The 51,420-nt window shown below is 52.5% G+C and carries 47 protein-coding genes, 1 other RNA gene and 1 other annotated feature; of the genes, 4 read left to right on the top strand and 44 right to left on the bottom strand.

What is annotated here, in order from left to right; genetic code table 11:
* Nucleotides 1-435 precede the first annotated feature (435 nt).
* The 14 genes from greA to G477_RS0112375 all read right to left on the bottom strand — a co-directional run bounded on the left by greA (nucleotide 436) and on the right by G477_RS0112375 (nucleotide 14,717).
* Complete coding sequence (gene greA, locus G477_RS0112450) at nucleotides 436-909, bottom strand: transcription elongation factor GreA (RefSeq protein WP_035211996.1); 474 nt, start codon at nucleotides 907-909, stop codon at nucleotides 436-438.
* A 162-nt stretch (nucleotides 910-1,071) separates the two neighbouring features.
* Complete coding sequence (udk, locus tag G477_RS0112445; protein ID WP_026698230.1) at nucleotides 1,072-1,707, bottom strand: uridine kinase; 636 nt, start codon at nucleotides 1,705-1,707, stop codon at nucleotides 1,072-1,074.
* 60 nt (nucleotides 1,708-1,767) lie between these two features.
* The gene (locus tag G477_RS0112440; RefSeq protein ID WP_026698229.1) at nucleotides 1,768-2,415 is read right to left on the bottom strand and encodes an O-methyltransferase; all 648 of its coding nucleotides are present in this window, start codon (nucleotides 2,413-2,415) and stop codon (nucleotides 1,768-1,770) included.
* Between the two features lie 77 nt (nucleotides 2,416-2,492).
* Nucleotides 2,493-3,623, bottom strand: a complete 1,131-nt coding sequence (gene mltG, locus G477_RS0112435; RefSeq protein ID WP_026698228.1) for an endolytic transglycosylase MltG — start codon at nucleotides 3,621-3,623, stop codon at nucleotides 2,493-2,495.
* 400 nt (nucleotides 3,624-4,023) lie between these two features.
* Nucleotides 4,024-4,323 (bottom strand): DUF1292 domain-containing protein, encoded by a 300-nt coding sequence (locus G477_RS0112425; RefSeq protein WP_035211995.1) that lies wholly within the window; start codon nucleotides 4,321-4,323, stop codon nucleotides 4,024-4,026.
* An 11-nt stretch (nucleotides 4,324-4,334) separates the two neighbouring features.
* Nucleotides 4,335-4,751 (bottom strand): Holliday junction resolvase RuvX, encoded by a 417-nt coding sequence (gene ruvX / locus G477_RS0112420; protein ID WP_026698226.1) that lies wholly within the window; start codon nucleotides 4,749-4,751, stop codon nucleotides 4,335-4,337.
* Nucleotides 4,751-5,023 (bottom strand): IreB family regulatory phosphoprotein, encoded by a 273-nt coding sequence (locus tag G477_RS0112415; RefSeq protein ID WP_026698225.1) that lies wholly within the window; start codon nucleotides 5,021-5,023, stop codon nucleotides 4,751-4,753. The genes ruvX and G477_RS0112415 overlap by 1 nt, the downstream gene beginning before the upstream one ends.
* Nucleotides 5,024-5,107: 84 nt before the next feature.
* On the bottom strand, nucleotides 5,108-7,735 hold the full coding sequence (gene alaS / locus G477_RS0112410) for an alanine--tRNA ligase (RefSeq protein ID WP_026698224.1): 2,628 nt from the start codon (nucleotides 7,733-7,735) through the stop codon (nucleotides 5,108-5,110).
* 294 nt (nucleotides 7,736-8,029) lie between these two features.
* Nucleotides 8,030-10,297, bottom strand: coding sequence for an SF1B family DNA helicase RecD2 (gene recD2, locus G477_RS19570; protein WP_035211993.1), 2,268 nt, complete (start codon nucleotides 10,295-10,297; stop codon nucleotides 8,030-8,032).
* 8 nt (nucleotides 10,298-10,305) lie between these two features.
* Nucleotides 10,306-10,974 carry a tetratricopeptide repeat protein gene (locus tag G477_RS0112400; RefSeq protein WP_026698223.1) on the bottom strand — a complete coding sequence of 223 codons (669 nt, stop codon included), beginning with the start codon at nucleotides 10,972-10,974 and terminating at the stop codon, nucleotides 10,306-10,308.
* A gap of 391 nt (nucleotides 10,975-11,365) precedes the next feature.
* A complete protein-coding gene (mnmA, locus tag G477_RS0112390; protein WP_026698221.1) occupies nucleotides 11,366-12,472 on the bottom strand; it encodes a tRNA 2-thiouridine(34) synthase MnmA in 1,107 nt (368 codons plus the stop codon).
* A gap of 18 nt (nucleotides 12,473-12,490) precedes the next feature.
* Nucleotides 12,491-13,642, bottom strand: a complete 1,152-nt coding sequence (locus tag G477_RS0112385; protein WP_026698220.1) for a cysteine desulfurase family protein — start codon at nucleotides 13,640-13,642, stop codon at nucleotides 12,491-12,493.
* Nucleotides 13,643-13,666: 24 nt separating this feature from the next.
* Nucleotides 13,667-14,086: a cysteine metabolism transcriptional regulator CymR gene (cymR, locus tag G477_RS0112380; protein ID WP_026698219.1), complete on the bottom strand. Its 420-nt coding sequence runs from the start codon at nucleotides 14,084-14,086 to the stop codon at nucleotides 13,667-13,669.
* Complete coding sequence (locus tag G477_RS0112375; protein ID WP_342664184.1) at nucleotides 14,070-14,717, bottom strand: YczE/YyaS/YitT family protein; 648 nt, start codon at nucleotides 14,715-14,717, stop codon at nucleotides 14,070-14,072. Before G477_RS0112375 ends, cymR begins: the two co-directional genes overlap by 17 nt.
* A 170-nt stretch (nucleotides 14,718-14,887) precedes the next feature.
* Here G477_RS0112375 and G477_RS0112370 point away from each other — a divergent pair, with 170 nt between their 5' ends.
* Entirely contained in the window at nucleotides 14,888-16,234 is a 1,347-nt protein-coding gene (locus G477_RS0112370) for an AAA family ATPase (protein ID WP_026698217.1), read from the top strand.
* A 33-nt stretch (nucleotides 16,235-16,267) separates the two neighbouring features.
* Here G477_RS0112370 and ssrS read toward each other — a convergent pair.
* The 24 genes from ssrS to G477_RS20580 form a co-directional block, all read right to left on the bottom strand.
* Nucleotides 16,268-16,454, bottom strand: a non-coding RNA gene (ssrS, locus tag G477_RS20980) — 6S RNA.
* A 293-nt stretch (nucleotides 16,455-16,747) separates the two neighbouring features.
* On the bottom strand, nucleotides 16,748-18,550 hold the full coding sequence (gene aspS, locus G477_RS0112365; RefSeq protein ID WP_026698216.1) for an aspartate--tRNA ligase: 1,803 nt from the start codon (nucleotides 18,548-18,550) through the stop codon (nucleotides 16,748-16,750).
* Nucleotides 18,551-19,837, bottom strand: a complete 1,287-nt coding sequence (hisS, locus tag G477_RS0112360) for a histidine--tRNA ligase (RefSeq protein ID WP_026698215.1) — start codon at nucleotides 19,835-19,837, stop codon at nucleotides 18,551-18,553.
* A 368-nt stretch (nucleotides 19,838-20,205) separates the two neighbouring features.
* Nucleotides 20,206-20,425 (bottom strand) — a binding site (T-box leader).
* Nucleotides 20,426-20,461: 36 nt separating this feature from the next.
* Complete coding sequence (dtd, locus tag G477_RS0112355; protein WP_026698214.1) at nucleotides 20,462-20,920, bottom strand: D-aminoacyl-tRNA deacylase; 459 nt, start codon at nucleotides 20,918-20,920, stop codon at nucleotides 20,462-20,464.
* Nucleotides 20,921-20,938: 18 nt separating this feature from the next.
* Nucleotides 20,939-23,122 (bottom strand): RelA/SpoT family protein, encoded by a 2,184-nt coding sequence (locus G477_RS0112350; RefSeq protein ID WP_026698213.1) that lies wholly within the window; start codon nucleotides 23,120-23,122, stop codon nucleotides 20,939-20,941.
* A 164-nt stretch (nucleotides 23,123-23,286) separates the two neighbouring features.
* Nucleotides 23,287-23,799, bottom strand: a complete 513-nt coding sequence (locus G477_RS0112345; RefSeq protein WP_026698212.1) for an adenine phosphoribosyltransferase — start codon at nucleotides 23,797-23,799, stop codon at nucleotides 23,287-23,289.
* A 13-nt stretch (nucleotides 23,800-23,812) separates the two neighbouring features.
* Complete coding sequence (recJ, locus tag G477_RS19565; RefSeq protein ID WP_035211991.1) at nucleotides 23,813-26,131, bottom strand: single-stranded-DNA-specific exonuclease RecJ; 2,319 nt, start codon at nucleotides 26,129-26,131, stop codon at nucleotides 23,813-23,815.
* A 480-nt stretch (nucleotides 26,132-26,611) separates the two neighbouring features.
* Complete coding sequence (locus G477_RS0112335) at nucleotides 26,612-26,923, bottom strand: LapA family protein (RefSeq protein WP_026698211.1); 312 nt, start codon at nucleotides 26,921-26,923, stop codon at nucleotides 26,612-26,614.
* A 2-nt stretch (nucleotides 26,924-26,925) separates the two neighbouring features.
* The gene (locus G477_RS0112330; RefSeq protein ID WP_026698210.1) at nucleotides 26,926-27,816 is read right to left on the bottom strand and encodes a cation diffusion facilitator family transporter; all 891 of its coding nucleotides are present in this window, start codon (nucleotides 27,814-27,816) and stop codon (nucleotides 26,926-26,928) included.
* Between the two features lie 103 nt (nucleotides 27,817-27,919).
* The gene (secF, locus tag G477_RS20975) at nucleotides 27,920-28,870 is read right to left on the bottom strand and encodes a protein translocase subunit SecF (RefSeq protein ID WP_084406245.1); all 951 of its coding nucleotides are present in this window, start codon (nucleotides 28,868-28,870) and stop codon (nucleotides 27,920-27,922) included.
* Complete coding sequence (gene secD / locus G477_RS20970) at nucleotides 28,854-30,188, bottom strand: protein translocase subunit SecD (protein WP_245575507.1); 1,335 nt, start codon at nucleotides 30,186-30,188, stop codon at nucleotides 28,854-28,856. The genes secF and secD overlap by 17 nt, the downstream gene beginning before the upstream one ends.
* Nucleotides 30,189-30,366: 178 nt before the next feature.
* Nucleotides 30,367-30,657, bottom strand: coding sequence for a post-transcriptional regulator (locus G477_RS0112320; RefSeq protein ID WP_026698209.1), 291 nt, complete (start codon nucleotides 30,655-30,657; stop codon nucleotides 30,367-30,369).
* Between the two features lie 23 nt (nucleotides 30,658-30,680).
* Nucleotides 30,681-31,490 carry a DUF368 domain-containing protein gene (locus tag G477_RS0112315; protein ID WP_026698208.1) on the bottom strand — a complete coding sequence of 270 codons (810 nt, stop codon included), beginning with the start codon at nucleotides 31,488-31,490 and terminating at the stop codon, nucleotides 30,681-30,683.
* A gap of 204 nt (nucleotides 31,491-31,694) precedes the next feature.
* Nucleotides 31,695-31,958, bottom strand: a complete 264-nt coding sequence (gene yajC / locus G477_RS0112310; RefSeq protein WP_026698207.1) for a preprotein translocase subunit YajC — start codon at nucleotides 31,956-31,958, stop codon at nucleotides 31,695-31,697.
* A gap of 121 nt (nucleotides 31,959-32,079) precedes the next feature.
* Nucleotides 32,080-33,219 carry a tRNA guanosine(34) transglycosylase Tgt gene (tgt, locus tag G477_RS0112305; RefSeq protein WP_026698206.1) on the bottom strand — a complete coding sequence of 380 codons (1,140 nt, stop codon included), beginning with the start codon at nucleotides 33,217-33,219 and terminating at the stop codon, nucleotides 32,080-32,082.
* The gene (gene queA / locus G477_RS0112300; protein ID WP_026698205.1) at nucleotides 33,200-34,264 is read right to left on the bottom strand and encodes a tRNA preQ1(34) S-adenosylmethionine ribosyltransferase-isomerase QueA; all 1,065 of its coding nucleotides are present in this window, start codon (nucleotides 34,262-34,264) and stop codon (nucleotides 33,200-33,202) included. The genes tgt and queA overlap by 20 nt, the downstream gene beginning before the upstream one ends.
* Nucleotides 34,265-34,287: 23 nt before the next feature.
* Nucleotides 34,288-34,497 (bottom strand): DUF2905 domain-containing protein, encoded by a 210-nt coding sequence (locus tag G477_RS0112295; protein WP_035211990.1) that lies wholly within the window; start codon nucleotides 34,495-34,497, stop codon nucleotides 34,288-34,290.
* Entirely contained in the window at nucleotides 34,488-35,495 is a 1,008-nt protein-coding gene (ruvB, locus tag G477_RS0112290; RefSeq protein WP_026698203.1) for a Holliday junction branch migration DNA helicase RuvB, read from the bottom strand. Before ruvB ends, G477_RS0112295 begins: the two co-directional genes overlap by 10 nt.
* A 19-nt stretch (nucleotides 35,496-35,514) precedes the next feature.
* On the bottom strand, nucleotides 35,515-36,108 hold the full coding sequence (gene ruvA / locus G477_RS0112285) for a Holliday junction branch migration protein RuvA (protein ID WP_026698202.1): 594 nt from the start codon (nucleotides 36,106-36,108) through the stop codon (nucleotides 35,515-35,517).
* A gap of 72 nt (nucleotides 36,109-36,180) precedes the next feature.
* Nucleotides 36,181-36,906, bottom strand: coding sequence for a YebC/PmpR family DNA-binding transcriptional regulator (locus G477_RS0112280; RefSeq protein WP_026698201.1), 726 nt, complete (start codon nucleotides 36,904-36,906; stop codon nucleotides 36,181-36,183).
* A 70-nt stretch (nucleotides 36,907-36,976) separates the two neighbouring features.
* Entirely contained in the window at nucleotides 36,977-37,870 is an 894-nt protein-coding gene (gene pheA, locus G477_RS19555; protein WP_035211988.1) for a prephenate dehydratase, read from the bottom strand.
* A 19-nt stretch (nucleotides 37,871-37,889) separates the two neighbouring features.
* Nucleotides 37,890-38,339 carry an ACT domain-containing protein gene (locus G477_RS0112270; protein ID WP_026698200.1) on the bottom strand — a complete coding sequence of 150 codons (450 nt, stop codon included), beginning with the start codon at nucleotides 38,337-38,339 and terminating at the stop codon, nucleotides 37,890-37,892.
* Nucleotides 38,340-38,459: 120 nt separating this feature from the next.
* Nucleotides 38,460-39,740, bottom strand: a complete 1,281-nt coding sequence (gene obgE, locus G477_RS0112265; RefSeq protein WP_026698199.1) for a GTPase ObgE — start codon at nucleotides 39,738-39,740, stop codon at nucleotides 38,460-38,462.
* Nucleotides 39,741-39,764: 24 nt separating this feature from the next.
* Nucleotides 39,765-40,286 carry a Spo0B domain-containing protein gene (locus G477_RS20580; protein WP_051287994.1) on the bottom strand — a complete coding sequence of 174 codons (522 nt, stop codon included), beginning with the start codon at nucleotides 40,284-40,286 and terminating at the stop codon, nucleotides 39,765-39,767.
* A gap of 173 nt (nucleotides 40,287-40,459) precedes the next feature.
* Between G477_RS20580 and G477_RS0112255 the strand changes: the two genes are divergently transcribed.
* Nucleotides 40,460-41,413 (top strand): agmatinase family protein, encoded by a 954-nt coding sequence (locus G477_RS0112255; RefSeq protein ID WP_026698198.1) that lies wholly within the window; start codon nucleotides 40,460-40,462, stop codon nucleotides 41,411-41,413.
* 298 nt (nucleotides 41,414-41,711) lie between these two features.
* On the opposite strand, the gene hemY is transcribed toward G477_RS0112255, so the two are convergent.
* The 5 genes from hemY to G477_RS0112225 form a co-directional block, all read right to left on the bottom strand.
* Entirely contained in the window at nucleotides 41,712-43,142 is a 1,431-nt protein-coding gene (gene hemY / locus G477_RS19545; RefSeq protein ID WP_051287992.1) for a protoporphyrinogen oxidase, read from the bottom strand.
* Nucleotides 43,143-43,146: 4 nt separating this feature from the next.
* Nucleotides 43,147-44,088 carry a ferrochelatase gene (gene hemH, locus G477_RS0112240; RefSeq protein WP_026698197.1) on the bottom strand — a complete coding sequence of 314 codons (942 nt, stop codon included), beginning with the start codon at nucleotides 44,086-44,088 and terminating at the stop codon, nucleotides 43,147-43,149.
* Between the two features lie 6 nt (nucleotides 44,089-44,094).
* On the bottom strand, nucleotides 44,095-45,150 hold the full coding sequence (gene hemE / locus G477_RS0112235) for a uroporphyrinogen decarboxylase (RefSeq protein ID WP_026698196.1): 1,056 nt from the start codon (nucleotides 45,148-45,150) through the stop codon (nucleotides 44,095-44,097).
* A gap of 291 nt (nucleotides 45,151-45,441) precedes the next feature.
* Nucleotides 45,442-45,639 (bottom strand): hypothetical protein, encoded by a 198-nt coding sequence (locus G477_RS0112230; RefSeq protein WP_026698195.1) that lies wholly within the window; start codon nucleotides 45,637-45,639, stop codon nucleotides 45,442-45,444.
* Between the two features lie 665 nt (nucleotides 45,640-46,304).
* Nucleotides 46,305-48,401 (bottom strand): transglycosylase domain-containing protein, encoded by a 2,097-nt coding sequence (locus tag G477_RS0112225; protein WP_245575506.1) that lies wholly within the window; start codon nucleotides 48,399-48,401, stop codon nucleotides 46,305-46,307.
* A 246-nt stretch (nucleotides 48,402-48,647) separates the two neighbouring features.
* On the opposite strand from G477_RS0112225, the gene G477_RS0112220 reads away from it, so the two are divergent.
* Together G477_RS0112220 and G477_RS0112210 are read left to right on the top strand one after the other, a co-directional pair.
* Nucleotides 48,648-49,388, top strand: a complete 741-nt coding sequence (locus tag G477_RS0112220; RefSeq protein ID WP_035211985.1) for a cytochrome c biogenesis CcdA family protein — start codon at nucleotides 48,648-48,650, stop codon at nucleotides 49,386-49,388.
* A 316-nt stretch (nucleotides 49,389-49,704) separates the two neighbouring features.
* A complete protein-coding gene (locus G477_RS0112210; protein ID WP_026698191.1) occupies nucleotides 49,705-50,895 on the top strand; it encodes an amidohydrolase in 1,191 nt (396 codons plus the stop codon).
* 8 nt (nucleotides 50,896-50,903) lie between these two features.
* On the opposite strand, the gene G477_RS21555 is transcribed toward G477_RS0112210, so the two are convergent.
* On the bottom strand, nucleotides 50,904-51,420 hold a 517-nt coding region (locus G477_RS21555; protein ID WP_245575504.1), incomplete at its 5' end, for a transposase.

Genomic DNA, 51,420 nt, shown 5'->3' with positions numbered 1-51,420 from the left:
TGGACACCTTGTATCCTACCAGGAGGGCTCTTTTTTTTGACAAACCCCAAATTACTTCAATACAGGAATGCTTTCCTATCCTGGAACAAAAGCGCGGAGCGCCTTTTGGTCGGAAGGGCGTGCGGAGTCGCTGCAAGATTTTTGAGGGAAGAAAACGTTTTTTTCTTCCCGAGCAGCGCATGGAGCCGCCGTCACACTGTATGAAAACTTATACATTCCTATCATGGAACAAAAGCGCAAAGTGCCTTTTGGTCGGAAGGGCGTGTACCGCAGGTTCTTTGAGGGAAGCATAAGTTTTTCATGTTTCCTGCGCAGCCGGCTGCGCCGTCACCCTGAATGAACACTTATACATTCCTATACTTACAAAAAGACCGGGCTTCCTCGAAGCCCGGGTCTAAATGGAATCTATAAGAGGCAGCACACCTCATATCTGCTTTAAAATACTTCTAGAATTTCGACTTCCAGGTCTCCACCCGGGGTGGCAACCATCACGCGGTCTCCTTTTTCTTTCCCCATAAGACTTCTCGCCATCGGCGAATCATTCGAAATTTTCCCTTCCAGGGGATCGGCTTCCGCACGTCCGACGATCGTGTATTCTTCTTCGTCTTCATCTGGAAGTTCTTTAATCTTTACTGTTTTTCCGACTTGCACGGAAGATGATTCAACGTCTTCTTCGATGATTTCCGCATTACGGATCATCGCTTCCAGCTGCTGAATACGGCCTTCTACAAAGGCCTGTTCTTCTTTCGCTGAATCGTATTCCGAGTTCTCAGAGAGATCGCCGAAACTGCGAGCTATCTTAATACGTTCGACTACCTCTTTTCTTTTTTCCGTTTTCAGGGATTCCAGTTCAGCCTCGAGTTTTTCTTTTCCTTCTTCTGTCATGTAATGCTTTTCTTCAGCCATCATTGTCTCTCTCCTTCTTCAACATAAATAGTCAGCGTTTTCAATATTGGAGCCTGTGAAACTGGGAAGCGCTCCATCCCGAAATAAAAACGGAACAGAGCGCGGATTCCCAATTTATCCGGCATGTTTGTATTATAATGAATTCCTATTGAAATGCCAAATCTTTTACAGCATTGACTTTTCTTCCAGAATCGTTTTTATTTTGGTAACCATTAAATCTACAGCAACATGGTTATGTCCACCTTCCGGCACGATGATATCCGCGTAGCGTTTCGTCGGTTCGATAAACTGCAGGTGCATCGGCCTGACAACCGTCGTATATTGATCAATCACCGAATCGATGGTCCGTCCCCGTTCATTAATATCCCGCATGAGCCTGCGGATAATACGCATATCAGAATCTGTATCAACAAACAGTTTAATGTCCATCCATTCCCTTAGACGGTCATCCTCCAGAATCATGATTCCTTCGAGAATAATGACGTCTCTCGGCTCAACATGGATTACCTCATCCGCCCTTGTATGATTGGCATAATCATATACAGGCTTTTTGACGGCTTCTCCTCTGCTCAGCTGATCGAGCTGCTGCATGAGCAGTTCATTATCGAAAGCGAGCGGATGGTCATAGTTGGTCTTCAGCCTTTCTTCCATAGGAAGGTGGGTTTGATCCCGGTAGTAGGCATCCTGCTCAATCATAAGAATGGACTGTTCAGGAAACTGGCGGTAGATTTCATGTGCTACGGTCGTTTTTCCAGAGCCGGAACCTCCGGCTACTCCAATAATGATAGGCTTCTTCTGCATAATTCTATTCCTTTCACGTCATCATACTAAACGGCATATTTTCCTGTCAACGCAGGCGCGTTAACGCTTCCTGGTCACCATCAGCCCATCTCCGGCCGAAAGGAGAGAGGAAGCAAAGCGGGGGTTATTCATCAAATTTTCATTATACTCACGCAGCTTGCTGACCATCGACCGAACACTTCTTGTTTTCACCGGTTCCTGACCGGAGACATAGCCTTTGAACAGAACATTATCCGATAGAATCAGTCCCCCTCGATGAACAAGCGGCTCGTACAGTTGAAAAAATTTCTCATACTGTCCTTTGGCTGCATCAATAAACAATACGTCAAACGGCGCATGGGCAGCAGCCTGCTGGACCGATTCAAGTGCATCACCGCGGATGATCCGGACGCGGGCGGATTCTCCAGCACGCTCGATGTTGCGCTCAGCCGCCTCTGCCATGACAGGATCCCGCTCCATTGTAATGATCTCTGCTTCCGGAAGAACCTCCAGCATCCGCAGCGCGGAATAACCGACAGCCGTGCCGATCTCCAGGATCTTCAACGGCTGGTGAATTTCCAGGATCGTGAGCAGGACCTGCATTCCTTCCGGATCCATAATCGGGATGTTTTTCTGCAGCGCCTCCCGTTCCAGATCCTGAAAGAAGGCAGAACGTTCCGGCAGCAGGCTTTCTATGTAGTTGTATTCGATGCTTTCCCTATCGCTCATGCTTTTCTTCCTCCCAATTTAACCGGGCAATCTTAACATAAGAAAGAGTGCGGTGTAAAGACCACCGCACTGTCTCTCTAATCTCCCTGATATTCGCTCGTCACTTCCTGGTGATCAGCGTATGTCTCATTCAAGTAAAATTCACCATCAGGGGAGTGGAAAAAGTAGAGATAATCATGCTCTTCCGGATTATCTGCTGCCTGGATAGAATCTGCTCCAGGATTGTTAATGGGACCTGCAGGCAGACCGTCTGTCCGGTACGTGTTGTAAGGGGACTGCAGCTCCAGATGTTCGTTCAGGGTTCTCGCAAATCTTTCTCCATGAGCATAGGCGACAGTTGGATCCATTTCGAGCCGCATCGGAACGGAGAGGCGATTTTCAATCACGCCGCTGATCAATGGCCGCTCTTCATCAGAACTCGCTTCACCTTCGATTATCGACGCTTTTGTCATCACTTCATGCATCTCTTCTTCAGTTACATTTACCGCAAGGTTGACTTCCTGCTGCGTCCGATTCAGCATCTGCTGCAGCAGCTGCTCTGCTTCCAGCTCCTCCTGTACAAAATCATAGCGGGCCGGGAAAAGGTATCCTTCCAGCGGTTCTCTGATATCGTCATCCAGAATATGTTCTGTCAGTATACTGAACTGGTCAATCATGTTTTCAAGGAAGTCTTCATCCCTTGCCGCATCCTCCAGTTCTTCCACCGTCAGATTCGTCTCCGAGGCGATAATATCGAATGCTTCCTCCACCCAGAGTCCTTCCGGTATCGTAAAGGAGTGGGCAAATTCTTCTTCGATCCGGCCTTCTTTGAGTTCTTCAATAATCGTATCCACATCCATGGATGGTGACAATTCATACGTTCCAGCCTGGAAGCCGGATTCGTTCTGGAATCGGACATAATAGCGGAACATCGTCTCGCTGCTGATGATTCCTTCTTCTTCCAGAATTTCAGCAATTTCATCCGGATGCGAACCTATCGGAATATTAATGGTGTATTCATCGTCATTTTCCGGTTCTTTCGGCTCCAGCGCAGCCATGACGTACTGATATCCGCCAAACGCTACTGCTGCCGCAGTCAGGACGAGTACTGCCAGAAAAGCGAAGATGATTTTCCGGACAGCACCGGCCTCTTTTTTCCGCTCTTCTATTTTTTGACGGTACATCTGTTTTTTTCTCGCTTTTTTCTCTTCTTTTGTTTCATCAGTCACACGGAGTCTCCCCCTTCCAGACTTTATTATACAATATTCCACTTTTCATGTGGGGGAAGCACCGAAAATATATAAGTTTTTTCTCCAGTACGAATAAACAAACAGCCGACGCGTCAGCGGACAGAGCAAAAGCGCAAAGCGCCCCTTGACAGAGACGGTGTGCGGGCGTCGATGCAGGATGTATAGAGAAGGTGTCGTACTTCCCGCGCAGCCGGCACAGCCGCCATTTCCGGAGGCAGCGGGCTCAACGACTCCCTTCTTCCTTCGGCCAAAAGGGGGCTGCATTTCTGTCTTCTGCAGCATGTATACAGAACCCCGGCAGGAGCGATCCTGCCGGGGTTCTCATTTCTATTGCTTCTTCACGCAGATGAACCTGGTCCGTCTGCGTGCACCGCTTCATTTATTCTTCCGAGAACGTATTAAGAAGTTCTTCTACCATGTCCCACTCTTCCTCTGTTTCAATTGGGAAAAGGGAAATGTCCCCGCCTTCCGATTCTTCATATCGAAACGCATGAACCTCCACTTCTTCTTCCTCTTCGTCTTCATTTGTTCCTTCCGGTGCGAGCACCATGTAGGATTTCTCTGTACTATCTACGTCGAACGTAAAGAGAATTTCAAATAAATGTTCGTTGCCGTCCTCATCCGGAATGACGATTTTGTTGTCGTCCCCTTCCGGCTGTTTAATATCAATTTCAGACATCGTGAGCCTCCTTAAGTTGAGCTGCGGCGGTCGAGGTAATTCTGCAGGATCATGACCGCCGCCATTTTATCGATTACTTTTTTTCGCTTTTTCCGGCTTACGTCAGCGTCTACCATGACGCGCTCTGCAGCCATCGTGGTCATTCGTTCATCCCAGAGGTGCACTGGCATTCCGGAAGCAGTGCGCAGTTTTTCTGCGAAATCTTCACATAGTTCTGCACTCGGTCCAATCGTGCCGTTCATGTTTTTCGGATGACCAACGACAAACTCAGAAACTTCATGCTCTTTTGCGAGTGCAAGAACCGCCTGCAGATCCTCTTCTTCTTCGGTCCGCCGGATGGTTGTAATTCCCTGTGCTGTCCACCCGAGCGCATCGCTTACAGCCGTACCGATTGTTTTTGTTCCTACATCCAGTCCGAGTATTTTCATTACTTCCCCTTCACATGATCCGAGAGATAGGATCTTACGAGCTGTTCAATGATCTCATCTCTCTCCAATTTCCGGATCATCGTGCGGGCGTCATTGTGTCTCGGAATGTATGCAGGATCGCCGGACAGCAGGTAGCCGACGATTTGATTGATCGGGTTGTACCCTTTCTCATCCAGTGAGCCGTGTACGTGCGTCAGCAGTTCCCGGACCTGTTCATCCATCGAATCGTCTTCGTTGAAATTGAACTTCATCGTTTTATCCATAGAGCTCATGTTCCCGCCCTCCCTCTTCCTTGTTTCACTAATCTCAGTACCTTCATTCTAGTATGCTTTTGGGTCATTGTACACGAAAGCGGACTAATTCTTTACAAGTTCCGGTACTGCGGCGAGTGCTTCTTTTACTTTAGAAGGATCTTTCCCTCCTGCCTGAGCCATGTTCGGACGGCCGCCGCCCCCGCCGCCGCACGCTGCTGCGACTTCTTTGACGATGTTGCCGGCGTGATGGCCGTCTTTTACCAGATCGTCCGAGACGCTTGCGACAATATTGACTTTCCCGCTGCTCACTGCCGCAAGCACGAGAATACCTGAATCTACTTTCTCTTTCAAGGAATCAGCGAGCTGACGCAGGGCGTTCATGTCAGCTGCGTTCACCTGTTCCGCAAGAACCGGCACCCCGTTGACATCCGTCATTTGATCAAGGAGACTCCCTGCCTGCATCTGACCGAGCTTGGCTGAAAGGGATTCATTCTCCTTCTCCCTCTCCCTGAGCTGCTGCTGCAGCTGGTGCACCCGTTCCGGTACATCATCCACAGAAGCTTTCAGGCTGTCTGCAGCCTCCTTCAGTTTATCAAGACGACCGTTCATGAATTCATATGCGTTCTTCGCTGTGACTGCTTCGATTCTGCGGACACCGGCGCCGATGCCGGCTTCGGAAACGATTTTAAACAGCCCGATTTCTGCTGTATTCTGAACGTGACAGCCTCCACAGAGCTCCAGGCTGTAGTCTTCCATCTGTACGACACGTACATCAGATGCGTATTTTTCACCGAAGAGCGCCATGGCACCCATTTCTTTCGCCTGATCCAGGCTTGTTTCAAAAATGTCGACCGGCAGGGCTTCCCAGATCTTCTCGTTTACTGCTGTCTCGATCCGCTCCATTTCTTCCTCTGTCACCTGACCGAAATGGGAGAAATCGAAACGGAGACGATGCGGTTCGACGAGCGAGCCGGCCTGATTGACATGTTCACCGAGGACATCTTTCAGTGCCTGATGCATCAAGTGAGTCGCCGAGTGGTTTTTGATGATGGCCTTGCGTGCGCCCTCGGCTACTTCTGCTGTTACTACAGCTCCTGTTCGAAGCGTGCCCGACTCAATCACACCCGTGTGCAGGTGCTGTCCGTTCGGAGCTGTCTGTACGTCCGTCACCCGGACAACAGCGTCTCCCTGCACAGTTCCAACATCCGCAGTCTGTCCGCCGCTTTCGGCATAGAACGGCGTCTCGTCCAGCATGAAGTGTACTTCTTCCCCGGCAGAGGCGAGGTCTGCTTCGGCTTTGTCTTTCACAATCGCAGTGACCTTCGTTTCCTGCTGCAGCTGTGTATAGCCGATGAAGGTGGATGGCACGGTAATCGCCCCGAGTACTTCATCCTGCTGCTGCATCGACCCACTGTCCTGACGAGCGGCGCGGGCTCTTGCACGCTGTTTTTCCATCTCCTGCTCAAAACCTTCTCTGTCGGTTTCCAGTCCGGCTTCTTCGACGTACTCCTCTGTGAGATCGACTGGGAAGCCATACGTATCATAAAGCTTGAACACGTCCTCACCGGACACAAGGCGGCGGCCGTCCCTGGATGCACGAGCAATGACTTTCTGCAGCATCGTCAGACCATCGTGCAGCGTTTCGTGAAAGCGTTCTTCTTCATTTTTCATGACTTTCTGGATGAAGTCCTGTTTTTCCTTTACTTCCGGATAAAATTCTTCCATGACACCGCCGACGATAGGGACAAGGCGATACATGAACGGCTCCTCGATCCCGAGCACTTTAGCATAACGCACCGCGCGCCGCAGCAGCCGGCGGAGAACGTAGCCGCGTCCTTCGTTGGATGGGAGTGCTCCGTCACCAACGGCAAACGTCACGGTCCGCACGTGGTCGGCGATCACTTTAAACGCCGTGTCGAGTTCATCACTGCTGCCGTAGTCCCTGCCGGAAACAGAGGCCGTTTCACGGATGATCGGCATGAACAGATCGGTATCAAAGTTTGTCGGTGCATCCTGGATCACAGATACCATCCGTTCCAGTCCCATGCCGGTATCAATGTTCTTCTTCGGCAGCGGCGTGTAGCTGTGGTCCGGATTGTGGTTGAACTGGGAGAACACCAGGTTCCAGATTTCCAGATGACGTTCGTTTTCCCCGCCGGGATACATTTCCGGCTCTTCTTCATCGTCGCCGTAGGCCGGACCGCGGTCGTAGAAGATCTCCGTATTCGGTCCGCATGGTCCTTCTCCGATGTCCCAGAAGTTTTCTTCCAGACGGATGATCCGTTCTTCCGGCAGGCCGACTTCCTCATGCCAGATCCGGAAGGCTTCGTCGTCTTCCGGGTAAATCGTTACCGCAAGCCGGTCCGGGTCAAAACCGATCCACCGCTCACTCGTTAAAAACTCCCAGGCCCAGTGGATCGCTTCTTTTTTGAAGTATTCTCCGATGGAAAAATTGCCGAGCATCTCAAAAAACGTATGATGGCGAGCTGTTTTTCCTACGTTCTCAATATCGTTGGTCCGGATCGATTTCTGCGCATTCACGATACGTGGATTGTCCGGGATTACCCGTCCGTCGAAGTATTTTTTTAAAGTAGCTACCCCGCTGTTGATCCAGAGCAGGGAGGCATCTTCGTGCGGGACGAGGGGAGCGCTCGGCTCCACGGCATGTCCTTTTTCTTTGAAAAAGTCCAGATACATCTGACGGACTTCTGCTGACGTTAACGCGTTCATGTGTGTGTTCCTCCTTTAAAAATCTAAGTCCATAAAAAAATCCCGTCTCCTGTCTAAAAACAGGGACGAGATAAATCACGCGGTACCACCCTGGTTACAGCCGTCCTGCAGCTGTCCCCTTGACCAGCACATAACGGGTGCCTGCCGGCAGGTTTTAACTGCACTCAGGAGAAGCTGTCAGCTGTCTTCACCGTGGTTTCTTCCAGCCCAGGGAAACCACTCTCTGGCAGGCGGGCTCAGCCAACGTACCTCCGTCTTCACGTTTCTTATCCTTCCTCATTATAGAAAGAAGTGTTATCCGTTGTCAACATGCTCCTCTTCCGGCTGAAGACGGTGGACGAGCGTTGTATTCCGCTCTTCTTCCCCGTCTGTCTGGACAGCATACGACAGCGAAGACCATTCCCCGCACAGCAGCAGGAACTGCTGTGCCCTGGTGATACCGGTGTAAATCAGTTTTCTTCGCAGCATGCGCGAATAACTTCTCACGACCGGCATGATGACCATCGGAAATTCGCTGCCCTGCGACTTATGGATGGAACAGCAGTAGGCATGGGTAATCTGTGTTAAATCCTGCCTCGTGTACGTCACTTCCGTTCCATCAAAAGCAATCACGAGCTGCAGCTGCTTTTCCGCCGTTTCTTTTTCCGTCAAAATGGCGACAATTTCGCCGCGGTCCCCGTTAAACACGTTATCTTCCAGGTTATTCACGAGCTGCAGCACCATGTCGCCGACACGGTAGCTCACATCACCGAAGGACACTTCTTTCGTCCCCGGACGCTTTGGATTAAACAGCTCCTGCAGCTGGAGGTTGAGCGCGGTAATGCCGGCAGGTCCTCGATACATCGGTGCGAGCACTTGAATCTCTCTCGCCGTGTAGCCCTTTTCCACTGCACGCCTGCAGATCGCGGTAATCATCTCCGCCGCTGCATCCGGCCCGCAGCTGAAAAAGCGCAGATCACTGCTGGAATGGTCGATCTTTTCCGGCAGCCGGCCTTCCTTAATGTCGTGGGAAAACGTGATAATCTGGGAGTCGTACGATTGACGGTAAATATCGGTGAGCTTCACGACCGGCACGCAGGAAGAAGCAAGCAGATCGGCAAGTACCTGCCCCGGCCCGACTGACGGAAGCTGATCCTCATCTCCTACAATGAGCACCTGCATCCCATTCGGCACCGCCCGGAACAGCTGATTCGCGAGCCACGTGTCGACCATCGACATTTCATCAATGATCAGGAGACTTCCGTCCAACGGCGTATCCTCATCTTTTTCGAACCCTTCCGATTCCAGGCCTTTGTAGCCGAGGAGCCGGTGGATGGTTCCTGCGGGCATGCCCGTAGACTCCTTCATCCGCTTCGCCGCTCTTCCCGTCGGAGCTGCGAGCAGAAAGGGGAACGTTTTCCCTTCGTAATCATCTTTGCGGATAGAAAGGCCGTGCAGCTCGGCATAGACTTCAATCACCCCCTGGATGACGGTCGTTTTTCCGGTTCCAGGCCCGCCTGTCAGCATCATCACCGGCGAGGTGACTGCCTCCATCACAGCCTGCTGCTGTGATGGTGCGTATGTGATATCATGTTTATCTTCGACTTGCCCAATAGCTTTGAGCAGCTCGGATTCTGGAAATTCCATGTTCCGCTGATCCATGATCCGGCGCACATTGGATGCAATCCCCTGTTCCGCGTAATAAAGAGAGGGAATATACATGCGGTTGTCTTCCGTGATGATCTTCCCTTCCTCGTCGAGTTCGACCACAATGGCCGCCGCCTTCTCCGGATCAATGCGCTCTTCGCTGTCTTTTTCCAGTAGATCGACGGCGCGTTGGATGATCTCCTCCCGATCGGCATACACGTGCCCGTCGCTCAGGCAGTGTTCATGCAGCGTATACTGGAGCGCCGCACGGATCCGGTCAGGATGGCTGCCGCGGATGCCTTGATGATGACCGATCTGGTCCGCTTTCGCAAAACCGATGCCCTCGACGTCCTCTACCATTTGATACGGGTTCTTCTCAATAATCTCGACTGCTTCCGTCTTATAGGTCTGATAAATTTTAATCGCCAGATGAAGACCGAAACCATAGGCATACAACCTGGTCAGAACTTCCTCGATGCCTTGATCCTCCAGCAGCTGTTTATGTACTGCATCCGCTTTTTCACTGTCCAGCTTCGGAATCTCTGTCAGTCTGCTTGGACGTGCCAGAATCGCGGAAATCGCGTCGAGACCGAAGTGGTCTACGATTTTTTCTGCTGTTTTCCGACCTATGCCCGGAAAACGGTCACTGGAGAAATAGAGCTCTAGGCCATGTTTTGTATCCGGCTTTTTCTTTTCATACGTGTCAAAGCGGAACTGCTTCCCGAACCTTGGATGCTCCTGGAGCGAGCCGTAGAAAATATAGGTGATGTCCTGCTCGGGCTTTGCCATCAGTCCGACGACCACCATCTCTTTTTCTTTCCACTCAAAAGAAGCCGCCTGTTTTTTGATTTTCGCCACGGTATAAAGAGAGTCTTCCTGATGATAAATCAGGTGGAGAAGCTCTCCTTTAATATACGGGGTTGTCTCCTCCACCATGATCCCTCCTAGTCCTCGAGGCTGTCGATGATTTTTGTCATCTGTTCCCGGCCATTGGCTGCCAAGGCGTGGTCCGGCTGAGCGTCGAGCGCTCGCTCAAACATATTTAATGCGCCATGGGCATCTTCCTCGTATGCCAGAGCGACACCGTAGTTGAACATCGCATCAGCGTGGGAATCATCCAGTTCGAGCACTCGGTCAAACTGCGCTTTGGCCTCGGGAATCTCTTCCTGCTGTGCGAGTGCCAGTCCATAATGAAAGCGTGCGTCGACGTCTTCTGGATTCAATTCAATGGAAGTCTGCAGCTGTGGAAGTGCACGCATAACGTCTCCGGACTGAAAATAACTCATCCCGAGCATGTAATACACGTCCCCTTGGTGAAGCCCGTTTTTCTGCGCGGCAAGATAGGAACTGATCGCCTTCTTGTACTCTTCCTGATTATAATACAGATTACCGACACCGTAATAGGCAGCTCCGACGGTGTCGTCAATTTCAATCGCTTTCTCATAAAACGTGACAGCGCGGTCCTCTTCTCCGACTGCTGCCAGCAGATTGCCGAAATTGGTAAACGCAACAGCATCTTCCGGGTTCTTTTCGATCGCTTCGTTCAGCAGTTTCGCCGCTTCTTCAATATTGCCTTCCTGCATTTCCTGCACAGCCTGTTCATTTAAATCCATGACAAGACCTCCTTCAATGAGTTTTCATTTTCTCCTGATGACAGCTCGGTTGATCGAGGTCCGATTCTGATCAAACCAGGCTGCCGTCTTCTTCTGCGGTAATCCTCTTTTATTGACAAAGTGCTGAATTCCTCGAGTGTTAACGGGAAAAGCGCCCGGCATCTGTAGTTTCTGGCTGCAGTCACGGCTCCAGAAACAGCACTGCTTTTTCTTTTCTTTCAGGAACCGCACGAAGCGCAAGCCTGCGGGCTCCTGAAGAAAAAGCACGCTGAAAGTCAGGCCGGTTTCAGCGCCGGTTCTCCCGATCATCAAGGCTCAGCACGAGGTGGAATGGAACACAAAGAGCGCTCATGACCTTCAGCTGCCATGAGCGCTTCATCGGTACAGCTGGTTACTGCGTCTGCACTGCCGCTGCTTTTTCGATCTGCTCGATAGTACCTCCCCCGAGGCAGACATCGTCGTCATAGAAGACGACGAACTGTCCCGGTGTGACGGCGCGTGCTGGTTCATCAAAGACGACACGGACGGTGTCATCCTTCTGTGGGTACACCGTCACAGGCTCGTCCTGCTGCCGGTAGCGGAACTTCGCCGAACATCGGAACGGCTCCTCCGGTCGGTCTCCGGATATCCAGTTGACCTGGGAGGCTTCCAGTGCGTCGGAGTACAGCTGCTGGTGATGATATCCCTGCCCGACGAGCAGCACGTTACGTTCGAGATCTTTATCTACGACGAACCACGGCTCACCAGGCCCGCCGATTCCGAGTCCCTGCCGCTGACCGAGCGTGTAGTACATTAAACCGTCATGGCTGCCTTTCTCTTCCCCATCCAACGTTTCCATCTTTCCCTTCTGCGCTGGAAGGTACTGCGAAAGAAAGGACTTGAAATTCCGCTCGCCGATGAAACAAATGCCGGTGCTGTCTTTCTTGCCGGCGGTTGCCAGTTCTGCTTCTTCTGCAATCCGGCGCACCTCTTTCTTCTCCATCTCCCCGAGTGGGAAGAGGACGCGCTGCAGCTGTTCCTGACTCAGCGCATTGAGAAAATACGTCTGGTCTTTGTTGTCATCCACTCCCCGCAGCATGTCGGTACGCCCGCCGTTTCTGCGGACCCGTGCGTAATGACCGGTTGCCACATAATCGGCACCGAGGGCGAACGCGTGCTCGAGGAATGCTTTGAATTTAATCTCTTTATTGCAGAGGACATCCGGATTCGGCGTCCGTCCTTTCTTGTATTCATCGAGAAAATACGTGAATACTTTATCCCAGTACTGCTGTTCAAAATTCACGGAGTAATATGGAATGCCGATCTGATCACAAACACGGACCACATCCTCATAATCTTCCGTGGCGGAACAAAAACCATTCTCATCGGTCTCGTCCCAATTTTTCATAAATATGCCGATCACGTCGTAGCCTTCCTGCTTCAGCAGATGCGCTGTGACAGACGAATCTACGCCGCCGGACATCCCAACGACAACACGTGTATCCTGCTTCGCTGTCATAGGTGCTTCCTCCTCTGATTACAGCTTCGCAGCCTTCATCCGGTCCATTACCCGGACGACTGCTTCTGCTGCTTTTTCCACGTGGGCCGGTTCTGTCCCGAGCCCGAAACTAAAACGAACAGCGGCCCTGCTCCTCGGAGTGTCTCCGAACATCGCCGTCAGCACGTGAGACGGCTCTACGGATCCTGCCGTACAGGCAGAGCCGCTCGATACAGCAATACCTTCAATATCGAGATTCATAAGAAGCTGCTCGACATCCGCATCAGGGAAGCTGATGTTCATCACATTCGGCAGGACACTGGTTCCACTGCCGTTCACGTGAAACGTGATGCCGGATGCTTGCAGCTGTTCACTCATCTTCTGTTTCATGCCGGTAAAGTTTTCCTGCCTCTCCTGGAGATGCTCCAGGGAGAGCTCCAGCGCTCTGCTCATTCCTACTGCCCCGGCCGTATTCTCCGTTCCTGCACGACGCCCCCGTTCCTGCTGTCCGCCAAAGAGCAGCGGATCGAGCTGGATGCCCGGACGGACATACAGAAAGCCGATGCCGTTAGGCCCGTTGAACTTATGGGCAGAAGCTGCAAGCATATCGACCCCGTTCGTCTGTACATTGATGTCCATTTTGCCGAGTGCCTGTACAGCATCAGTATGAAATACTGCCGGATGGTCGTTCAGAACCGCTGCGAACTCTTCGACAGGGTGGACGACGCCCGTTTCGTTATTGGCGGTCATGAGCGTGACCAGCAGGGTATCCGTCCGGAGCGCTTCCTGCAGGTCCAGCGGCGTGATTCTGCCGTACTCGTCCACAGGGAGATACGTGACCTCGATGCCTTCGCGTTCCAGCTGCCTGCACGCATAGAGCACACCGTGATGCTCGGTCTGGCACGTTATAACGTGCCCACCCTCCTTGGGACGGTGATGCCTGACGTACCCGAGGACAGCTAGGTTATCCGCTTCCGTACCGCCACCGGTGAATACGATATCCTCCGGTGCCGCTCCAATGGCTGCGGCAATGCTGCGGCGGGAACGATCCAGTCCAGAACGCGACTGCCTTCCGAAATGATGGGTGGACGACGGATTGCCGAACATCTCCGTCAAGTAAGGACGCATCGCTTCCGCCGCTTCCGGATGAACCGGCGAGGTCGCTGCGTGGTCCAGGTAAATTCTATTCAATGTGCTGCGCTCCTTTCCTGCATGCTAAATATAAAACATGTAGTTGTCCTGCCCGTTGTCTCCTTCGTACTCTGCGAGATCCTGCAGCGTCGTCGAGTCGAGAACGTCTTTTACTGCATCGCGTATTTTTATCCATAGATCCCGCTTGGCCGGCTCTTCGTCATCAATGATTTCCACTGGTGTGATCGGTCCTTCCAGTACACGGATAATATCTCCAGCCGTAATGGTTTCCGGATCTTTGGCAAGCATATAGCCGCCGTATGCCCCACGGACACTTTTGACCAGCATCGCATTCCGCAGCGGAGCAATCAGCTGCTCGAGGTAGTGCTCCGATAAATTATGGTCTTTGGCAATCGATTTCAGCGACGTCGGTTTATCCCCGTGTTTTTTTGCCAGGGCAATCATAATAGTCAATCCATATCTGCCTTTAGTTGATATTTTCAAGTCTCATCCCTCTTTCCATAAATCGATCCATCCATGTAGAGCAGAGGCGAAGGGAAAATCCAGTCACATGCCCGATCGTCAGGCTGAACAGAATGGTTCCGATAAAAACCGGCCCACCGAGAAGCCATCCGGCAGCCAGTACGAGTACCTCCATATAGATACGTACCCTGGCAACCGTTGCTCCTGTTTTTTCTGACAGAGCCAGCATAACGCTGTCTCTCGGACCGGCGCCGCAGCGCGGAGAAATGTAGACACCGATGCCAAATCCCATAATGAGAATACCCGCGAGCAGCATCAGCGACTGCACGAACAGGATGTCTGCTGCAGGAATCAGAATCAGAAACATGTCTACAAAGGCTCCGACGAGCAGCATGTTCAGCCAGGCCCCCATCTGCGGCAGTGTTTTCGTCAGGACGGTCGAGACTGCCAGGAGAAGAAATCCCATGATTACTGTCCATGTCCCGACAGTCAGGCCGAACTGCTGCATCAAACCGATATGAAGCACGTCCCAGGGGGCACTGCCGAGCTGCGCCCGTATCATCAGGGAGACGCCGAGACTCATGATCATCAGCCCTGCTGCAAACACCAACCACCGGAACGTCCGTCCAGCTGTATTCATCCCCAGTATCACAAGCCGCTCCTCCTCTACTTCCAGCCCTATTATAACAGAGTGCAGCCCCATTCCGCATCCGCACGGCGGCGGTCGGGGCACACGTCTTTCTTCAAATAGTACAAACCCTTTGCATTCTACCGGGCATCCGGTAAAATTGCAATAACACTGCTCGAATCAGGAGGCGGAATATGGACTTATTTTCTCATAAAGACCAAGCGGAACAGACGAGCGGCCGCAGACCTCTCGCTGCGCGGATGCGGCCCCGCAGACTCGAAGATATCCACGGCCAGCAGCACATCATCGGGGAAGGAACGCTTTTAAGACGGGCGGTTGAAGCAGACCGGCTCTCCGCAATGATTTTCCACGGACCCCCGGGAACGGGTAAAACGACGCTCGCCCAGGTGATCGCCGGTGCTTCGAGCGCATACTTTGAGCAGCTCAACGCCGTCACAGCGGGCGTCAAAGACGTTAAGGAAGTGGTGAAAGCTGCGTCCGAGCGACAGATGATGCATGACCAGAAAACCGTGCTCTTCATCGATGAAATCCATCGGTTCAACAAGAGCCAGCAGGATGCTCTGCTGCCGCACGTAGAGGACGGGACGGTCACCCTCATCGGGGCTACAACGGAAAACCCGATGTTCGAAGTGAACGCAGCACTGCTGTCCCGTTCCCGTCTGTTCCGTCTGGAAAAATTAACGGACAGCGAGATGAACGACGTCATGCAGGAAGCCCTCCGTGACGAGGAGCGTGGTTTCGGCAGATACGATGTATTCGTCGACCCTGCTGCCATGGATCACATTATTCAGACAGCCCAGGGAGATGCGAGAACGGCATTGAATGCGCTCGAACTCGCAGTGCTAACGACGGATCCCGACAAAAACGGCACGATTGTCATTGATACCGGCACAGCGGAACAATCCATTCAACAGCGGGTGCTCCAGTATGATAAAGACGGCGATAATCACTATGATACGATATCCGCTTTTATTAAGAGCATCCGAGGCTCAGACCCGGACGCTGCGCTGTACTGGATGGCCAAAATGATTTATGCCGGTGAAGATGCTAAATTCATCGCAAGACGGTTGTATGTCCATGCTGCAGAAGATGTCGGACTGGCGGATCCGAATGCCCTGCTGATCGCAGAAGCTGCGTATCACGCCGTGGAATTTCTCGGCATGCCGGAAGCGCGCATTCCTCTTGCAGAAGCGGCTCTCTATCTGGCTACAGCACCGAAGAGCAACCGCGTGATCGAGAGTATTGATGCGGCGCTGGAAACCGTCCGGAAAGAAAAAACCGGCGATGTGCCGGTTCACCTGCGCGATGCACACTACAAAGGAGCATCACGTCTCGGGCACGGACAGAACTATCTCTATCCGCATCACTACGAAAATCATTATGTTGTCCAGCAGTATCTCCCTGACCATTTAAGGAAAAAGCAGTTTTACCACCCTTCCTCCAACGGCTACGAAAAAACCGTCCAGAAACGGCTCGATTATTTCTCTGAACGCATCCACAACGAAGGCGGCAGGTCCTAGACCCGCCGCCTTCGTTATGTCGTATGTAAGGATAAGAGTCCCGTTCTGTCGTTTCTTTACACTGTTTTGAACCTGCAGCGGCAGGTGGGTGCTCTGTCGACGGGGCCGGACGTCCCCTGCCTGGTATGGCGGGGCATGCCCATTCCTGACGAACGAAGATGCTCCCAAGGTTACAATGTTGGCTCAAACCGTATGGGAAGAACGTGCAGTGCAGGACTCTTACACTGGATAACATCTGTTGTACCCTCAATATACCCGAATAAGTCACAGATTGCAAGTGTCGATTTCGAAAAATTCTGTTAATACAAGGAGCAGGGTGAGTCCTCTGGCTGAATTGAGGAAAAAGCGCTGTCTCTTCATCGCAGGAAAAACATGCGCTGCGTGCAGCGGAAAGAACTGCCGGAGGCGTTGAAAAACCAGGCATGCCTTTGTCAATCGAAAGAAGAAGCGCCGGAGGGAAAAACGACGTTTCCTTCCGGCGCACACATCTGGATGTACATCCATGATGGTGTTTTATGCGTCTTTGCTGCTTTCTTTTTCTTCTTTCTTCTTTGCTTTCACTTCCAGGTGCAGTTCGTCGAGCTTCTCCTGCTCCACCGGACTCGGTGCATCCGTCAACAGGCAGCTGGCACTCGCTGTTTTCGGGAAAGCAATCGTATCGCGGAGATTCGTACGGTCGGCCAGAATCATCACGAGACGGTCCAGACCGAGAGCAATTCCCCCATGCGGCGGCGTACCATATTCAAACGCATCCATGAGAAAACCGAACTGCGCTTTCGCTTCTTCTTCAGAGAATCCGAGCGCGGTAAACATTTTTTCCTGGAGATCCCGCTCGTAAATACGCTGGGATCCACCACCGAGCTCGTATCCGTTCAATACGAGGTCGTAGGCTTCTGCATGTACCTCTTCCGGTGCAGATTCGAGTTTATCAAGATCTTCGTCGACTGGACGGGTGAACGGGTGGTGCAGCGCGACGTAGCGTCCGGAATCTTCATCATACTCAAGAAGCGGGAACGTCGTGACCCAGAGAAAATCGAACGTGCCCGGTTCCACCAGCTGGAGCTCTCTCGCGAACTTGGTCCGCAGCGCGCCGAGAACGTCCCATACGACCTGCAGCTTATCTGCTGCAAACAACAGGACATCCCCCGCGTCTGCATCGAAAGCTTCGATCAAGGACTTCTGCTGGGCCTCGTCAAAGAATTTCGCAACAGGACCTTTCACTTCCGAGCCGCTTTCTACTTTCAGCCAGGCGAGCCCTTTCGCGCCATAAATCGCGGCGAAGCTGCTCAGTTCATCCAGATCTTTTCTGGAATAATCCGGGGCGATTCCTTTCACACAGATGCCTTTCACGGCGCCGCCGTTTTGGACAGCCCCGGAGAACACCTTAAACCCGCTGTCCTTCACCAGATCAGAAACGTCGGTCAGCTCCATGCCGAATCTTGTATCCGGCTTATCCGATCCGTACCGGTTCATCGCTTCGTCGTAGGAAAGACGCTTGAACGGTGCTTCTACATCCACTCCGCGGAGTTCTTTGACGAGCCGCTGCATCATGTTTTCCATCATCTTCATCAGCTCTTCCCTGCCCATGAAGGAGGCTTCGATATCGACCTGGGTGAATTCCGGCTGGCGGTCTGCACGCAGATCCTCATCCCGGAAACAACGGGCAATCTGGAAGTAACGCTCAAAGCCGGAAACCATCAGCAGCTGCTTGAACAGCTGAGGAGATTGTGGAAGTGCATAGAATTCTCCTTCATGCACCCGCGACGGGACAAGGTAGTCACGTGCCCCTTCCGGCGTGCTTTTAGTCAGCATCGGTGTTTCCATTTCAAGAAACCGTTCCTCTTCCAGAATATCCCGGATGAGCTTCGTCGTTCTGCTCCGCAGCATCATCGTATCCTGCATGGCTGGACGGCGGAGATCCAGGTACCGGTATTTCAGGCGGACATCTTCATTGAGCTCATCGCCTTCATCAATGACGAACGGAAGGCCTTTTGCAGCGTTCAGGACTTGCACGTCATCGACCAGCACTTCAATCCGGCCGGTCGAAATTTTATCGTTCACGTTTTCCTGATCCCGCTCAAGCACTTCCCCGGTGATTTCCAGCACATACTCCGAGCGAACATCCTCTGCGGTATGCAGTGCTTCCGGATTCACTTCTCCGTTAAACACGATCTGCACATGCCCCGACCGGTCACGCAGGTCAATAAAAATCACCTGGCCGAGGTCACGCCGGCGCTTCACCCACCCCTGCAGGGTTACTTTCGAGCCGATCTGCTGTTCTGTCAATTCTCCACATGTATGCGTTCGTTGTTTCAATTAAGATTCTCCCTTCGTTGTCAATGTGCGCCGGAGCGTCTCTGTTAAGCTGGACAAGTCTGCCAGCTGCTGCTCTCCGGTTTTCATGTCTTTGACGTTAATGTTGTTTTCAGCAAGCTCATTGTCGCCGAGCAGGAGGACGACTTCTGCTCCCTGACGGTCTGCTGCTTTCATCTGGCCTTTCATTTTCCGGCCGAGATAGTCTGTATCGGCGGTAAACCCTGCACGACGGAGCTCCTGAAGCAGGGAAGGGGCTCTTCTCGCTGCTTCCTCCCCCATCGTGACAAGATATACCTCGAGCGGCGTATCTTCAATCAGCTCTACGCCCTGGGTTTCCAGCGCCATCAGCAGCCGCTCGATACTCAGTGCAAAACCAATTCCCGGTGTTTCCGGCCCGCCGATCTCTTCTACGAGCCCATTGTAGCGGCCACCGCCGGCAAGCGTCGTAATGGCACCGAACCCTTCGCCCTCCATCATGATTTCAAAGGCCGTGTTGTTGTAGTAGTCGAGGCCGCGTACCAGCGTTTCATCGACCGTATAACCGATCCCCATTTCGTCCAGGTAGCGCTGCACGTCTGCAAAGTACGCTTGTGATTCTTCGTTCAAATAGTCAAGAATCGAGGGAGCATCCTTCATGCGTGCGTGGTTCTTGTCCACCTTGCAGTCTAAAATCCGGAGCGGGTTCTGGTGCAGACGGGTGCGGCAGTCTTCGCACAGCTCGTCCTGAACAGGTTCAAAGTGTGCAGTCAGTGCCCGGCGGTGCGCTTCGCGGCTGTCTTTATCTCCAAGAGAGTTAATCACGAGCTTCAGTTTCTCCAGCCCGAGTTCTTCATAAAACGTCATCGCCAAAGCGATGACTTCCGCGTCTACAGCCGGATCGGCACTGCCGAGAGCTTCCACGCCGAACTGGACAAACTGGCGCATACGTCCGGACTGCGGGCGCTCGTAGCGGAACATCGGGCCGGTATAGTACAGCTTTACCGGCTGTTCCACCCAGCCGTGCATTTTCTCCCCGACAAACGATCGGACGACCGAAGCAGTCCCCTCCGGTCGGAGCGTCAGGCTTCTTCCGCCCCGGTCGTTAAATGTATACATCTCTTTCTGCACGATGTCTGTAGTATCTCCAACGCCTCTCGCAAACAGCTCCGTCTGCTCAAAGACCGGCGTCCGTATCTCTTTGTAGTTGAATCGGCGGCAGATATCATGCGCTTTCGCCTCAATCAGCTGCCATTTCTCCGCTTCTCCGGGTAAAATATCCTGTGTCCCTCTCGGTATGTTAAATCCCATATCGACCTCTCCTTTTCTATGCCAATTTCTCTGCAGGGCGGACGGCGGGCACTCCGTGTGCTTCTCCTGTGAAACAACCGTTCGAGCCGGTTACTGCGGCGTCCAGTGCGAGCTCTCGAAGGGAAGTCCCGGCTTTTCGTTTTTTCCGGACAGCGGACGCAGCCGCCGTCGATGAAAACTCAGCCATTCCTACGAAGCGAACAAAAGCGCAAAGCGCCTTTTGGTCGGAACGGCGTGCGGAAGCGCTGCAAGCTTTTGAGGGAAGAAAACGTTCTTTGTTTCTTCCCGAGCAGAGCATGGAGCCGCCGTCACACTGTATGAGAACTTATACATTCCTATACTAAAAAAAAGACTCCCGTCCTGACAATGTCAGGGACGAGAGTCTTTGACCCGTGGTACCACCCTAGTTGAAGCATGCTGCTTCCACTCATCAGTTAACGCCTGAATGACGGCCGCCCCTACTTTATGTTCAGGGAGACACCTGAGGAGTGTTCATTCAAGCAGGTTCATTTCAGGTGCTCGCAGCCGTGGCAGCCTGTCTCTGGTAAATGGGGATCCTGCTCTACTCTTCTCCGTTACCGGTTCGTAAGTATTTGTTTATCATACGAATTCCGTTTCGTTCTGTCAAGAGGGGTTCCTCTCACTGCTGTCGATGATGATCGTAACAGGTCCCTTGTTTGTCAGCGAAACGTCCATCATTTCACCAAAGCGGCCCGTTTCCACGTGCAGTCCGTGCTCTGTGCGCAGACGGGTATTGAATGCCTCATACATCGCCTCGGCCTCTCCCGGCGGGGCGGCTTTCATAAAGTTCGGCCGCCGCCCTTTGCGCGTATCACCATAAAGCGTAAACTGGGAAACCGTGATGACGCTGCCGCCGGTCTCTTTTACCGAGACGTTCATTTTTCCTGCTTCATCCTCAAAAATCCGCAGTCCGGCAGCTTTGTCTGCTGTGTAAATAACATCCTCCATCGTGTCGTCATGCGTGATGCCGACAAGCAGGACAAGGCCGTGATCTATTTCCGCTGTAACATCCTCTCCGACAGTAACGCACGCACTGCCGGATCGCTGTAAAATGACTCTCATCAACCATGCTCCTTCTCTCTAGTGCATGACGCGCCGTACTGTGTAAATGTCCGGGATCTGCTTTACGCGGTCTACTACTTTCTGCAGATGAGCCGTATGCTGAATCGACACCGTCATATCAATTTTTGCCATTTTATCCTTATCTGCCTTCCCGCTGACAGCATGGATGTTTGTCTTCGTTTCCGCGACGGCCTGCAGCACGTCGTTGAGCAGAGAGCGCCGGTCATAGCCGGTGATCTCGATGTCTACATCATAATTTTTAGACTGCGGCACTTCGCTTTCCCATTCGACATCAAGCAGGCGGCTGTTCTCGTCATAATTCTTGACGTTGGGACAGTCGCTGCGGTGAATAGAAACGCCGCGTCCTTTCGTGATATAGCCGACAATCTCATCCCCCGGAACCGGATTGCAGCACCGCGACAGACGAATAAGGAGGTTGTCCACACCCTTCACCTGCACACCGGTCTTGTCTGTTTTCGGCGCCTGCTTCTGCTGCGGCTTCAAATCCTCTACGGCTTCGGTCAGCGTCCGGGTATCGACGATTTCTTCCTCTGCACGGATCCGGTCCGTCAGACGTGTGACGACCTGGGCTGCCGTAATGCCTTGATAACCGACAGCAGCATACAAGTCTTCTTCTGACGTGAAGCTGAATTTATCCATCACACGTTCGAGGTTTTCTTTCGTCAGGATCTGCTTCGGCTTATAGCCTTTACGCTCGATTTCCTTCTCCACCATGTCGCGGCCTTTTTCTACGTTTTCTTCCCGCTTTTCCCGCTTGAACCACTGGCGGATTTTGTTTTTGGCATGGGAGCTCTGCGTCATTTTGATCCAGTCCTGGCTCGGGCCGTAGGAATGTTTCGACGTCAGTACTTCCACGATATCGCCGGTGTGAAGTTTATGATCGAGCGGGACCATCTTCCCGTTCACTTTCGCACCAATACAGCGGTTGCCGACCTCCGTGTGAATCCGGTAGGCGAAGTCAAGCGGAACAGAACCTTTCGGCAGCTCAATGACATCTCCTTTTGGCGAAAAAACGAACACCATGTCCGAGAACAAGTCGATTTTAAGGGATTCCATGAATTCCTGTGCATCGTTTGTATTGTTCTGCCATTCAAGGATTTCGCGGAACCAGGACATTTTCGTCTCGAGCGACTCCGAATCTTCGACTGTCCCCCCCTCTTTGTAGGCCCAGTGCGCTGCAACTCCGAATTCAGCAACTTTATGCATATCCTCCGAGCGGATCTGCACTTCGAGAGGGTCCCCTTTCGGTCCGATCACGGTCGTATGGAGTGACTGGTACATGTTCGCTTTCGGCATCGCAATGTAATCTTTGAACCGGCCCGGCATCGGCTTCCACTGCGTATGAATGGTTCCGAGCACCGCGTAGCAGTCTTTGATACTCTTCACGACAATCCGGATAGCCAGCAGGTCGTAAATTTCGTTGAACTGTTTGTTCTGCAGCACCATTTTGCGGTAAATGCTGTAGATGTGCTTCGCCCGGCCGTGGATATCCGCTTCAATCTGCATGCCGCCGAGGCGATCCTGAAGCAGGTTCTGTACCTCTTCAATATAGCTTTCCCGCTCCACCCGTTTCTTTTTCATCAAGTTCACGATCCGGTAGTACTGCTGCGGATTCAAATAACGCAGGGATGTATCCTCAAGTTCCCATTTGATTTTGGAAATACCGAGCCGGTGTGCGAGCGGAGCAAAAATTTCGAGCGTTTCATTCGAGATTCTGCGCTGCTTCTCCGGCGGCAGGTGCTTCAGCGTGCGCATGTTGTGCAGACGGTCTGCCAGCTTAATCAGGATGACCCGGATATCTTTCGCCATGGCGACGAACATTTTCCGGTGGTTTTCCGCCTGTTGTTCTTCTTTCGATTTGTACTTGATTTTACCGAGCTTCGTCACCCCGTCGACAAGCATGGCCACTTCCGCTCCGAAAGCTTCCTCCAGCTCTTCCAGGCCGACGTCGGTATCCTCAACCACGTCATGCAGAAAAGCTGCAGCGATGGTGTCAGGATCCAGGCCGAGTTCGACCAGAATACCGGCCACCTGCACTGGGTGCCATATGTACGGTTCACCTGAGCGCCGGTACTGCTCTCTATGGGCATATTCCGCCATCTCATAAGCACGGCGGAGTTTGGCGACGTCTTCTTGTGATAAATATTCTGCTGCCTGCTCCAGCACCTGCTCACTAGTCATGGAATCACCTTACGTTTCTTCAAGATTTCCCCCATTTAATGGAAGACGCTTTCGGCTGCAGCCCGTGGTTCACTGCCGCCGTCTATGCCGTGTATTTTATCATACATTCCTGCTGTATATGTAGATAGGAGCGGTTTGGACCGCTCCCGGGATCTGACTGGTTATTAATACGTGATCAGCGTAAAGACATCATACTCTTTCAGACGGTCGGAGCCGTCCAGGTAGCTCAGTTCAATGAGGAAGGCAATGCCGGCTACGATACCGCCGAGCTCTTCCACCATTTTGATCGTCGCTTCAATGGTGCCTCCGGTCGCGAGCAGATCATCTGTGATCAGAACACGCTGGCCCGGCTTGATGGAATCCTTATGAATGTTAAGGGAATCCTTGCCGTATTCCAGACCGTAGTCTACTTCAAGCACTTCGCGTGGAAGTTTGCCTGCTTTTCTGACCGGTACGAATCCTTTGCCCATCTTTACGGCCATCGGACAGCCGACGATAAAGCCGCGTGCTTCCGGTCCGACGATGACATCAATGTCCCGCGCTTCGGCGAATTCCGTCATCTGCTCGATTGCTTTCTGATACGCTTCTCCATTTTCCATCAGGGTCGTGATATCTTTAAAACGAATACCGTCCTGCGGAAAATCTTCTACTACTGTTACGTACTGCTTAAAGTCCATGTACATCCTCCTGTTATGTTCCTGCCTCAACAGAAGCGCTGCGTGCAGCAATCCGGTACTGTTCGAGCTGCTGCTTCAGTTCCTTCAGCGGGGAATAGCACAGCTCCTGCTGAATCCGGCTTTTCTGACTGTGTTTTTGATATGTCGGCGCCTCTTCCAGCTTCCTGGATGCAGGTTCTGGATGAAGCGTGACAACACCATCGTCCATTTTAACAAATTCCAGCTCGAAAAACACCTGACAAATAAGGGAAATCGTTTTTTCACTCCAGCCTTTATGGTCAGCAAGGGCTTTTTTATGCTCCTTCAAGTTGAATGACCCGCGTTTTTTCAGCATGGCATAAAACCACTTAAACTGATCTCTGTTTGGCAGCGAGGCAAAAAAATAATCCTCTTTATGATAAAACACAGTATCCAGGCGCTCCAGGTCTGTCAACGACTGCATCAGCTCTCCAAGCTGGTCCATCGTCTCCGGCAGATCAAACAGCAGCGCATGACGCACGTCGGCCCCATCAACTTCTTCGGAATGAACAACCCGCCACGTGTCCGGGATATCAGTCGGGATCGTTTGAAAATAAATCAGCGTGCGCGCCTGTTCCTGTCTCCAGATCGTTTTATCACCGCGGAAATCAAACAGCTGCCATTCTGTTACCTGAAGATCTTCAACGATCAGCTGCGGTTTGACCCGGCCGTTCCATTCGTTGATGGAAAGCTTGCCGACGACGGAGACCGGAGCCGTACTGGAGAGCTGGTCGTATATGTCCCCCATGCGGAAGGCAATGGCATCGAGCGCTGTATTGTGATCGCCGGAAGCGAGCGTCATTTTTAAATGATCCTGGCCGGCTCCAATTTTTTTCGCCTGCTCCAGAACCACTTGATTCAGCAGCACTTTCGGAGCGGGATTTTCAATACCGAACGGAGCCATCTGAGCCAGATCCTGTATCGCCGCTACACTGATCTCCTCCACGGTGACTGGAAGATCAACGTGCAGCTTTTTCACCCAGTCTTCCGGCCGCATCGTCTCTTCTGCCAGATGAATCAGCCGGCTGCGGAGATCTTCGATGTCTTCCTGCTGCATCGTCAGGCCAGCCGCCATCGGGTGCCCTCCAAACCGAGGCAGAATGTCGCGGGCTGTGGACAGAGACCGGAACATATCGAACCCTTCGATACTTCTGGCAGAACCTTTCGCTGTGCCGTCCTCCATGAGAGAGAGCACAATCGTCGGCCGATAGTAGAGTTCGACAAGTCTGCTCGCGGCAATCCCGATCACACCCGGGTTCCACCCTTCGCCTGCTACCACGAGAACCGAAGGGACGCCCTGTGCTTCCACTACTTCGACGGCCTCTTCCGTGATGACTTTGACAATGTCCTGCCGCTCGCGGTTGAGCTCATCGATCATGATCGCGATTTCCTCTGCTTCTGCAGGGTCATCCGTGAGAAGCAGCTCAACCGCCGGATCGGCGCTGTCCAGCCGTCCGGCTGCATTCAACCGCGGGCCGATCAGGAAACCGACTGTCTCTTCATCTATTTCCGACTGTTCTTTGCCTGCTTGCGTCAGCAGCGCCTGAATACCAACCCGTTTCGTTCTTCGAAGCGCATGAAGTCCTTCTGCAGCAAGAATCCGGTTCTCGCCGCGGAGCGGAACCAGATCTGCGATGGTCCCTGCTGCGGCAAGGTCGAGGTGTTCTTCTGGGAAACGTCCGAGAAGCGCTTCGGATAGTTTAAAGGACACGCCCACTCCTGCAAGTTCGTTAAAAGGGTACGTGCAGCCCTCCTGTTTTGGGTTGATCACAGCGAACGCCGGAGGAATCTCCGGCGGCGGCTCGTGATGGTCTGTAATAATTAAGTCCATCCCTAGGGAAGCGGCCGTCTGCGCCTCGTTCCATGCGGAAATACCCGTATCAACGGTCACAATGACTCGGACCCCTTCTTCTGCAGCATGCTGAAATGCGGCATCATTCGGCCCGTATCCTTCGGAAAACCGGTTCGGTACGTACCAGCCGACCTCGGCACCCAGCTCCATCAGCGTCTGATAGAGCACCGTCGTACTCGTGACGCCGTCTGCATCGTAATCACCGAACACGAGAATTTTTTCCCCCGCCTCGATGGCCTGGTGGATCCGGTCAACAGCCTGCCTCATCCCCTTCAGTAAAAAAGGGTCGTTCAGCTGCTCTCTTCCGGCGTGAAGGAAATGCTGTATTTCGCCGGCTTCTGTGATACCCCGCTGCGCCAGAAACCGGGCAGCAATAGGGCTCAGGCCGGTTTTCTTCTGTATGTCTTCTGTTATTTGATCATTGATGTCCTGTACAAACCAGGATGCTTTCGATTTAATCATCCTATCACCCCTGACTTGTCTATTATACATAAGAGAAAGGCGGATACAAAGAGACTTTCCACCTTGCCTGCTCCTTCCCCGTGCCTGCTAAACATGATGTTCATCCCCAGGACTCCGGCACATCTGTTGTAACTATCCCGGCGTTAGTGAACTTCCCGTCCCGGAAGACCGGATCAGCAGGCATTGTTTCGAAAGGCCGGCCGGTAGCGTGATCAAGCTCTTCACTTGTTCAAAAAACTGGACGGAACGGCTTCGCTGCCCAAGACCGACGTCCTCTCTCGCAGGAAAGGTCAAAAGCGCGGAGCGCCTTTTTCCGCAACGGAGGGCGCCGCAGGCTTGTTGAGGAAAGAAAGGGTTCATCTTTCTTCCCGTGCCGTCTCCCTCGATGAGAACGCAAACATTCTCACCACGCAAAAAAGCGCCCGGCAGGGATTGACAGCCCCTGCCGGGCGCTGGACGGTGCGCAGAGAGAACGCGGAATTATTTTCCGAGCTCCTGCGGTTTGGCCCCTTTTTTGTTATCCGTTTTTCCATCAGGCGTTTTCCCGCCATCTGGTGACTTTCCAGCACGAAGCTGTTTGTTTTCCTGCTGCAGCCGGTAGATTTTGTATATCCCGACGAATCCGACGATCAGTCCGCCCATCAGGACAGAACCGATAATGACCAGAACAAGCGGCCATTCACTCTGTCCGAAAAGATAATTGACTTCTACTGGATCGACATTGATAACAGCAAAGACAGCGATGATTAAGATAACGACCAGACCTGCAATCAGACCCCATTGACCTCTCATGTCTATTCCTCCTCGGAATAAGGATTGATATGGACTCTGACGTCTTCTACAAAGGTAAAAGTCATCAGTTCCTGTTTGACCTTCTTACCGATAGCATGCCCTTCCTCGACTGTAATGAGAGGATCGACGGAGACTTTAATATCGACAATGACATAGTGACCGAGCTCTCTTGCGAGAAGTTCGTCCACCTGCATGACTCCGTTGATCTCCTCCGCTTTCCTCCAGAGGGACGTTGTTTCTTCCTCGTGGAGAACATGATCGAGTGAGATGTGAACAGCTTCACTGCCGAGTTTCCAACCCATGCGAAGGATCAGAAAGGCTACGACGATACTGGCAGCAGGGTCCATGTAGACAGCGCCCGGAATATTCAAGGCTGCTCCACCCAGCGCAGCACCGACCCCGATCAGAACAGCAACGGAAGAAAACACGTCGGAACGGTGATGCCACGCATCGGCTTTTAACGCTTCGCTATGGTATTTTTTACCCAAAAATAGCTTATAACGAAACATCATTTCTTTCAGTACGATAGAAAAAACGATGGCATAGAGCGCCCATACTCCAGGAACACTAAGCTCGGTAAACATGGACTGAACAGCGCCGACAGCAATTTCAAACCCTACGACAAAGAGAAGGACGGCGACAATGATGGCTGTCACTGTCTCTGCTTTTCCATGTCCGTAAGGATGATCGTCATCCGGTGGCTGCTGCGCAGCCCGTACACCGACGAGCACAGCGATGGAACTGACGACATCTGAAGCAGAGTGGAGGGCATCCGCAACAAGAGCCCTGCTGTCGGCAGCAATACCTGTGATGCCTTTAATGACGGCAAGCATCAGGTTGCCGATAATACCGATCCAGGCGCCGAACTGGACTTTCTTGTCACGCTCTCCCATTGCTGCCACTCCCTTCTCTATCCGGATCAAGGATACATGGACACCGATAGAAAGAAGATCCGCAAACCGTCAGCCGGTGCGGATCCTTTCTGCGTTCATTGTATCATGTTTCTGTTTCCGCCTGCTCTGCTTCCAGCGCTTCCTGTTCTTCACGCTTGCGGCGTCGACGCTCCAGCTGTTTTGTCTTCAGGACAGCCCATACTTGTGCGGCGATGAAAAGCGAGGAATAGGTCCCGGCGACAAGGCCGACGACGAGAGCAAAAGAGAAAACCCGAAGCCCTTCGCCGCCGATCAAAAGCAGTGCTCCAGCAGCGAAGACCACCGTGAGGACGGTGTTAATCGAGCGGGCCAGCGTCTGAACAAGGCTTTTGTTCACGACAGCAGACACTTCTTCAAAGGATTCCACTTTTTCTTCCAGACTCATGTTTTCGCGGATACGGTCAAACGTGACGATGGTATCGTTGATGGAATACCCGATAATCGTCAAGACAGCAGCGATGAACGGAATATTCACTTCCATCTGCACAATGCTGAATACGGTAATAATGAACAGTGCGTCGTGGAAGAGCGCAATGATCGCGGACACCCCGTACAGAAATTCGAAGCGGAAGGTCACGTATATAATAATGCCGAGTGACGCGATGAGGACCGAAATGAAGGCATTCATCGCGAGTTCTTCTCCAACAATTGGCGTAATCGTCGCTACGTTCGGTGTGTTGCCGTACAAGTCGTCAAAATGCGACTGTACTTCGAGCGACTCGTCATCACTCAATCCACCGACAAACGAGGCCCGTGCAATGTCGTTATCTCCGGCAAGCACGACGTCATCCGGATCATAACCGATGTCTGCAAACTCCTGCTCGATTTCAGCCGCAGTTATTTCTTCTTCCGCCAGGACTTCCACCGTCGTTCCTGCTGCAAAATCAATACCGAGGTTCAATCCGACAGTAGACAGGAGAATCATGCCGACCATCAGGAACACAGCAGAGAAAGAGAAGAACTTCTTCCGGTGCTTCACAAAATCGAGCTTACTCGTTCTAGGATCGAAGTTCATCAATTTCACGCTCCTTCACACCGAACAACTTAGGCTTCTTGTTCAGAATACGGCTGTTTACCCACAGCCCCAGCAGCAGCCTTGAACCAAATACAGCAGTCAGGAAGCTGGTAAGGATACTGACAATCAGCATCACGGCAAAGCCCTGTACAGCGCTGGTACCAAAATAGAAGAGCACAGCAGCGGCAAGAATCGTCGTGACATTGGCGTCCAGGATCGTCGAGAACGAACGCCTGCTTCCCGCTTTAAATGCACTCATCACTGATTTCCCGGTCCGGAGTTCATCTTTGATCCGTTCAAACGTGATGATATTCGCATCGACGGCCATGCCGACACCAAGAATCAAGGCAGCGATTCCGGGCAGCGTCAGCACTGCGTTCAACCAGTTGAAAATCACCAGAACGAAGTAGACGTAAGCACTGAGCGTAAGCACAGCAACCGCACCCATGAAGCGGTAATATGCCATCATGTAGGCGAAAATCAGAGCAATTCCGACGAACCCTGCATTCACTGCAAGATCCATGGAACGCTCTCCCAGCTGTGCACCGACGGAATTCAAGGAGAGTTCATCCAGTTCCACCGGCAGTGCTCCGGCGTTTAGAATACCAGCGAGATCCTGTGCTTCCTCCGTCGTGAAGTCTCCTTCGATCATGACATCACGTGATGCAATCGGACTCTGGACGCGGGGTGCCGAAACAATTTTTGAATCTTCTCCACGCATCTGTTCTTCCTCAAAGGAGTCGCCTTCCTCATAGTCCAGCCAGATGACAAGCAGATTCTCTCCAGGCGGACGCTCGGAAATATCGGTAGTAATTTCCTGGAAGAGGTTCGCATCGTCCACTGTGACAGAAACGATCGGCTGATTCGTTTCCCCGTGGAAATTCTGCTGGGCACCGCCCTCCACGAGATCACCGCCGTCCATCATCAGCTCGTCATCGACGTCGCGGAACTCGAGCCGCGCCTGCGTGGAAAGCAGTTCTCGTGCCTGCTCCTGGTCATCGACACCTGCCAGCTGCACACGGATGCGGTCGTCCCCTTCAATATTGATACTCGGTTCAGATACACCGAGCACGTCAATTCGTGCATTCAGCGCACTGACCGTGTCGGTCAGCATTTCCCTGTCTATCTCTGTATCTTCTTCCCCGTCGAGCGGCTGCACTTCGTACAGCACTTCGAAACCACCCTGCAGATCCAGACCGAGGCTGATGTCTTCGACGTGATCCATTACATTGGAGGCGATAAGTACACCTAATGCAGTGACAATCACGAAAAAGAACGCCAGCAGACTCTTTCGGATCCCTTTTCTCCTATTAGCCAATGACACTTCCTCCTTCAATGGATGTGCGCCGTTTTCACTTTTTAACACAGCAGAAGGATGCAGAGCGCGATCTCCTCCGCATCCCTCGTCCCATCCGTGTGCATCACGTACAATTTGAGCAACAGCACTATTATAGTCAGACTGAAAATCGTCTGTCAATCAACCTTTCGCCGCAGGTTTACAGGTCCCGCAGGGAAAAGCTCCCTTTTGACGAAAACCAGTCTTCCTGCTTATAGGCGCTGATCAGCTCCCGGTTCATATAATCGTTTACGGACAGACGAAATAGCTGGGAAGCCATCCAGTGCAGCCGGAGTTCGGGCAGGTCTTTCTGCTTCTCCAATTTGTAGATGAACGTTTTCCAGACATCCTCTTTTGATACTTTTTCGTACCCGAGCTGCACCCACTCTTCCTGCTTGCTCTTTAGAATCGGGTCCAGTTTTCTGCGCCACTCTTCCCATTTCTGTTCCACGTGTCCCGCCTCCTGTCTGTTGATCATGGCTGTTTCAAGCTTAATACATACGCGATGATTATGCCAGCTCCAAAAGCAGCCACGCTGATGAGCGTGCTGCCTGCACCAAATCCGGGAAGCAGGGACGTCACGGCACCGAGAATGAGCCCGATGATGGCTGCGTACGTATACGAAGGAACAGAGGCAAGGAGCCACTTGATGGCTTTACTGCTCAAGAGAGCCCCCACAGCAACACCACTCCCGAGTACGAAAATGACGCCGATATCCGGGGAGGTGACGGAAAGGGAAGCAGATGCCGTCTCATACAGGCCGAAGAGCAGCAGGATAAACGCACCGCTGACGCCGGGGAGCAGCAGCGCTGTGCTGGCCGCCCATCCAGCCAGGAAGAAATACCAGGCATTGGAAGCCGTAAGTTCCAGGGCAGCTCCTCCCACCGCGGACGCTCCCGTACTGATGAAAAAAGCTCCTGCCGCCGCGGCCATCAAAATAGCCCAATGCGCGGCACGGAACCTGCTCCGCTGCTGTCCTTCTCTCCAAAGGAAGGGTAGAACACCGATCAGCAGGCCGGAAAAGAGGAAAAAGATTTCCTGCGGATACCGCTGCAGCAGCTGGTCCATGATATTCATGAAGCCGACGAGACCCGCGCCCATTCCGATTCCCAGCGGAAAGAGAAAGCCGAGATGCGAACGCCATTCACGGCTCATCAGCCCGCTGATCGATCGGATTAGTTCTTCATAGATTCCAAGAATGACAGCCATGGTGCCTCCGCTGACGCCGGGTACGGTGTCACAGATGCCCATCAGTACGCCTCGGTACACATTTTTCCAGTTCACAAACGCATCTCCTCACTCAGCAGCCGGGCTGCATCTATTTAGTCCGAGGAATGTGCGGAAGCCGCTTATGGAAAGGAGAACGTCATCTTGTCCTTCCTTGAAGCGGATGCTGCCACCCCTCCTGCTCATGCTGAATCATTTTTCTGCTCCATTAGAAAAAGGGGGCCCGCCGGATATACCATCCTTCAGTTACCCCCTTTCTGCTTAATCCTGGTTTGTCACTTCGCGGATTGCCTGTCGGTCGAACGTCAGCTTGTCACTGCCGTTGACATCGAGTACAATACGGTCTTCATCGATTGCATCAATCGTGCCATGCATGCCACCGATCGTAATTACACGGTCTCCCTTTTGCAGGTTCGAATGCATTTCCTGAATTTTCTTCTGTCTTTTCTGCTGTGGTCGAATAAGCAGAAAATAGAAGATGGCAAACATCAGAATTAACGGTATAAGCGCACCTAGTAAATCCAAATCACTTCACTCCCTTCCCCTAAAAGGAACAGCCCACTTTCGACTGTACTATTCCAATCACTATTGTAGACAAACTTCCCTTGGAAAATCAATCATCATTTCTTTGACAATTGTCCATAGCCTAGAAATTTTTCGCATCCGGGCGGTTAAAACCATAACTTTCAAAGAAGGCCTCTCTGAAATCCAGCAGCCGGTCTTCCCGGATCGCCTGCCGCACGTCTTCCATCAGCTGCAGCAGGAAGTGCAGGTTATGATAGGAACAGAGCCGCAGGCCGAGCATTTCGTTACTTTTGATCAGATGACGAATGTAGGCACGGGAATAATTCCGGCAGACGCTGCAGCTGCAGTTCTCGTCCAGAGGCCGGAAATCCCTGGCAAATTTCGCATTTCTGACGACCAGCCGGCCGGTGCTCGTCATGAGCGTCCCGTTCCGGGCAATTCTAGTAGGCAGGACGCAGTCAAACATGTCTATGCCGCGGATAGACCCGTCAATCAGCGAATCCGCTGAACCAACACCCATCAGGTAGCGAGGCTTATCCTCCGGTATGAACGGCATCGTTTCCTCCAGCACTTGATTCATCACGTCTTTCGGCTCACCGACAGAAAGACCACCGATGGCATAACCAGGGAAATCAAGAGACACGAGGTCCTCTGCACTCTGCCTTCGGAGGTCCGGATGCTCTCCTCCCTGGACAATGCCGAAAAGTCCCTGATCTCCTTTTCTGCTGTGCGCTTCCAGGCATCTTTCTGCCCAGCGGCTCGTGCGTTCCACCGACGCTTTCATGTAGCTGTGTTCGGCGGGATACGGCGGACATTCATCAAAAGCCATCATGATATCCGGACCGAGTGCATTTTGAATCTGCATCGATTTTTCCGGTGTCAAAAACAGTTTCTCCCCGCTGAGATGATTACGGAAATGCACGCCTTCTTCTGTAATGCTGCGGAGGTCACTCAGACTGAACACCTGAAATCCACCCGAATCGGTCAAGATCGGACGGTCCCAGTTCATGAATTTGTGGAGACCGCCGGCTTCTTCAATAATATCTTCTCCAGGACGCAGCCAGAGATGGTATGTGTTGCTGAGAATAATCTGCGCGTTCATCTCTTTTAGTTCGTCCGGACTCATCGTTTTCACGGTTGCGAGCGTTCCGACGGGCATAAACATCGGTGTCTCGAACGTTCCGTGCGGAGTATGCACATGTCCGAGTCTCGCACCGGACTGCCGGCACGTTTTGATGTGTTCATACGTTACTGCGTGCATCGTCTCTCTCCTTTGTATCTGTGATAAGCATCGCATCACCGAAACTGAAAAATCGGTACTGCTGCTTTACTGCTTCTTGATAGGCAGAGAGAATCGCGTCTCTTCCGGCCAGTGCGCTGACGAGCATCATAAGTGTCGATTTCGGCAGATGAAAGTTCGTGAGCAGCGCATCCACGGCCCGGAACTGGAAACCGGGATAAATAAAAATATCCGTCCAGCCGGAAGCCTTCTGAAACGAACCGTCCAGATCCCTCGCAATCGTTTCCAGCGTCCGGGCCGAGGTCGTTCCGACAGCGATAATGCGGTCGCCTGCAGCCTTCGTACTGTTGAGTACGTCCGCTGCTTCCTGCGGGAGCTCATAATACTCTGCGTGCATCGTATGTTCCTCCACTGTTTCGGCTGAAACCGGGCGGAAAGTGCCGAGTCCAACATGCAGCGTCAAATAGGCGGTATGTACGCCTTTGCTTTTCAGAAATGCCAGCATGTCCTCCGTAAAGTGGAGTCCCGCCGTCGGGGCAGCAGCGGAACCGCGGTGAGCAGCGTATACCGTCTGATACCGGTCCTTCTCTTCCAGCTGCTCCTGAATGTATGGAGGAAGCGGCATCTCACCAAGCTGGTCGAGCACTTCATGAAAGATACCGTCGAAACGCATCGCCAGCCGGCGGCGCCCTTCCGGCAGCTCTTCCGTGCAGACCGCCTCAAGCAGCCCGTCTCCGAACGTGACGGCTGTGCCTTTTTTAATACGCTTCGCGGGTTTCACAAGTGCTTCCCACGTATGCTCAGCCCCTTCTGATAACAGAAGCACTTCTATTTTCGCTCCAGTCTCTTCTTTTATTCCGAACAGCCGGGCCGGAATCACCTTCGTGTTGTTGAGCACGAGCGTATCGCCGGGCCGGAGAAAAGCAGGCAGATCGCGGAACCTTTTATGTTCCTGCATCCCTGTATATTTGTCGAGCACCAGCAGCCTGGAAGCTTCTCTGTTCAACAGCGGCGTCTGGGCAATGAGTTCCTCCGGAAGGTCATAGTCAAATTGTGACACGTCCATCTTGATCGTCCTCTCTACGTCCTTTATCTTCTAAAAATCATAAATGCCAGCGACAGCAGCGCACTAAGAACAATGCATGTCATCAGCGGCAGATAAATGGTCGTGCCGCCGCGTTCGATCACAATATCCCCAGGAAGCCGCCCGAGCGGCAGAAAGCGGCCTCCGAACTGCCAGAGCAGCCCAGCCGCCGCAATCACGAGACCAGTCACAATCAGCAGTCTGCCTATTTCCATTCCGCCGGCACCTCCCGTTGAAAGTGGTCGTATACCATCGGTGTGAGCACACGTCCGCGCGGCGTACGCTGCAGAAATCCGATCTGCATCAAGTAAGGTTCGTACACGTCCTCGACGGTATGGGATTCCTCCCCTATCGTTGCTGCCAGTGTATCAAGCCCGGCAGGACCTCCTTTAAAACGGTCCATCAGGGCGTAAAGCAATTTATAGTCGACTTCATCGAGTCCGAGGGTATCTACCTGCAGCAGATCCAGCGCTTCCCGGGTAACCTGATCTGTTATCGTCCCGTCTCCGCGCACCTGGGCAAAATCCCGGATCCGCCGCAGCAGGCGGTTGGCAATTCTCGGGGTTCCTCGGGAGCGCCGGGACACTTCTTCTGCTGCCGTGGCATCAATCTCGGTCTGCAGCACATCTGATGTACGGTGAACGATGTCTTCCAGGTCCTTCGGTTCATAATATTCGAGCCGGCTCATCACCCCGAAACGATCCCTCAGGGGGGCGGACAGCATTCCGGCTCTCGTCGTTGCTCCTACAAGCGTAAATGGCGGCAGCTCCAGCTGGACCGAACGGGCGGAGGGGCCTTTCCCTATCACAATGTCGAGGAAGAAATCTTCCATCGCCGGATAAAGCACTTCTTCTACTGCCCGCGGCAGACGGTGGATTTCATCTATAAAGAGGACATCCCCGGGCTCCAGTGCTGTCACAATCGCTGCAAGATCTCCCGGCCGTTCCACTGCAGGTCCCGAGGTAGTACGAAGCTGCACCCCCATCTCATTTGCGATAATGGCAGCGAGCGTCGTCTTTCCGAGTCCCGGCGGACCATAGAGCAGTACGTGGTCCAGGCTTTCCCCGCGCATCATCGCGGCATCAATAAAGACGCGCAGGTTTTCTTTTACCGCATCCTGCCCGATATACTGATTCAGCCGCTGCGGACGCAGGCTTTTCTCGTCTTCTGCTTCCTGGTTCAGCACTTTTCCATCGACGACGCGGTCCTCCATCCCGGTTCCTCCTCTATCGTTATGTATTCAGCATCAGCTTCAATGCTTCTTTAATGTGGGCATCCGTCGTCCGCTCTTCCTGAGCCAGCATCGGCTTCACCCGCTTGATCTCTTTCTCGGTGTAGCCGAGTGCCTGCAGAGCTTCAAGTGCTTCAGACAAAGCACTGTGCTCCTCCTGCGGCGGTGCTGCGAACAGTCCTTCGGTCAGCGTAGGGACAATTTCGGAGACTTTCCCTTTCAGATCAAGAATGATCTGGCGGGCCGTTTTCTTGCCGACTCCGGGGAATTTCGTCAAGTAGACGTCGTCCTCCTGCTCTACAGCTTCGACGATCCGGCCCGGCTGTTCAGATCCTGCAATCGCAAGTGCCCCTTTGGGTCCGATTCCGGAAACTTGCAGCAGCTTTTCGAACAGCCGGCGTTCTTCCCGGTGCTGAAAGCCGAACAGACGGATGTCGTCTTCTTTCACATGTTGGTACGTAAACATCGTAATGGTTTCGTTTTTCTCGTATCGATATGGATTTCCGCAGTGAATCTGATAACCGATGCCATGGTTCTCGACCACGACGGTATCTGCTTCCTGATGGATGACACTGCCGGTGATACATTCAATCATGATCAGTTCCCCCACTATTTTTCTACGAACACCTATTCCATTTTAGCACACGCCCGCGGCAGTGACCAGCCGTTACAGCTCTGCGTTGTGGGCCACATGCTGCACGTCATCGCAGTCTTCCAGTGCTTCCAGCAGTTTCACCACGTCTTCAGCCTGTGCGTCATCCAGCGGCGTCGTGGTATCCGGGATCATCGTCAGTTCCGATGTTTCCAAACGAAGTCCCTCCGGTTCCCCCAGAGCTTCTTTTACTTCATGGAACGCCGTCATAGCAGTGAAGATTTCAACCACTTCCTCCTCAAACACAACATCCTCTGCGCCTGCTTCTATCGCATCCAGCAGCAGTTCCTCTTCATCCACATCCGCCGTTTTCTCGAACAGCAGATAGCCTTTCCGCTGGAACATAAACGAGACACAGCCGTCTGCGCCGAGATTTCCTCCGTTTTTATTAAAAGCGAGCCGAACCTCCGCTGCAGAACGGTTCCGGTTTTCCGTCAGCACTTCGACAAAGACCGCTGCTCCGTGGGGCGCATAGCCTTCGTACGTCACTTCTTCATAGGAAACTCCTTCGACATTGCCGACAGCTTTTTGAATTGTCCGTTCGATGTTGTCGTTCGGCATGTTGGCCTGTTTCGCTTTGTCTACGGCCATTTTCAGCGCGGCGTTCGTCTCAAGGTTATCTCCGCCGTTTCGGGCAGCCTGATGAATTTCTTTGGAAATTCGGGTGAAGACCTTTGCACGCTTCTGATCCTGCGCCCCTTTTCTTCTTTTGATGTTGTTCCATTTGGAATGTCCTGCCACAACAATCTCCTCCTCGTCCGGTATGCGCAGAAAAATCCCTTTCCGCTGTCCGGAAAGAGATATACTGCCGCTACCGCTGCTTCACTTCAGCTACTGCCCGCGCCCCGTTCAATGTTTCCCACGTAAAGCACGGGTAGGAGCCCAGCAGATGAACGCCGCACCCGAGTGCCTTCAATTCTTCCATAACGGATGGAATGAGGACGTCATCCTGCTTCATCGCAGCATCGATAATGAAAAAGTAATTGCCCAATCCCGTTTTTGTCGGGCGGGATTCAATACGGACCAGGTTGATCCTTCTCCAGGAAAACGCCGCCAGTACTTGATGAAGGGCACCAGCAAAGTCCGAAGATAAACTCACCATCATCGATGTTTTAAACATCGTTTCATCCGTAATCTTTGGATGAAGAAATGGATCATTTTCCTTTGTTAGAAGCAGAAAGCGGGTTCTGTTATGGTCATAGTCGTTGATTTTCGGCTGAGCTATGTCCAGACCGTACGCTTCCGCCGCAATGTCATTGGCAATGGCCGCGGCCTGCTCATCCGGATGGTCCGCTACGTGTTTTGCTGCTGATGCTGTTGAGCTCGTATAGGAAATTTCCGCCTCCGGCAGCCAGTCCCTGAGAAACTGGTGGCACTGGGCCACGGCCTGTGGATGGGAATAGACCGTCTTTACTGATTTCCAGTCATTCCCACGTCCGGTCAGCAGGTGCTGTTCAATCGGAGCTTCAATTTCAGCGGCCATATTCATGCGCTGATGGTGAATGAAATAATCGAGCGTTATATTAACAGATCCCTCGATGGCATTCTCCATCGGCACGACTGCCTGTTCCACTTCCTCCTGCGCCACCGCATCCATCGTATCCGGGATGGTGCGGTAAGGTACACGGTCGGCATGTGGCAGAAGTGTAGCTGCTGCCGCTTCTGTAAACGATCCTTTCGGTCCGAGGTATGCTACTTTTTCCATGCTGCTGTCTCTCTCCTTTTTACGCGCCGGATCCGACGACTTCGACTTTCTGAACGGCTTCCAGTTTCTCCATCTGATCCAGAAGTCCGGTGACATCCGCTGTCATTGCTGCTGTTTCTATCGTGAGCGTGATCTGCGCACGACCCTGCAGCGGAATCGTCTGATTGATGGTCAGCACATTCGCGCCTGTTTGAGCCACCATCGAAAGCAGACGCGACAGAGCGCCTGACTGGTCCTGCAGGTGAATCGTCAGTGTAATAATTTTTTCTTTCACCATCGTATGAAACGGGAAGATGCCGTCTTTATATTTATAGAAGGCACTGCGGCTGAGCTCGACATGCTGTACCGCATCATTGATCGTATCCGCCTCTTCGCTCTCAAGGAGCCTTTTCGCCTCTACTGTTTTCAGCATCGCCTCGGAAAGCATGTCTTCCCGGACGAGGTAAAATTGATCGGAGCGTCTTATCACCGCTGATTCACCGTCCTGTAGTCTGCATTCTAGAACCACATTGTATACTAATGGGAAACGTTTGTCTACTGGAGCAGGACATTGCAGGCGGAAACTGCCGGGCCGTCAGCTCATTCGTGTTTATTCGATAAACTCGAATTCATACTCCAGAATCCGTACAGTATCCCCGTCGACTGCGCCCAGTTCCCGCAGCCTGTCGTCGATACCCATCTTCCGCATTCTTCGGGAGAACCGCTGGACGGAATCATGCCGGTCGAAGTTCGTCATCTTGAACTGTGTTTCAATCTCATGCCCGGAAATCGTGAAGCTGCCGTCCGACTCCCGTTCAACCACAAATGGATCATCTTTCTTTGTATATTTGTATACGACACGCTGGTCTGTATCTTCTTCGTAAAGCGGGAATTCCGGCGTTGACTCAATCGTATCCGCTGCTGCACGAAGGAGGGCCTGCAGACCGTCTTTCGTCACGGCCGAGACCGGAAAGATGGTTACATCGCTGCCGACTTGTTCACGGAACAATTCGAGGTGGGCTTCCGCATCCGGCAGATCCATTTTGTTCGCTACGACGAGCTGCGGACGTTCCTGCAGGCGCATGTTGTACTCTTCCAGCTCCTTGTTGATCGTCATGTAGTCTTCATATGGGTCGCGGCCTTCCATGCCGCTCATGTCGATGACATGGATAATGACTCTCGTTCGTTCAATGTGACGCAGGAATTGATGACCGAGACCGACACCGCTGTGGGCACCTTCGATTAATCCAGGAAGGTCCGCCATGACGAAACTGCGGCGGTCTTCCGTCTCTACGACACCGAGATTCGGGGCAATCGTCGTAAAGTGGTAATCCCCGATCTTCGGCTTTGCTGCCGAGACAACGGAGAGCAGGGTGGATTTTCCGACGCTTGGAAATCCTACCAGACCGGCATCAGCCAGCACTTTCAGTTCCAGTGTCAGTTCTTTTTCCTGACCGGGCTCCCCGTTCTCTGCAATTTCCGGTGTTGGATTGGACGGTGTGGCAAATCGCGCGTTTCCGCGGCCTCCTCGTCCACCACGGGCTGCGACAGCCTGCTGCCCGTGCTCGGTCAGGTCCGCGATGACTTCGCCTGTTGTTTTATCCAGCAGCGTAGTACCCGGCGGAACCATGACAATCATCCCTTTATGACTTTTCCCGTGCATTTTTTTCGGCATCCCGTGCTCCCCGTGAGGAGCCTTAAAGTGACGCTGATAGCGGAAATCCATTAAGGTGCGCAGTCCTTCATCCACCTGGAACGTGACATCGGCGCCTTTTCCGCCGTCCCCGCCGGCAGGTCCCCCGTTCGGAACATACTTCTCCCGTCGGAAAGCCACCATTCCGTTACCGCCGTCTCCGGCTTTAATAAATATATTAACCTTATCTACAAACATAGGAATCCCTCGATTCTTTTCATCTTATTTCCACTTTGCGCGCGTCTCCGGGGAATCCAGGTTCACCCGGATACAGACATAACTACTCGTCTGCTCCACAACATCGGGAAGCAGGGAAGCAGTCTGTGTCAGTCCTTCTTCTGCCGAAGCTTCGATCAGCATGACCCGCTGCCGGCTGTTGTCGAGCAGGATATCCAGGGCAGAGTCTCCTGCGCGTCCGGTAAAGCCCTCCAGGACCGTCGTAATCCGGTGAATGCACTGAAGCGCCAGTCCCTCCACATCAGACCAGTCCGCTTCTCCCGCCACTTCCACGTGCACCGGAAAAACGGGCGAGCGCCAGTTATAGGTGAGCAGTTCCCGGGCGAGTCTGGGCGCCTGCATCCGGCTGAGTCTGCTTTCATGCATCGCCCGCTGGGTCATATCTGTTATGACGTGCTCGATGCGGTCTGTCTCTCCCATTGACGTATAGGCTTTAATCAGCTGTATATCATTCATCACATCGTGTCTGTAATTACTGAGCATGCGGATAAACTGCTCATCGTCCATTCTATCTCTCCTGACCGTAAATATTACGGTATTTAGTATAGCACAGATCGTATTGAACAATACCTTCTATCATAACACAAGAAAGGGCGACAGAAAATTTTTTCTTCCATGCGTTTGTTTTTGCCCAATATCGTCTATCATGAAAGGGAGAGATACTTGAAGGAGGACTATCAATGACCAACGAACGAATCTATGGAAATACACCACCCTTTCTCCAGCAGACCAATCTGGTGAAGAACCCCAATCTGGAAAACGAAATGGATGTCATCGTCTACGGGGTCCCCTGGGAAGGGGCCGTGACCTGGGGAGACTACACGGGATGTGAGCTCGGTCCTAAAGTCATCCGGCTGAATTCGGCCCGGTACAGCGGCTACCTTCCTGAACTCGATCACATCGATGTTTTCAGCCACCTTCGTATCGGTGACAAAGGCGACGTGGCAGTCACACCGGCCGAACCAGAAGAAACGATGGAGAAAATCGAGGACTTTGCCGGTACCATCTGGGGAGGATCGAGCTGGCCGCTTGCGTTCGGCGGAGATCACGGGATTACGTATCCGATTGTTAAATCACTGACGGAGACGACTGGAAAGAAAATCGGCATCATTCACCTCGATGCCCACTATGACAACAACCTCCATTCCAACGGAGACCCATACGGCCGGGGCGCCCCTTTCGCACGATTGTATGAAACGGAAGGCGTCGTCAATGAAGCGCTTGTTCATATCGGCATTCACGGTCCACGGAATAAACCCGAGAATGGAAAACTCGCCTCCGATGTCGGAGCAGTGACGAAAACAATACACGATATCAGGCGTCATCAAGGGCCGAGAGAAGCCGCAGCGGAAGCATACGAAATCGCCTCAACAGGGACTGACGCTGTGTACTTGAGTATCTGCAGCGATGTGCTGGATCACGCATACAATCCCGGAGGTCCTGTCGACGGCAATGGGCTGACTTCTTTTGAACTGCTGGAGATGGTTCATGAAGTGACCTCCCGAGGTGTCTGCGGCATGGATTACGTCGAAGTCTATCCTCAACAGGATGCGACCGATTTCAGCTCCCATTTCGCAAGCTTCGTTGCCCTCTATGCCCTTGCAGGAGAAGCACTGCGCAGAAAAAGTTCATAAAATCGTCAAAATTACGTTTATCGTTCATAAAAAGGGGAAAGTAATTTACTACTCCCCCCACTTTCTCAATTCCTGACATAAGGAATGCCGTCCGTGCAAGCACGGACGGCTTTTTTTGGATTATAGGAAAGATGTTACTGCAGGATGAAGGCAGCTTCGCGATTAGCAGTGCACCCCGAAAGTTAGATGCTTTCTTTGATTTTCAGGGGGTCATCACCAAAAAAACGGCACGGCAGGCACAGCGCCATGTTTCTGTGAGTATTGATTGACGCTTACGACGGAAGCGGCCCGGGCCAGGTTACTGCTTCTTCTCCAGTACGTCGGTTGGACCTGCCTGCTGTGCGTGCGCTATACGGGAAGCCGCTTTTTCCGCCTGCGTAACACAATCGGGCATCCCGATTCCTCGAAAACTGGCACCTAAAATCTCCACACCCGGATACGTTTCCTCCATGGCGGCCTGAAGTTCATCCAGACGCTGCTTATGACCGATCTGGTACTGCGGCATGGCATTGCGGTAGCGTGTAATAAATACGTGCTCCGGCTTCGCCTTCACGCCCATGATCGAGAACAGATCTTTGAGTACGATTTCTTTGATTTTCTCATCGGATTCATCCACGACGGCCTCTTCGCCCGGCCGTCCAACATAAGCGCGGAGAAGAGCTCCGCCCTCGGGGGCTGTATGCGGCCACTTCAAGTGTGTCCACGTACAGGCTGTAATCGTGTACCCTTCTTTTTTTGGTACAAGAAAGCCGCTGCCCTCCATCTCCGGCAGGTCGGACTTGCGGAACGTCATCGCTGCGGTGGCCACCGACGTCGAGGGAACCTGCTGCATCTCGTGGAAGGACGGAAGGTCCTCGAACAGCGGCGCTGCATCATGATGACGGAGCGTCATCAGTACGTGATCTGCCGTAGTGGAAGATCCGTCAGCAAAATGCAGGCGGTACCTGCCATCCTCTTTCTCCAGCGAAATCAGCTTCGCATGCAGATGCACCCGTTCACTCGGCAGCTGCTCTGCCAGCTTCTCCGTTAACGTTTCCAATCCCCTTCGGAAGGTCAAAAACATCCCGGCCGGTTTCTGTTCCGGGCCGAGCAGAATCGGATCCTGTTCCGGCGCCTTCTCCCCCATCGTCTTCTTCATGCCGAGGATGAGACTGCGGTGATGATCTTCTACTTCCCGGAATTGAGGGAAGGTCGCTTCGAGACTGAGATGATCAATGTTACCGGCATAAACGCCGGATAGAAGCGGTTCTATCATATGATCAACCACTTCATTGCCGAGCCGGCGGCGGAAGAAACTACCTACCGATTCTTCTTCTTCCTGTCTGGATCCGGGTAGAACCATGTCCATAGCCGCCCGCAGTTTCCCGGCGGGGGTGAATAGGCCGGTGGAGAGAAACGGCCGCCACTTGGTGGGAATGCCCATGACTGCTCCCGCCGGGATCCGGTGCAGCTTCTTGCGGTGCAGTATATAAGCGCCCGCTTTCGTCGTCTCCAGCTCGTCGGCAATTCCGAGCGCTGCGGCCAGGTTGTACAGGCTCCGCTTCCGGGCCAGAAACGAGTCCGGTCCGCGCTCAATCACGTAGCCACCCTTCCGTTCGGTGTAAATGCTGCCTCCAAGCCTTCCGGAGGCCTCATACAGTTCAATGTCTATCCCTTTTTGATTTAAAAAATAAGCCGCGCTGAGGCCGGTAATACCGCCCCCAACAACGACTGTCTTTTTGTTTTCCATTGGGTTACACTTCCTGTTTTTTCAGGGAACGCTGTACTACGTCGGCGAGCGAATCGATGAATTCGGGCTCCGTATTCGGCATCGGTGGACGATAGTAGCCTGCACCGACTTCATCCGTGACCACTTTACATTCGTAGTCGTTGTCGAAGAGTACTTCCAAGTGATCTGCAACAAACCCTACCGGGCAGTACATGTACGCCTGGTATCCATGTTTTTCATGGAGATCCCGGGTGAGGTCCTGTACGTCGGGACCAATCCAAGGGTCTGGCGTATTGCCTTCACTCTGCCAGCCGATTTCGTAATTTTCGACACCCGCTTTTTCAGCGATGAGCCGTGCGGTTTCTTTCAGCTGATCCGGGTAGGGATCCCCGCCCGCCAGAATTTTTTCAGGCAGGCTGTGAGCAGAAAAGATCACACAGTGACTGGCCTTCTCTTCTTCCGACATCTTTTCCCGCGTGCTGCGGATACCTTCTGCCCAGAAATCGATGAACTTCGGATCGTCGTACCAGGACTCCACGCTCGTAATCGCGGGACCGTTAATAAGTTCAGATTCTTCCTGCGCACGTCCGTTATAGGATTTTACACTGAATGTCGAGTAGTGGGGAGCGAGTACGATACTCACTGCTTCTTCGATGCCGTCATTTTTCATCGAAAGAATCGCGTCTTCGATGAACGGATCAATATGCTTCAACCCTTCATACACGTGAAATTCCACATCGTCGTACCGCTTGTTCAGTTCGGCACAGAGCTCCTGAGCCTGATTGGTCGTAATGCGTGCCAGTGGAGAGATGCCGCCGATGTCCTGATAGCGTCCGACGAGGTCATCGAGCTGTTCCTGCGATGGTTTTCTCCCCCGGCGGATGTGCGTGTAGAAAGGCTCAATCTCTTCTTCCGATCTCGGTGTACCGTAGGCCATGACGAGAAGCCCCATTTTTTTCTTTGCCATCTCTTATCATCCTCTCTGTGATTGCTGCTGGATTTTTTCAGCTGAATACTCATGTACAAACGCAGTCAGCTGTTTGAGTTTGGCTGGCTCGAGCTCCGGAAAAACCCCGTGCCCCAGGTTGAAAATGAAACCAGGATGCTGGATTCCCTGATCGATAATCGATTTTGCCTTCTTCTCAATCACCGGCCAGGGAGCAAGCAGCACACTCGGATCCAGGTTGCCCTGGAGGGATTTTTTAATACCGTCTGCGCGGGCATCGGCGATTGGATAGCGCCAGTCCAGACCGACGACATCCAGCGGCAGATCCGCCCAGTCCTGAGCGAGGTGCCTGGCGCCGACACCGTGCATGATCAACGGAACACCTTCCGGCTGCAGGGCTGCGAAAATCTTGTTCATGTACGGCTTGATGCTCTCCTGGTAATCTTCGCGGCTGACCGCACCGATCCAGGAATCAAAAATCTGGATAGCCTGGGAGCCAGCGTGAATCTGCGCTTTTGTATAGGTTATCACCAGATCTGCCAGCTTCTCCATCAAGGCGCTCCAGACTTCCGGCTGTCCATACATGACCGCTTTGGTCTTATTGTAATTCTTTGAAGGGCCGCCTTCAATCATATAGCTCGCAAGTGTGAACGGAGCGCCGCTGAAACTGATCAGCGGAACGTGAAGCTGCTTTCTCAGAATACGGATCGTTTCCAGTACGAAGTCGACATCCTTTTCCGGATGAAGCGTTCCGAGGCGCTGTACGTCCGCCATCGTCTCAATCGGATTTGCAATGACCGGACCTACACCAGGTTTAATCGACACATCCACGCCGATCGCCGGCAGAGGCGTCATGATATCTTTGTACAAAATCGCTGCATCATTGTTGTACTGGTCCACCGGCAGTTTCGTCACCCACGCACACGTTTCAGGCATTCTCGTGATTTCTTCGAGGCCGTACTTTTTTTTCAGTTCCCGGTACTCCGGCTGCGACCTGCCCGCCTGTCTCATGTACCATACCGGCGTATGGCTTACAGGCTCCTGCTTCGCCGCGCGTAAAAACATATCATTCCATTGCTGCATTCTGGACCCACCTCTGTCATTTTTCGGGTGCTGCTGCTTCGCTCGACAACACCTGTTCCGCTGTACATTTTAACTTTTTTCATGATGGAAAGAAAGCATAACCCCCGTGACAGAATGATGAACGCCCCGGCCCGGGCCTGTTTCAGTATCGATGCAGCTTGCTTCATGAGCGGTCGGCTGTATGGACACAGTGGAAGACCTCGGGGATCCAGCCTGTGAATTCTCTATCATGTATATGTTTTCCCCTCACTTCCTGGTGGCAGCCTGCCATGGGGCTAAACAGTCAAAAACTTAAGTATTCTTGTCTTTGTTTTTTAAATTAGATATTTTCATGCCAACGCCAATTGAACCACTTACAACTGCTATTAAACTAATCCCTTTAATAAAAGAATTAGTAGTAAGGATGATTTGTGAACTTGAAGCTATAATGATAATACTAAACAAAACAAAACCTATCATGGCTTGTTTCTTTACTCTCTTGTCTTTCATAAGTTCCTCATTCCTTTCATCATTTCTAGTTAACACCATAAGAAGAGCGCTAATTTTATATTAGAACCACCAGTTAGATGAAAATGGTTAAACCACACTAAAAGCATCATACTAGCTATTACCTACACTGTTGTACTCAATATCCACAAACGGTGGATTTAGTTTTTATTGAACTTTCATCTCTTAACCTAGTTTCTTTTCATGTTTTTGAGAATGAGGACAACTCTTTATATAAGGTGAAACAAGAACTAGGGTTTACACTCAAGGCAGTGAACGTCCCCCCCCGGTTCACTGCCTTGAGTGCGTTTCATGATTGTTATGAATAAAAGCGCGGAGCGCCTTTTGATCGGAACGGCGTGTACTGCAGGTTCTTTAAGGGAAGCATGGGTTCTTCCTGCTTCCCGAGCAGCTGAGAGCCGCCGTTAACCTTAATGAAATCTACTACATGCTTATCCTTTTACAAACAAAACGCTTTCGACGATCCAAAGCGGATCATCGAAAGCGTTTTTTACGTACTGGAGAACGATTTATCCCAGCCTCTCCGACCTTTTTTGCAGCAGGTCTCTGCAACCAGGTGCAGCTTCTCCGTGCTACAGAGGGCCCGCTAGTCAGGAGAACGGCGGAGGCTCCTCGATGGCCGCCCCCGTCCCCTCTGTAGGAGCCGATTATCCTCCGGAAAACAGAGACCAGTTCGGCTCCACTACATTGGAAGGGTCCCCTTCCCGGTCGATCTGCGGATTGTACGGCACAACCTGAAACGCAGGCGACGAGAAGTGATTCATGCGGTCGACCGTATACGTCGATTCTCCAACAATTTCATCGACCAGCTCTTCTCGTCCCCCGTCTGTACGATAAATGCGGTAGTGCAGACGTTCGTCCTCCGCAGGTGACCAGTCGAGTTCAACACTTGCTCCAAACAGACCCATGGACATATCTGCTTCAAGGTCTCTGATATTTACAAAGCGGATTGGTTCTTCCAGGTCATCGACGCCGTCCGGCTGCGTGAAGGCCGATACGGACGCCGCTTCAGGCAGCAACGCTTTAAAGGCGGATGTCGGCGCCGCACTGGACACCCCTTCGATTCCGCCGCTGCCGCCCATCCAGACAGCGCCGCTGTGTTCCGGCGTCCATCCAGCAAACCATACGTCCCGCGCTTCGTTCGTCGTTCCGGTTTTTCCCGCGAGCGCACCTTCATACGCTCCCGCCTGTCCGGTTCCGTCTTCGACAGCTGCTTCAAGCATGCGTGTCATATACCAGGCTGTCTGGGGGTCCATCACGTCTATCTCCTCGGTCTCAGCTTTACCGATGCGTTCCCCGTGACGGTCCTGGATTTCCGTTACAAAGTACGGATCTGAATACCGTCCATTGTTAGCGAATGTCCGGTACGCGGCTGCTGTCTCCAGCGGGGTCAGCCCTTCATCCAGTCCGCCGAGTGCAATGCCGAGCCCTTCTTCTTCAAGGTCGATATTCTGCGCGGTCAGCATCTCTTTAGAAGCATCAATCGAAATCTCGTTCAGCAGCCATACCGCGGGGGCATTGACCGAATCTTTCACTGCATCATACATAGAGACTTCTCCGTCGTAGATGCTGTTGATATTTTCCGGCTCATAGCCGTCATAGTTCTGCCGTTCATCTTCCAGGAGGGAATACGGGTGATACTGCCCCCCATCCAGAGCTGGAGCGTACACCGCCAGCGGCTTCATGACAGAACCGGGCTGACGGGGGGAAAGCGCATGGTGGAACCCTTTCCGGACATATTCTCTCCCTCCATACACTGCTTCTACGCCTCCTGTTTCATTGTTGAGCAGTACCGCCCCGCTTTCCATGTCTGCAGCAGGATACTGTTCCTCTTCGTTTAAGACAGCATACATCGACTCCTGCTGAGCGGGGTTCATCGGCACGGTGATTTCATACCCGCCTTCAAGCACCTCTGCCTCCGTGATGCCGTAGCGCTGTTCAATTTCATCGAGCACCGGGTCGACGTATGCATCGTACGCCTCGTTTGACGTCACGCTGTGCCGCTCCTGAGGGAGGGTTCTGCCCTGCAGCCGGACGGCTTCCTCTGCGTTCAGGTAATCCTGCTGTTCCATCAGGCCGAGAACAAGGTTTCTCCGCTCCATGCTTCTATCTTCATCAATGAACGGCGAGTAAAGGTTTGGCCCTTTTGGCAGCGCTGCGAGCAGAGCCCCTTCTTCTATACTGATTTCTTCCACCGGCTTCCCGAAGTACAGCCGGGAGGCAGCTTCTACGCCGTGTGCCCCGTGCCCGAAATAAATATGGTTCAAATACATTTCCAAAATTTCTTCTTTCTCGTATCTGTGCTCCAGGTTGATTGCAATCAGGGCTTCTTCCGTTTTCCGGAGAAGCGATTTTTCAGGCGATAAGAAGACATTCTTGGCAAGCTGCTGGGTAATCGTACTTCCTCCCTCTGCAGCACCGCGAGCGGCAATGTCACGGTACAATGCCCGGCCGACAGCGCGGAAATCAATACCGGTATGTTCATAAAAACGCTGGTCTTCGACGGCGATGAACGCTTCCTGCACGTGCGCAGGAATGTCATCGATATCAACAGACTCTCTATTCTCTGTGAAGAGTCTCGTCAGCGGATCTCCTTCTTCAGATACCATGACAGATGACTCTTTCGTTACCAGTTCTTTATCATCGATGGCATAACTTCCGAAAATGATCACACCTAGATAGGTGGTCACCCCGGCGATCGCCGTCAGCAGTACAAAAATAATCGTATATGTTATTCGTTTCATCCACATGGTCTTCCCTCCCCCTGCTTCCGGGCATTCTATCATGAGTATGGACGCGAAACCACCTTCTTTTGTTACGTTTCAAAACGAAAAAAGTTCCCTTCCCCCAGCACGGAACCAGCCCCGGATCCACCCTTACATTCTGTTTGTGACACTTACGTGACAGTGGTTCCACAAACAAGTGCGATAAGATATAGTAGCATCAAGAGTATTGACTTCTTCACATAGTCGGAATAGGAGTTTAAAAAGATGTATATTCTCAGCATTTTTGCTGTCGATGAACTTACGTTTATCACCATATGGATAGCCATGTTCGCCGGACTCGTATCCTTTATTTCGCCATGCGTATTTCCGCTCCTCCCTGCCTACCTGGCACAGCTCACCGGGGGCGAAGTACAGCAGAACCAGCTTTCAGCCGACCGCAGGCTCATTTTCTCCCGGTCGATTGGCTTCATCATCGGCTTCACTTCCATTTTTGTTGCACTCGGTGCCTCCTCTTCGCTTGTAGGCGGGCTTTTTCTGGAGCATTCTTCTTTAATTGAACGGCTCGGCGGTATCATTATCGTGCTTTTCGGTCTACAGCTCATCGGGGTGTTTCAACTGAATCTGCTTATGAGCGAAAAGCGGATCGGGCGACCAAAACCTGTCAACAGCTTTGGCCGGTCGATTGCGTTCGGCCTTATTTTTGCAGCCGGGTGGACACCGTGCATCGGCCTCGTCCTCGGCTCGATCCTTGCCCTGGCAGGACAGGACGGCAGTGCATTCGGCGGGATGATCCTGCTGTTCTTCTATTCAGCGGGGCTCGCCATTCCATTCCTGCTCGTCAGCATGATTTTTGCCAAGTCGCTCGACCGGATGCGCAGCCTCAACAAATACCTCCCGCTGATCCAGAAATTCGGCGGCGGCGTCATGATTGCGATCGGCATCATGCTCTTTACCGGATGGTTTTCTCGTCTGGCCGGCTACCTGGCTCAGTATTACATTATTTAACCTGTGCAGCGGAGACAGAGGAAATCTCCCTCGATGTCTAACAAAAGCGGTGAAGGTCAGACGCAGAGACGTGCTTCTGCCGACGCAGTGCCCGCAGCAGGTGAAAAAAGGCCCCGTGCAGGGGTCTTTTTTGTTTTCCGGTTCGCTGCATCTGCATCAACCGAAGCACTGGCAGCCGAGGCGCTTCCTGCTCCCCCGGGCTGCTGGTTGAAAAACGGGTTGTCCTGAAGAAGCTTCCCTTTTCACAGCGGCCGCAGCATCGTATCATAGTAAGGGAATACGAAGATACTGGCTTTCAGCCTCAGGAGGTACGCCTATGTATAATGAACTGCAGACTCTGCTACAGAACCACTACGAGGAGATGGTGGAAATCCGACGCTATCTTCACCAGCACCCGGAGCTCTCTTTTGAAGAGGAGCATACGCCGGCCTACATTGCCGACTACCACCGGCAGCTTGGTCACGACGTGAAAGAAAATGTCGGCGGACGCGGAGTAACGGCCGAACTGCGCGGCGGTTCACCAGGACCTGTTATTGCGCTCCGAGCCGATTTTGACGCCCTGCCGATCCACGAGGAGACCGGCCTGCCCTTTGCTTCCACTGTCGACGGCAGAATGCATGCCTGTGGACATGACGGACACACAGCCGAACTGCTCGTTCTCGCAAAAGTATTGAACCAAATGCAGGATAAGCTCGCCGGAACTGTGCGTTTTATCCATCAGCATGCCGAAGAACTTGCCCCGGGCGGCGCCCAGGAAATGGTTGCCGACGGATGCCTTGAAGGGGTGGATGCTGTCTATGGCACCCATTTATGGGCAACAACACCGCTTGGCCGGATGGAATACACCACAGGTCCGCTCATGGCCGCTGCAGACAAATTCAAAATCCAGGTTCAGGGAAAGGGTGGTCACGGAGCTCAGCCGCACCATACGAAAGACGCGATTCTGATCGGCTCGCAGATTATCCAGTCTCTGCAGCACATCGTCAGCCGATCGGTGGATCCAATGGCCTCAGCCGTTGTCAGCGTCGGTCATTTCGAATCGGTCAATGCCTATAACGTCATTGCCGATCAGGCGAAAATCGTCGGCACGGCACGCAGTTTCGACGAAGATGTCCGCGCTCTGATAGAACAGCGTATACAGGAGCTCGCGCCCGCAATTGCAGCCGGATATGGAGCAGGAGCGGAAGTGACGTACGAACGCGGCTACCCTGCGGTCATCAATCATCAGGAAGAGGCCCTGCTCGCAGCGCGTGTTGCGCAGGAAGCAGAGGGAATTGAGGAAGCTGTCCATGCTTCTCCTCAAATGGGCGGCGAAGATTTCGCCTATTATCTGCAGCATGTCCGTGGCGCCTTCTTCTTTACAGGTGCAAAGCACCCGGAATGGACCGAGGCATACCCGCATCATCATCCGAAGTTCGATATTGATGAGCGAAGCATGCTTCATGCAGCCTCTATTCTAGGAGGCGTGCTTCTGGAAGAATTTGGGCAGCGCCTGGATGAGAACTAAACGTTCACTCACAGCAGTGCGTGCCGCAGGAGCATAGGGAGCTTCCTGTCTAGAGGGGGCTCCCCTGCCCTTATTACTGAAGGGAACTGGAGGCTTCTGGTCTTTCTTCCATTGAACATTTCCTGTAGCTGCTGCTTCTCAGCAGGGAAGACGGCGCTGGAATAAAAAAAGAACGGAAAGAGGAGGCTGGGACAAAAAGTTCTAGCTAAGTAAAAACGCTTCCGATTATCCAAAATGGATAATCGGAAGCGTTTTGTTTGTACATTCGAATAACGCAGGCGACTCATGGCAGTGAACTTCCTCAAGTTCACTGCCATGAGTGCAAATCCCATTTCTTGTTTCACCTTGTCTTTGCCTCTCACCGACATTCTGGTGAAACGCAAATTCGCCTTCAGAAACCCAAAAACTGGTTCTACGTCGGTTTTACGCCGCCCGTAAATTGCTCCAGTTTCTTCTTCCGAAAGCAGTTGACGAATATTCTCTTTTTGCTTCTCCCATTTTTCATTGAGATAAACCTTGCGGTTT

The organism is Alkalicoccus chagannorensis DSM 18086, from assembly GCF_000429725.1.
In the GTDB taxonomy this organism is placed as follows: domain Bacteria; phylum Bacillota; class Bacilli; order Bacillales; family Salisediminibacteriaceae; genus Alkalicoccus; species Alkalicoccus chagannorensis.
This window is presented reverse-complemented; position numbering and strand designations above follow the sequence as displayed.

Coding starts and splice junctions, on each gene's coding strand:
- udk (WP_026698230.1), bottom strand. CDS start 1,707: ATGCAGAAGAAGCCTATCATTATTGGAGTAGCCGGAGGTTCCGGCTCT.
- G477_RS0112425 (WP_035211995.1), bottom strand. CDS start 4,323: ATGTCTGAAATTGATATTAAACAGCCGGAAGGGGACGACAACAAAATC.
- G477_RS0112210 (WP_026698191.1), top strand. CDS start 49,705: ATGTATAATGAACTGCAGACTCTGCTACAGAACCACTACGAGGAGATG.
- G477_RS0112255 (WP_026698198.1), top strand. CDS start 40,460: ATGACCAACGAACGAATCTATGGAAATACACCACCCTTTCTCCAGCAG.
- G477_RS0112440 (WP_026698229.1), bottom strand. CDS start 2,415: ATGAGCGATAGGGAAAGCATCGAATACAACTACATAGAAAGCCTGCTG.
- dtd (WP_026698214.1), bottom strand. CDS start 20,920: ATGAGAGTCATTTTACAGCGATCCGGCAGTGCGTGCGTTACTGTCGGA.
- G477_RS0112400 (WP_026698223.1), bottom strand. CDS start 10,974: ATGGATTTAAATGAACAGGCTGTGCAGGAAATGCAGGAAGGCAATATT.
- hemH (WP_026698197.1), bottom strand. CDS start 44,088: ATGGCAAAGAAAAAAATGGGGCTTCTCGTCATGGCCTACGGTACACCG.
- G477_RS0112220 (WP_035211985.1), top strand. CDS start 48,648: ATGTATATTCTCAGCATTTTTGCTGTCGATGAACTTACGTTTATCACC.
- greA (WP_035211996.1), bottom strand. CDS start 909: ATGATGGCTGAAGAAAAGCATTACATGACAGAAGAAGGAAAAGAAAAA.
- queA (WP_026698205.1), bottom strand. CDS start 34,264: ATGGACGTGTCACAATTTGACTATGACCTTCCGGAGGAACTCATTGCC.
- G477_RS0112335 (WP_026698211.1), bottom strand. CDS start 26,923: ATGAGAGGTCAATGGGGTCTGATTGCAGGTCTGGTCGTTATCTTAATC.
- G477_RS0112230 (WP_026698195.1), bottom strand. CDS start 45,639: ATGAAAGACAAGAGAGTAAAGAAACAAGCCATGATAGGTTTTGTTTTG.
- ruvA (WP_026698202.1), bottom strand. CDS start 36,108: ATGATTGAATGTATCACCGGCAGTGTCATCCATCAGGAAGCAGATACC.
- G477_RS20580 (WP_051287994.1), bottom strand. CDS start 40,286: ATGGACGATGAGCAGTTTATCCGCATGCTCAGTAATTACAGACACGAT.
- secF (WP_084406245.1), bottom strand. CDS start 28,870: ATGAACTTCGATCCTAGAACGAGTAAGCTCGATTTTGTGAAGCACCGG.
- mnmA (WP_026698221.1), bottom strand. CDS start 12,472: ATGACAGCGAAGCAGGATACACGTGTTGTCGTTGGGATGTCCGGCGGC.
- pheA (WP_035211988.1), bottom strand. CDS start 37,870: ATGGAAAAAGTAGCATACCTCGGACCGAAAGGATCGTTTACAGAAGCG.
- G477_RS0112370 (WP_026698217.1), top strand. CDS start 14,888: ATGGACTTATTTTCTCATAAAGACCAAGCGGAACAGACGAGCGGCCGC.
- recD2 (WP_035211993.1), bottom strand. CDS start 10,297: ATGGTGGAGGAGACAACCCCGTATATTAAAGGAGAGCTTCTCCACCTG.
- tgt (WP_026698206.1), bottom strand. CDS start 33,219: ATGCACGCAGTAACGTATGAACACATCAAAACGTGCCGGCAGTCCGGT.
- recJ (WP_035211991.1), bottom strand. CDS start 26,131: ATGATTAAATCGAAAGCATCCTGGTTTGTACAGGACATCAATGATCAA.
- G477_RS0112295 (WP_035211990.1), bottom strand. CDS start 34,497: ATGGAAATAGGCAGACTGCTGATTGTGACTGGTCTCGTGATTGCGGCG.
- G477_RS0112415 (WP_026698225.1), bottom strand. CDS start 5,023: ATGAGCTCTATGGATAAAACGATGAAGTTCAATTTCAACGAAGACGAT.
- obgE (WP_026698199.1), bottom strand. CDS start 39,740: ATGTTTGTAGATAAGGTTAATATATTTATTAAAGCCGGAGACGGCGGT.
- ruvX (WP_026698226.1), bottom strand. CDS start 4,751: ATGAAAATACTCGGACTGGATGTAGGAACAAAAACAATCGGTACGGCT.
- G477_RS0112350 (WP_026698213.1), bottom strand. CDS start 23,122: ATGACTAGTGAGCAGGTGCTGGAGCAGGCAGCAGAATATTTATCACAA.
- ruvB (WP_026698203.1), bottom strand. CDS start 35,495: ATGGAGGACCGCGTCGTCGATGGAAAAGTGCTGAACCAGGAAGCAGAA.
- hemY (WP_051287992.1), bottom strand. CDS start 43,142: ATGGAAAACAAAAAGACAGTCGTTGTTGGGGGCGGTATTACCGGCCTC.
- hisS (WP_026698215.1), bottom strand. CDS start 19,837: ATGGGATTTAACATACCGAGAGGGACACAGGATATTTTACCCGGAGAA.
- G477_RS0112225 (WP_245575506.1), bottom strand. CDS start 48,401: ATGAAACGAATAACATATACGATTATTTTTGTACTGCTGACGGCGATC.
- hemE (WP_026698196.1), bottom strand. CDS start 45,150: ATGCAGCAATGGAATGATATGTTTTTACGCGCGGCGAAGCAGGAGCCT.
- G477_RS0112330 (WP_026698210.1), bottom strand. CDS start 27,816: ATGGGAGAGCGTGACAAGAAAGTCCAGTTCGGCGCCTGGATCGGTATT.
- G477_RS0112345 (WP_026698212.1), bottom strand. CDS start 23,799: ATGGACTTTAAGCAGTACGTAACAGTAGTAGAAGATTTTCCGCAGGAC.
- alaS (WP_026698224.1), bottom strand. CDS start 7,735: ATGAACGCGTTAACGTCAGCAGAAGTCCGTCAGATGTATCTGGACTTT.